Source organism: Arthrobacter sp. P1_H7 (assembly GCF_056405215.1).
The window spans coordinates 56,670-113,160 of the sequence record NZ_JBFUCO010000009.1; the positions used below are offsets into that span (position 1 = coordinate 56,670).

Consider the following 56,491-nt stretch of genomic DNA (forward strand, 5'->3'; position numbering starts at 1 on the left):
GCCAAGCTCCTGCGCGAAGTCTTCGCGACCCTCTAGGTCCGAAGCACCACAGCACCACAGCAACGCGGGGTCACTCACGGCCCATTCCACTCGGTGGGATGGGCGCGGAGTGACCCCGCGTTGCTTGTTTAAGGCTGCTTGTAAAAGTACGACGGCGGCAGGCCACCTTCCCGGCGAGTCCTAGACCTTGGCCCCGCTGATGACTTCCTCGAGCCGCTCGTAGGCTTCGATCATGCCGCCCTCCATTCCGGACTGCGCCATGCCGTCGCGAGCCTCCATGCTGGGGTAGACCGCCCGTGCGCGGAGGCGGCAACGGCCGTCGCCGAGATCTTCGAAGGTCAGGAACTCAATGCTCACCACATCCGGGTAGCCGTCGAATTCGAAGGTTTGGATGGCGAAGTCGTTCTCGCGGACTGTGTGGAAGACGCCGCTGAAGACATACGCGCTGCCGTCCGGTGCGGTGTGGGTGTAACGGTAGCTGCCGCCGGTCCGGAAGTCGTAGTGGTCAATGGTCATGGTCATCCGCCGCGGACCGAGCCACTGGGCGACGAGCTCGGGGTCCTTGTGCGCCCTGAAGACCTCGGACACGGGAAAGTCGAAGTCGCGCTCAAAGTCGATGAAGGGCAGCCCTTCGGGGACTGTCAGTTTCAGTGCGTTGCTCATGATGCATCCTTTGCCTGTGTGCCGCTCTGGGCGGCGCGGATTTCAAGCACGGAGTCAAGGCTGCGGAACTGCCCCTCGCGGACCAGCCGGTACTGGTCGATCCAGGCAGTGAGCGCTTCCAGCCGTGCGGGGTTCAGGTGCACGGGCCGGCGCTGGGCGTCACGGGTGCGCGTGACAAGTTGCGCCTGCTCGAGGACCTGGATGTGTTTCGAGACCGCCTGCTTGGTGATCGCGAAGGGCTCCGCCAGTTCGTTGACGGTGGCCGGGCCCCGGCTGAGCCGGGCAATGATGCGGCGGCGGACCGGATCGGCGAGGGCCAGGAAGGCCGCGTCGAGCTCACCGTCGTCGCTGGAATCCATGGGGTGTGGCCTCCTCGTCGCTCGGCTAATCAACCTAACAATTGATCAACCTTTTGATTGTTTAAGGATAGGACGGGACCCGCGGCAAGGCAAGGACGGTATCGCTCCCGTGCGAAAGGGGGCGCCGCGCCGCGGTGAACTCTAGGCGAACGTCCGGCCAATGGGGCGCAAAAATCGATTTTTGGCCGGCTTGGCGTGGAGATACTGGAACGCATGACTACCTTTTCTCGTCGTCAAGTATTGCGTTCAGCGGGGGTCGCCGCCGTTGCCGGGGCCATGGCCGCCAGCACTTCCGAGAACGCATTTTCAGCCTCCCCAATCGGCCTCTTTGGCCACGGGATCGCCTCAGGAGATCCCATGCCGGGCAGCGTGCTGCTGTGGACCCGCGTCACGCCCACCCCGGAATCGCTCCCCGGCAGCGGTGCCGGCCCGGACGTTTCCGTCCGCTGGGAAATATCCGCCGATCAAGCGTTTACGAAAGTAGCTGCCAGCGGTACTGCCTTCACCGGCCCGGCCCGCGACCATACCGTCAAGGTCGTTGCAGGCCGGCTGTTGCCCGCCACGAGCTACTGGTATCGGTTCACCCTGGGGCAGGAGACCTCACCCGTGGGCCGCACGCGAACCGCGCCGGCCGCGGGGGCGGCGGTGAACCGGCTGACATTCGGGGTGGTTTCCTGCGCGAACTGGCAGGCTGGATACTTCTCCTCCTACCGCCATCTGGCCGCGCGCGGCGACCTCGACGCCGTCCTCCACCTGGGTGACTACCTCTACGAATACGCGCCCGGCGACTACCAGGCCCGCGACGTCGTGGTCCGGCCGCACGAGCCGGCCGTCGAGATGACCCGCCTGGAGCACTACCGCCGCCGCCACGCGCAGTATAAGACCGACCCGGACCTCCAGGCCCTGCACGCAGTGGCCCCGTTTATCGTTACCTGGGACGACCACGAATCGGCCAACGACGCCTGGCAGGGCGGCGCCGAAAACCACACTCCGGGCGCCGAAGGCGCCTGGAGCGAGCGCTTCGCGGCCGCGCACCAGGCCTACGCCGAGTGGATGCCCGTCCGCTACGAGCCCGGTGGCCAAATCTACCGCCGCCTGGAGTTCGGCTCCCTGGCTAGCCTGGCCATGCTCGACCTGCGCTCCTACCGTGACCAGCAGGCGGCCAGCGGCGCGGACTCCTCGATCAGCAGCCCCGCCCGCACCATCACCGGCACCGCCCAGATGGACTGGCTGCTGGGCAACCTTAAGTCCGATGGTCCGCAATGGAAGCTCGTCGGCAACCCCGTCATGATTGCCCCGGTCCGGGTTCCCTCGACCCTGAGCACCGCTGAATTGGCTGGTGTGCAGAAGCTGATGGGCGGGACAACCATCAATGGCGTGCCCTACAACGTGGACCAGTGGGACGGTTACGAGGCCGACCGCAACCGCGTGGTCCGCCACCTGCGCGACAACGCCGTCAAGGACACGGTGTTCCTCACCGGCGACATCCATTCCGGCTGGGCCTGCGACATCCCCGCGGATCCGGCCAGTTACCCGGCCACCGGCGACTCCGTGGCCGCGGAACTGGTCTGCACCTCCGTCACGAGCGACAACCTCGATGACATCCTCAGCGTTCCGCCGCGGACCGGATCCGTCGGCGTTGAAAACGCCATCAAGGCAGCCAACCCGCACGTGAAGTATCTGGACTTCGACTCGCACGGCTTCTCAGTCCTCGAGGTGACGCCCGCCGGCGTCCGGATGGACTGGTACGTCCTCGCGGAGCGAACGGACCCGGGGTCCCAAGCCACGCGATCCACGTCATTCCAAGTGCAGTCCACCTCCGGCAAAGTCACCCGGATGCAAGGAGGCCTTCAGTGAGTCGTTCAGCCACTAACCGCCTGACACCGGGCCGCCGGCAGTTCCTGCAACTCGCCGCCGCCGGCGGTGCCGCCGTCGTCCTTTCCGCAGCGCCGGGCACCACCTGGGCCGCCCCTGCCGCCGTCCGGACCAGGAGCTACGTACTCGTCGTGGACGGCTGCCGCCCGGACGAGATCACACCCGCCCTGACGCCGAGGCTCGCCGCTCTGCGGGCCGCCGGCTGCAATTTCCCGGCGGCACGCTCCCTGCCTGTCATGGAGACCATACCCAACCACGTCATGATGATGACCGGGGTCCGCCCGGACCGCTCGGGAGTTCCGGCCAACGCCATCTTCGACCGCGCCGAAGGCGTGGTCCGAGACCTCGACCGCTCAACCGACCTGCACTTCCCGACTCTCTTGGAGCGGCTGCAGGAACGCGGGCTTACCACCGGGTCGGTGCTCAGCAAGAAGTACCTGTACGGCGTCTTCGGTGCCCGGGCCAGCTACCGGTGGGAGCCCCAGCCAGTGCTTCCGGTAACCGGACACGCGCCGGACGCCGCCACAATGGACGCCCTTCTGGCGATGGTGAGCGGGCCCGACCCCGACTTCGTTTTCACTAATTTGGGTGACATTGACCGCGTCGGCCACTCCGACCTTTCGGGAACAACGCTGCGGGCAGCACGTGAAACTGCCCTCGCGGACACGGACGTGCAGGTGGGGCGCTTTATCGACCACCTCAAGAGCGCCGGCAAATGGGACTCCAGCGTAGTGATGGTGCTGGCCGACCACTCGATGGACTGGTCGGTCCCGAGCAATGTCATTTCCATCGACCTGATCCTCCAGTCCCGTCCGGAACTGCAGCCCAACGTCAAAATCGCCCAGAACGGCGGGGCGGACCTGCTCTACTGGACCGGCGCCGACGCCGACCGCGCGGCCGGACTGGCCGCCGTCGAACAGTTGGTCGGTGCCCATGAGGGGGTGTTCTCGGTGAACAGGCCGGGGGAGCTGCGCCTGGGGGCCGAAGCCGGCGACCTGGTGGCCTACTGCCGCGCGGGCTGGCGTTTCTCCGACCCCTACGTTGCCTCTAACCCCATCCCGGGCAACCACGGACACCCGGCCACGGAGCCGATTCCGTTCTTCGTCTCCGGAGGCAGCCCGCTGGTGGCAAAGAGTGTTGTGTCCTCCGAGGCCGCCAGGACAGCGGACGTCGCGCCGACCATCGGCGGAATTTACGGGCTGAAACCGCCCGCCGGCGGCTACGACGGCACGGCCCGGAGTTCTGCCTTTACCGGCTAGTCCGGCCTGCCGCTCCGGCAAGCGCAATACCCCAGCGCGGGGTCACCTGGCGCCGTCCCGAACCTCGGGATGGGCGCCAGGTGACCCCGCGCTGCTGTGTCCATGCGGAAAATCCTTGCATCGCTTCAATTTAGTTTGTTAGTATGTCAGGACAAACTACTGAAGGAGATGCGAGTGCCTCTCGTGCGAATCGACGTCAACCAGGGCCGCACCCCGGAGCAGCTCCGCGGGCTCAGCCAGGGCATCCATGCCGCCATCGTGGCCGAATACGGCATCCCGGAGCGGGACTACTTCCACGTGCTGACCGAGCATCCCGCGGGACAGATTGTCGCCCAGGATGCCGGGCTCGGCTTCGAGCGGACGCCGGACGTTGTGATGATCCAGATCTTCACCCAGGCCGGGCGCAGCCAGCCTGCCAAGCAGTCCCTGTTTGCCGCCATTGCGGACAAGCTGGCCGCCGCGGGGGTGGCGGGCGAGGACGTCTTTATCGGATATGTCGAGAACGCGGCGGGGGACTGGTCCTTCGGTTTTGGCCTGGCCCAGTACGTAACGGGTGAGCTCGGCATTCCCGCCAAGTAACTACCGGGGCGGTTCCGGCGCTTGCGCCGCAGCGACACCCGTGCGGGGCGGTATTTGGGGCTCCCGTGTCATGTTGTAAATATGTCAGTACAAACCTTTGACAGTACATGGATTCTGAGGCAAAGTAGTGCTTGTGGCCCGGCTCACGCCGGCCCCCTAAGCACCGAAGCTCAGGCTGCGCAAAGGTACCGAGTTCACACCAGAAAGGTCCGCGATCACCGTGACCCACGAACTGCTCACGATCGGGCGCATCAGCGTTGATATCTACCCGAATGACATCGGGGTGGATCTGGAGGATGTCACGTCCTTCGGAAAGTACCTTGGCGGATCACCGTCCAACGTGGCGGTCGCCGCCGCCCGCCACGGCCGCCGCGCCGCCGTCATCACCCGGACCGGCGACGACGCTTTTGGCAAATACCTGCACCGCGAACTGCACAAGTTCAACGTGGACGACTCCTTCGTCACCCCGGTCAAGGAATGGCCCACCGCGGTCACGTTCTGCGCGATCAAGCCGCCGGAAGACTTTCCGCTCTACTTCTACGGCCGCTTCCCCACGGCCCCGGATCTGCAGATCAAGGCGGAGGAGTTGGATCTGGATGCCATCAGGGACGCGGGCATCTTCTGGTCCACCGTCACCGGTCTCTGCCAGGAGCCGAGCCGCACCGCGCACCTCAAAGCCCACGAGGCGCGGCCCCGCACCGGGCTGAAGCCCGGCCAGTTCACCATCCTGGACCTCGACTACCGGCCGATGTTCTGGGCTTCCGAGGAGGAAGCCCGGGAGCAGGTCGCCAAGATCCTGCCGCACGTCACCGTCGCGATCGGCAATGACAAGGAATGCGCCGTCGCCGTCGGGGAGGGCACCCCGGACGAACAGGCGGACCGGCTGCTTGCCGCCGGCGTCGAAATCGCCGTCGTGAAGCTGGGCCCGGAAGGGGTCATGGCCAAGACCCGCACCGAGCGTGTGGTCTCCGCCCCGGTGCCTGTGGAAACCGTCAACGGCCTCGGTGCCGGCGACTCGTTCGGCGGGGCCTTCTGCCACGGCCTGCTCTCCGGCTGGCCGCTCGCCCAGGTCCTCGACTTCGCCAACGCCGCCGGCGCCCTCGTCGCGTCCCGCCTGTCCTGCGCGGACGCGATGCCGACGCCGGACGAAGTTACGGGCCTGCTCGCCGAGCGCGGCCGCCTGCTGCCGGGTACCTACGCCACCGAAGGAGCAGCACTGTGAGTGCAAACCCAGCCGTCGCCGCCCGTGCGGTGAACGATGATCCCCGCCGCTACGAGCACCTGAGCATTATCCGGCTCGAAGACCCGGAAGCGATCGCCCGCGCCGCCAAGGCACGGCGCCGCCACCCCGGTGTCAGGGCCCACCGGCAAAACTTCATTGTGGCCGCCGACCACCCGGCCCGCGGTGCGCTCGCCGTCGGGAATGATCCCGTGGCCATGGCCGACCGCCGCCAGCTCCTGGACCGGCTGCAGATCGCCCTGGCCAACCCGGACGTCGACGGCGTCCTCGCCTCGCCGGACATCATGGACGATCTGCTCCTGCTCGGCGCGCTCGAGGGCAAGCTGCTCTTCGGCTCCATGAACCGCGGCGGCCTCTCCGGCCTGGTGAACGAATTCGATGACCGGTTCACCGGACACACTGCGGCCGCGCTGGAGGCCCTGGGCGCCGACGGCGGAAAGATGCTCACCCGCATCTGCCTCGGCGACCCGGACACGGTGGTGACCCTCGAAGCAACCGCGCGGGCGATCGATTCCCTTGCCGAGCGCAGGCTGATCGCCATGGTGGAACCGTTCCTCTCCGTCCGCGAGAACGGCAAGGTCCGCAACGACCTCTCCACCAACGCCGTCATCAAGTCAGTCGCCATCGCCGAAGGCCTCGGCGCGAGCAGCGCCTACACCTGGATGAAGCTCCCCGTCGTGGCCGAGATGGAACGCGTCATGGCGTCCACCACCATGCCCACCGTGCTCCTCGGCGGAGACCCGGACGCCGGCCAGGACGAGGTGTTCGCCAGCTGGCAGGCCGCCCTCGCCCTGCCCGGCGTCCAGGGCCTGACCGTCGGCCGGACCCTGCTCTACCCGCAGGACGGCGACGTCGCCGGCGCCGTGGCGACCGCCGCGTCGCTGTTGCACCACACCGCCTCAGAATCCACCCGCACCACAGAAGTATCGGAGTAGCTTCCCATGGGAATGAGCACTGCATCAGGAACACGCAGAATGACCGTCGCCCAGGCCGTCGTCGAATACCTGTCCAAGCAGTACACCGTCGATTCGATCGGCGGCCAGGACTTCCGGGAGCGCCTGATTCCGGGCACATTCGGCATCTTTGGCCACGGCAACGTTGCCGGCGTCGGCCAGGCCCTGAAGCAGTACCAGCAGCTCGATCCGACGATCATGCCGTACTACCAGGGCCGCAACGAACAGGCCCAGGCGCACCAGGCCGTCGGATACGCCCGGCACACCCGGCGCCGCCAGACCTTCGCGATCAGCACTTCGATCGGCCCGGGTTCCTCGAACCTGCTCACCGGCGCGGCGCTCGCGACCACCAACCGGCTGCCGGTCCTGCTGCTGCCCAGTGACACGTTCGCCACCCGGGCCGCTGACCCGGTGCTGCAGCAGCTCGAACGCCCGGAAGCCTACGACATCACCGTCAACGACGCCTTCCGGCCGCTATCGAAGTTCTTCGACCGAGTCTCCCGGCCCGAGCAGCTGTTTTCCGCATTCCACCACGGCCTGCGGGTCCTGACGGACCCGGCCGAGACCGGCGCGGTCACGATCTCGCTGCCCCAGGACGTCCAGGCCGAGGCGTTCGACGTGCCCGAGGAGTTCCTCGCCGAGCGCGAGTGGCGGATCCGCCGCCCCGACGCCGACGACGAGGACATCCGCCGCGCCGCCGACGCCATCCGCGCCGCCAAGCGCCCGCTGATCATCGCCGGCGGCGGCGTGCTCTACGCCTACGCCAACGAGGAACTCGCGAAGTTCGTCGAGCTCACCGGGATCCCGGTCGGCAACACCCAGGCCGGCGTCGGCGTCCTGCCGTGGGACCACAAGTTCTCCCTCGGCGCGATCGGCTCCACCGGCACGACGGCGGCCAACGCCATCGCCGCCGAGGCGGACCTCATCATCGGCATCGGCACCCGCTACGAGGACTTCACCACCGCGTCCCGGACCGCGTTCCAGAACCCGAGCGTGTTGTTCATCAACATCAACGTCGCCGCAATCGACGCCTACAAGCACGGCACTTCACTGCCGATCGTGGCGGACGCCCGCAAGGCCCTGGTCAAGCTGAACCAGGCCCTCGGCGGCTACCGGATCGGCGCGGACCTCGAACAGCAGATCGCGAATGAGAAGACCCGCTGGAACGCCACGGTGGACGCGGCCTTCGACACGCGCTTCACCCCGCTGCCGGCGCAGAACGAAATCATCGGCGCCACCAGCCGCGCCATGGACGCCCAGGACGTCGTCATCTGCGCCGCCGGGTCCCTGCCCGGTGACCTGCACAAGATGTGGCGCGTCCGGGACCCGTTCGGCTACCACGTCGAATACGCCTACTCCTGCATGGGCTACGAAATCCCCGGCGGCCTCGGCGTCAAGCGGGCCGCCCTCGCCGAAGCCGCGAAGGGCGGGGCGCAGCGCGACGTCGTCGTGATGGTGGGGGACGGCTCCTACCTGATGATGCACACCGAACTCGTCACCGCCGTCGCCGAGCGGATCAAGCTGATCGTGGTCCTGATCCAGAACCACGGCTACGCCTCGATCGGCTCGCTCTCCGAGTCCCTCGGCTCGCAGCGCTTCGGCACCCAGTACCGGGCCCTGGACGAGGAGCACCACAGCTTCGACGACGGCGACCGGCTCCCGGTCGACCTGGCCCTGAACGCCGAAAGCCTCGGCGTGAAGGTGATCCGCATCGAACCGGGGGAGAAGGTCATCGCCGAGCTCGAGCAGGCCATCCGCGACGCCAAGGCTGCCCCCGAACGCGGCGGCCCGATCGTCATCCACGTCGAATCCGACCCGCTGCTGGATGCCCCCAGTTCCGAGTCGTGGTGGGACGTTCCGGTCTCCCAGGTCTCCGAGCTCGACTCCACGAAGCAGGCCTTCCAGACCTACGTCGACCACAAGAGCCGCCAGCGCAAGCTGCTCGGCTGACCCCCTTCATCACCAGCTCACGAACAAGCCACAGACCAAGGAAGTCCATCACCATGTCAACGACGACCGTCTCGACCATCAGCCACTTCATCAACGGTGCCGAAACCGCAGGCGTCGGCACCCGCACCCAGCCCGTCTACAACCCCGCCACCGGCGCCGTCTCCGCAGAGCTGCGGCTGGCCAACCGGGAAGACCTGGACGCCACGGTCGCCGCCGCCCGCGCCGCCGCCGACACCTGGGGCGACATCTCCCTGGCCAAGCGCACCGCCGTGCTGTTCAAGTTCCGCGAACTCGTCGCCTCCCACATCGACGAGCTCGCCGAGCTGATCACCGCCGAACACGGCAAGGTCCTCTCCGACGCGAAGGGCGAGATCGGCCGGGGCCTTGAAGTCATCGAATTCGCCTGCGGCATCCCGCAGCTGCTCAAGGGCGACTACTCCGACCAGGTCTCCACCGGCATCGACGTGTTCTCCTTCCGCGAGCCGCTCGGCGTCGTCGCCGGCATCACCCCGTTCAACTTCCCGGTCATGGTGCCGCTGTGGATGGCGCCGATGGCGATCGCCACCGGCAACGCCTTCATCCTCAAGCCCTCCGAACGAGACCCCTCCGCCTCCATGCTGCTCGCCAAGCTGTGGAAGCAGGCAGGGCTGCCCGACGGCGTCTTCCAGGTCCTGCACGGCGACAAGGAAACGGTCGACGGACTCCTGACCCACCCGGACGTGGATGGCATCTCGTTCGTCGGTTCCACCCCGATCGCCCGGTACGTCCACGAGACCGCCACCGCGCACGGCAAGCGCGTCCAGGCCCTGGGCGGGGCGAAGAACCACGCGATCATCCTGCCCGACGCCGACCTCGACAACGCCGCCGACCACCTCGCCGCCGCCGCCTTCGGCTCCGCCGGGGAACGCTGCATGGCCATCTCCGTCGCCGTCGCCGTCGGCGAAGCCGCCGACCTGCTGGTCAAAAAGGTCGAGGAGCGTGCCCTGGCCGTCAAGGTCAACAACGGCACCGTGCCCGACGCCGAAATGGGCCCGGTCATCACGCCGGCGTCGAAGGAACGCATCGTGAAGATCGTCACCGAGGCCGAAACCGCCGGCGCCGCCATGGTGGTGGACGGCCGCGACCTCGTGGTCCCCGGCCACGAGGACGGGTTCTGGGTCGGCCCCACCGTCCTGGACCACGTCAAGACCGAAATGACCGCCTACACCGAGGAAATCTTCGGCCCCGTCCTGGTTGTGGTCCGGGTGGAGGACCTCGACGCCGGCATCGCCCTGATCAACTCCAACCCCTACGGCAACGGCACCGCCATCTTCACCTCCTCCGGCGCCGCAGCCCGGAAGTTCCAGCGCAGCGTCACGGTGGGCATGATCGGCATCAACGTGCCGCTCCCCGTCCCGGTGGCGTACCACTCCTTCGGCGGCTGGAAGGCCTCGCTGTTCGGCGACAAGCACATCTACGGCCCCGAAGGCGTCTCCTTCTACACCCGCGGCAAGGTCATCACCTCGCGCTGGCCCGAACCCACGCACGCTTCCGGAGCCTCCTACAACTTCCCGTCCAACTAGTCCCCACCGCCCCCCTCGCCTCGCAAGTCCCCACCGGCTCCCAGCCTTCGCAAGCTCAGGCAGGGGCCCTCGCCGGTGGGGCCCCACGGCCAGGGAACCCTGGCGGCGTGGGCCCACCCACCGCCCCCCTCGCCTCGCAAGTCCCCACCGGCTCCCAGCCTTCGCAAGCTCAGGCAGGGGCCCTCGCCGGTGGGGCCCCACGGACAGGGAACCCTGGCGGCGTGGGCCCACCCACCGCCCCCCCAACAACCACGATCGACTGCTCCGCAACCGCCGTTTTGAGCGTCCAAAACGGCACCTGCGGAGCAATCGATGAGAAGGAATGGAAATGACAGAGAACAAGCTGATCATCGGCACCGCGCCGGACTCGTGGGGCGTCTGGTTCCCGGATGACCCGCAGCAGACCCCGTGGGAACGCTTCCTGGATGAGGTGGCCGAATCCGGCTACAAGTGGATCGAACTGGGCCCCTACGGCTACCTCCCCACCGACCCMTCCCGGCTGGCCGAGGAACTCAAGGCCCGTGACTTGAAGGTCACCGCAGGAACCGTGTTCACCGCCTTTCACCGCGGCCTGGACCAGTGGGAAACCGCGTGGGAACCGGCCCGCAAGGTCGCCGAACTCACCGCCGCGATGGGCGGGGAACACATCGTGGTCATCCCGGCCATGTGGCGCGACGACGTCACCGGCGAGGCCGTGGAAAGCGGCACGCTCACCGAAAAGGCCTGGAGCGACCTCTTCACGGGCCACAACCGCCTGGGCAAGACCCTGCTGGAGGACTTCGGCCTGAAGCAGCAGTTCCACTCGCATGCCGACTCCCATGTCGGCGCGCAGGAGGACATCGAGACCCTCCTCGCCGCCACGGACGCCAAGTACCTCAACCTCTGCCTGGACACCGGCCACGCCGAATACTGCGGTGCCTCCAGCCTCGATCTGATCAAGAACTACCCGGACCGGATCGGCTACCTGCACCTCAAGCAGATCAACCCGGAAATCCTCAGACAAGTCAACGAGGAAAACATGACCTGGGCGGCCGCCAACCTGGCCGGCGTCATGACCGAACCGCCGAACGGCCTGCCGGACCTGCGCGCCGTCATCGAAGCCGTCGAGGCGCTCAACCGGCCGATCTTTGGCATTGTGGAACAGGACATGTACCCGGTGGCCTTCGACGTCCCGATGCCGATCGCCAAGCGCACCCGGAACTACCTGCTCTCCTGCGGCTCCCGCACCGCCGTCAACTAGAACTGAGGACAAGATCATGACTAAGACCCTCCGCGTAGCTGTCATCGGCGCCGGCCGTATGGGCGCAGACCACATCCAGCGGCTCAACACCCGCATCCACGGCGCCGAAGTGGCCGCCGTCGTCGACGTCGACCTCGCCCGCGCCCAGGCCGCCATCGAGGGCATCCCCGGCGCCGTCGCCCTGGCCGACGCCGAGGAAGCCCTCAACAACGGCGACGTGAACGCCGTGCTGATCGCCACCCCCGGCTTCCTGCACGAAGACATCCTGCTCAAGGCGATCGCCAAGGACATCCCGATCCTCTGCGAGAAGCCGCTCACCCCGGATGCCGAATCCGCCTGGAAGATCGTCGAAGCCGAAGAAAAGCTCGGCCACAAGCGCATCCAGGTCGGCTTCATGCGCCGCTTCGACGCCGAATACGCCGCCCTGGGCAAGATCATCCGCGACTCCGAACTCGGCGAGCTGCTTATGCTGCACCACCAGCACCGGAACCCCACCACCCCGGCGGGCTTCACCAACGAGATGCTGATCAACGACTCCGTGGTCCACGAGTTCGACGCCATCCGGTACTTCACCGGCGAGGAAATCACCTCGGTCCAGGTCCGCCTCGGTAAAGCCACGCGGAACGCGCCGGCCGGGCAGCACGACCCGCAGCACGTCCTGATCGAGACCGAGTCCGGCGTCCTGGCCGACGTCGAGATCTACGTCAACGCCAAGTTCGGCTACGAAGTGGCCACCCAGGCCTCCTTCGAGGACGGCATCGTCAGCATCGGCGGGGACAAGGGCCCCTACACCCGCAGCAATGGCCACTGGGGCGGCAACGTCACCCCCGGCTTCGAGGAACGTTTCGGGGCAGCGTACGACGTCGAAATCCAGTCCTGGGTTGACGCGGCCCTGCGCGGTGAGATCGGCGGCCCCACCGCCTGGGACGGCTACGCCACGGCCGCCTGCTGCGAGGCCGGCGTCGAGGCGCAGAAGAACGGCGAAAAGGTCGCCGTGAAGCTCAACGCCAAGCCCGCCCTCTACCGCTAGGAACCCTGCCGGSCGGCGCCCCCTCCTGACAAGTTCGGGGCGCGACCCCGCACGCCGATTTCATCCCCTTCTACAACCACCCGAAGGCCGACGACGCACTGGTGGGCCAGCTGAAGGCGGCCTGCAAGGACGCGGGAATCGAAATCGCCTCGGTGCTGCCCGTGCTGCGCTGGTCCGGGCCGGACGAGGACGCCCGCGAGGCCGCCGTCCGCTACTGGAAGCGGGCCATCCAGATCACCGTGGACCTGGGCGTGGGCACCATGAACACCGAGTTCAGCGGCCGGCCGGAGAAGGCCGAGGAATCCGAGCGGGCCTTCTACCGCTCCATGGAGGAGCTGCTCCCCATCATCGAGCGGGAGGGGATCGACCTGCTGATCGATCCGCACCCGGACGATTTCGTGGAGGAGGGCCTGGCCGCGATCCGGGTGATCCGCGGGCTGAACTCGAAGAACGTGGGCCTGGTCTATGTGGCCTCGCACAGCTTCCACATGAAGAACGCCCCGCTGGAGATCATGCGGGCCGCGGGGGACAAGCTGCGCCTGGTCCACGTCGCCGACACCATGGACCACCACGCCTCACACGGCCTGCGCTACATCACCAACCCGCCCGGCAACCCCGTCCGCGTGCACCAGCACCTGAAGATCGGCGACGGCGACGTCAACTGGGACGAGTTCTTCGGCGGCCTGAAGGAAATCGGTTTCCTGGACCGCGACGACACGGTGATGGTCTCGAGCGTCTTCGCCGAGGACGACAACGCCGCGGAGGTCTCCCGCTACCAGCTGGAGACCATGACGCAGCGCATCGAGAAGGCGAGCCTATGACGAAGCCTGACGGCACACTGACCAGCTCAGCGCCGGCCTCGGCCGACGCCTCAGCCGACTCCACGGCCCGGGAAGCCGCGGGCGGGGAAGCCGCGGCCCGAACCGCCTGCGCCTCGAATTCCAAGGGTTTCATGCGGCGCGTGGCGCTGTTCTCCACGTTTGGCGGCCTCCTCTTCGGCTATGACACCGGCGTCATCAACGGCGCGCTGCCGTTCATGCAGCGGGATCTCGGCCTCACCCCGCTGACCGAGGGGCTCGTGACCTCCACCTTGCTCTTCGGCGCGGCGTTCGGCGCCATCTCGGCGGGCCGGCTCTCGGACCGTTTCGGCCGGCGCAAGACCATCATGGGGCTCGCGCTGATCTTTGCGGTGGCCACCATCGCCTGCTCCGTCTCGCCGAGCACCGAGATGCTCATAGCCTCCCGCACCCTGCTGGGCCTCGCCGTCGGCGGGGCATCGGTGATCGTTCCGGTCTACCTCGCGGAGATGTCCCCGGCAGCCCAGCGCGGACGAATCGTGACGCAGAACGAGCTCATGATCGTCACGGGACAGTTCCTGGCCTTCACGTTTAACGCCGTGCTGGGCAACGCCTTCCCGGAGGCCTCCCACGTCTGGCGGTGGATGCTCGTCATTGCCACGCTGCCGGCCGTCGTCCTGTGGTTCGGCATGCTGCTCCTGCCTGAAAGCCCACGCTGGCTGGCGTCGGCCGGCCGCTTCGGTGAAGTCCTTGAGGTGCTGCGCCGGACACGCGCCACGGAGGACATATCCACCGAGTTCGACGAAGTCCGGCAGGCCGCGCGGGAAGACTACCAATCCAAGCTCGGCACCTTCCGCGACCTCACGGTTCCGTGGATCCGTCGCATCTTCGTCGTCGGACTCGGCATGGCCGTGATCAACCAGATCAGCGGCGTCAACGCCATCATGTACTACGGCACGTCCATCCTCTCCAGCTCGGGCTTTGGCGACCAGGGCGCCCTCATTGCCAACGTCGTCAACGGTGTCACCTCGGTGGTCGCCGTCGTCGTCGGGATGTCCCTCATGTCGCGGCTGCCGCGCAAGTCCATGCTGATCGCCGGCCTGACCGGCACTGCAGCGTCCCTGCTGGCCATCGGCGTCATCTCCATGCTCATCCCGGAGGGCACCCTCCGCGGCTATCTCGTACTGCTGTTCATGGTGACGTTCCTGGCCTCGATGCAGTCCTGCATTGGCACGGTGACGTGGCTGACGATGGCCGAAATTTTCCCGCTGCACGTCCGCGGCATCGGCATGGGCATCTGTGTCTTCGTGCTCTGGATGATCAACTTCCTGATCGGGTTCTTCTTCCCGCAGATGGTGTCCTGGATTGGCGTCTCGGTGACGTTCTTCATCTTCGTTGCGATCCAGCTGGCAGCCATCGTCTGGGTGAAGCGCGTGGTTCCGGAGACCCAGGGAAAGAGCCTGGAAGACCTGGAACACTTCTTCAAACAGGCGGCCGTCAAGCAGCCTGTCAACGCTTAGTCTTTCCATCACAAAGCCCCGCCCGCGACGTCATCGGGCGGGGCTTTCGTGCGTTAGCGCTTGACCGTTGTGGCCTCAGACTCCGGCGTGCAGCCGGGGGAGGGCGTCAACCAGCGGTGCCAGTTCGGGGACTTCCTGGGCCTCGGCCAGCGCCCGCTCCAGTGTGGCGTCGTGAACCGGCCGGCTCTGCTCGAGCAGCGCGATGCCGCTGGGCGTGAGCTCGGTGTAGATCCCGCGGCGGTCATCCGCGCAGAGGATCCGGGTCAGCAGCCCGCGGTCCTCGAGCCGGTTGACCAGGCGCGTGGTGGCGCTGGCGCTCAACGCCGTGGCGCGGGCCAGCTGCTGCATCCGCATGTGCCAGCCGTCCTGCCGGCTCAGCGCATCCAGCACGGTGTACTCCACGACGGAGAGCTGGGCCTCGGCCTGCAGGGAACGCTCCAGCTCGGCTTCGATCAGCCCGTGCAGGGCCGCCAGGGTCCGCCAGCCTTGTGCCCGGACCTCGACGGCGTCGTCCTTGATGCCCATCAGGTTTTTCCCTTCAACTCGTGAGCCCGGCAGGGTGGTGACGGGCACATCAAATAATAGTTGCTTGCGCGCTGTATCTGCTTGTGCAAGAATAAATAACGCGTCTGCAACTACTAGCTTACGCGCCATACCCCCATCCCGTACAGCTTTGTAAGGAGCACCTCCATGCCTGTTGGCCTGATAGCCCTCGCCCTCGGCGGGTTCGGCATCGGACTCACCGAGTTCGTCATCATGGGTCTGCTGCCGCAAGTGGCCGCAGACTTCCACGTCACCGAGGCCACCGCGGGCTGGCTCATCTCCGGCTACGCGCTCGCCGTCGTGGTCGGGGCGCTGGGCCTCACCGCGGCCGTGACGCGCTTTGAACGCAAGCCCGTGCTGGCCGTGCTGATGGTGCTCTTCATCGCCGGCAACCTCGTCTCGGCGCTCGCGCCGGACTACTCGGTCATGATGATCGGCCGCATCATTGCCGCGTTGTCGCATGGCGCGTTCTTCGGCATCGGCGCCGTGGTGGCCGCCAGCATGGTGGCGCCCAACAAGAAGGCCGGCGCGATCGCGATCATGTTCACCGGCCTGACGGCAGCAAATGTGTTGGGCGTCCCGTTCGGCACCATGCTGGGCCAGGCTGCGGGCTGGCGCTCCACGTTCTGGGCCATCACGGTCATCGGCGTCCTCGCCCTGGCCGGCATTCTTGCCCTTGTGCCGAAGACGGGGTCCGGCGAATCTGCCGCTGGCGGGCTCCGCGGCGAGCTCCGTGCCTTCCGGTCCGGGCAGGTCTGGCTCTCCATCCTCGTGACCATCCTCGGCTACGGCGGCATGTTCGGCGCCTTCACCTACATCGCCTTCACCCTCACCGAGGTCACCGGTTTCTCCGCCACCACGGTCCCTTGGCTCCTGATCCTCTTCGGCGTCGGGCTCTTCATCGGCAATACCCTCGGCGGCAAGGCTGCGGACAAGAATGTGGACCGCACCCTGGTCGTAGTCCTCGCCATCCTGGTGCCGGTGCTCGTGCTCTTCGCCCTGACCGCGGGCAACCAGCCGGTGACCATCGCCTCCATGGTGCTGCTGGGCGGCTTCGGCTTCGCCACCGTTCCGGGGCTGCAGATGCGCGTCATGAAGTACGCCAGCAGCGCTCCCACCCTGGCCTCTGGCGCCAACATCGGCGCCTTCAACGTCGGCAACGCCCTGGGGGCGTGGATGGGCGGCGTCACGATCACCGCAGGCCTCGGCTACACCTCGCCGATCTGGGCCGGTGCCGGGATCACCCTGCTGGGCCTGGCGGTCATGGCGTTCGCGGCAACTGCTGCGAAGAAGCACGACGCCGGCCGGCCGGCCGACGTCGACAGCTCCGAGAAGGACAACGAGACTGAGCTGCAGCCGGCCTAGCGGCCCGGCGACAGCCGGCTTACCGGCCTAGCGGCCGAACGGCAGCCGCGGGTCCAGGTCCTGGCCCTCCCAGGTCTGGCGGATCCAGCCGTGGTGCGGGTCGTCGCTAATGAGCCACTCGCGGACCGGGCCCGGGCCGGCCATGACGTTGAGGTAGTACAAGTCGTAACCGGGGGCGGCCATGGCGGGCCCGTGCCAGCCGTACGGCACCAGGACGACGTCGCCGGTCCGGACCTCGGCCGCAACATCGATGGGCCGCTCGTCGGAGGCATAGACGCGCTGGTAGCCGATGGCGTCGTCGGCGCCCGTGCGTTGCGGGGCCCCGGGCGTCACGCGGGTTTCGAAGTAGTAGATCTCCTCGAGGTTGGTCTCGCCGTCTTTTTCTTCATCGTGCTTGTGCGGGGGATAGGAGGACCAGTTGCCGGCCGGGGTGAGCACCTCGCAGACGATGAATCGGTCCGCTTCCAGCGCGGCGGGGGTGCCGAAGTTGTGGACCTGGCGGGAGCAGTTGCCCGCCCCGCGCAGTTCCACCGGCGTTTCGGCGGCCGTGATGAGGAGGGTCGGGTAGGCGGCCTTGGCCGGGGCGGTGGCGACTGCCACGCGTCCGCCGGCGGCCGAGGTGATGGCCGCCGCCTTGCCGGCTCCCGTGTAGAGCACGTCGCTGGGACCGCTGAAGACGCTGTCCCGGCCGGCGAGGGGATAGTCCTGCCCGTCCACGGTCGCCACGAAGGAACCGTTGAGCGGGATTACGATGCGTTCCTCCGCCGCAGCGTCCAGTACGACGCCGCCGCCGGCCGCCAGCGTGGCAACCTTCAGCCCGGTATGTGCCCACCCGTCCACCTTCAGTCCGGAATCGGACGTCCCAATGGAAATGTCCCACTTGCCTTCGGCGGCGGTGCCGAGCGGATAGACCCAGTTGGCCATGGAAGCTGCCCTTTCGTTATCGCGCCGAAGAGACGCGCGTGTGTGCGTTGTTGGAGCCGGTGGCGCTCGTTGGTGAGCGCTTGTGGGTGGACGCCTTGCGCGAGGCGCCTAGTTCTGGACGCCCGCTTATGCCGTGGTTTGAGCGCCTATCTTTGAACCAGCGTCATCTCAAAGCTGTAAGAATCTGCCCGGTAGACGTGGTGGCCGGTTTCCACCATGCGCCCGGTGTCGTCCACGGCTGTGCGCTCCATGGTGACGAGCGCGGAGCCCGGGGTGGTTTCGAGCAGCGGTGCCTGGTAGTCGTTGGCGATTATGGCGCCGATCCGCTGGGAGGCGAGGCGGAAGTTCACGCCGCCGTTGCGGAGGATGCCGTAGAGGCCCTGCGACGCAAGGCTTGCCTCGTCAAGGGCGGTGATGTCGTCGCGCACCCAGTTCTCCATCAGGGCCAGGGGTTTGCCGCCCACTTTCCGGAGCCGGGTGAAGTGGTAGACCTTGGCGCCGGCGGGAAGCTGGAGCGCCTTCCGGATCGAGGCGTCCGCCTCCTCATGCGAGAAGCTCAGCACATCGGTGGTGGGCTTGCTGCCGTTGTTGCTCAGGTCGTCATAGAGGCTGGAGAGTTCCAGCGGGCGGCGGACCTGGCTGGACACCACCTGGGTGCCCACCCCGCGCTTGCGGACCAGGAGGCCGGAGCGGACCAGCTCATCCATGGCCTTGCGCATCGTGGGGCGGGACAGGTTGAGCTGGGCGGCCAGGTCGATCTCATTTTCCAGTCGGCTGCCAGGTTCCAGCAGCCCGGTGTGGATGGCGGCCTCGATGCCCTGCACCACTTGGTGGTACAGGGGTATCGGTGACGAGCGGTCGATCTGCAGATTCAGTTGATTCGCCACTGGGCGTGCTCCCTTGTGCTCCGCGGTGGCCGAGGTGCCGGTCTTTCCGCGTATGACAGGCGCATGTTCGCTTGATAGGACATACTGCCTTTTTCTGATGGTAGCAGGGCTCCCGAAGGGAGCCAAGGGGTGCCGCCGGGCGCCTCGGGAGTAGTAGTCGGGCTGACCGCTTTGCGCAGGTGAAGCCCGCGAATTCGGTCATTTCATCGCGTAGCGTTACGTCAAAACATCCTAATGTCAGGACAAACTATTGACAACTGTGATTGGAGTCACCATGATCGGTTGTAGATGGCTCATGGACCGACGCGATGAAGCGGCCGGCGTGGCCCGGAATCAAAGGAGATTGATCGTGACCAAGTTCTCGTGGCGGAAGGCGACCCTCGTGGCTGCCGTTGTACCCATGCTGGCCCTGAGCGCGTGTTCCAGCACCGGTGGGAAGCCCGCAGACTCAGGCAATGCGGCTGGCGGAGGCCAAGTTGCCACCACAGACCGAATCAAGATCGCCCTGATCACCCATGCCGCAGCAGGTGACACCTTCTGGGACATCGTTCGCAAGGGTGCCGAGGAGGCATCGGCGAAGGACAACGTTGAGCTCCTCTACACGTCCGATCCCGAAGCCGGGCGCCAGGCCCAGCTCATTCAGCAGGCCATTGACCAGAAGGTCGACGGCATCGCTGTCACGCTCGCCAAGCCCGAAGCCCTCAAAGACGTCCTGAAGAAGGCCTCTGACGCCGGCATCCCGATTGTGAGCCTCAACGCCGGCGAATCGGTCTCCTCCCAGCTGGGAGCATTCACCCACTTCGGTTCCAACGAGCAGCTCGCCGGGCAAGCCGTGGGCACCAAGCTGGCCGCGGACGGTTACAAGCACCCGGTCTGCGTGATTCAGGAACAGGGCCACGTTGGACTTGAAGCACGGTGTGCCGGTGTGAAGGCCAAGGTGCCCGGAACTGAGATCCTTTACGTCGACGGCAAGGATATGACCTCCGTTCAGTCCACCGCGACTGCCAAGCTCCAGGCTTCCAAGGACGCCGACGTCATCATCGGCCTCGGCGCCCCCATCACCCTGACTCTCCTCAAGTCGGTCGCTGACGCCGGCAGCTCTGCCAAGGTTGCCAGTTTCGACCTCAACGCGGAGCTCGCCCAGAAGATCGTGGATGGTGCAGTTCTGTTCACCGTGGACCAGCAGCCGTGGCTGCAGGGCTACGGCGCCGTTGACGCCATCTGGCAGAACAAGCGCGGCGGCTTCAACATCGGCGGCGGCCAGCCTGTGCTGACCGGCCCGGCGGTCATCGACAAGTCCAATGCGGCCGATGTCCTGACCTTCGCCCAGCAGGGTATCCGCTAACAGTCCGCTGGCCGGGCCGGTTCACGCCGGCCCGGCAGCTAGGAGAATTATCATGACCGTCACCCAGACCAAGACAGAGTCAGCGGCGCCCGATGAGCGCGTCGCCAAGCGCAGTCCGTTCCAGAAGTTGCTCGGACGTCCCGAGGTCGGTGCCCTGGTGGGCGCGATCGTCCTCTTCATCTTCTTCGCGTTGGTGTCCCCGACCTTTACCCAGCCCGGTGCCCTGGCGACCATCCTGTACGGCTCCTCCACGATCGGGATCATGGCGGTGGGGGTGTCCTTGCTGATGATCGGCGGGGAGTTCGACCTCTCCACCGGCGTCGCCGTGATCACCTCGGCGCTGACCGCGTCGCTGTTCAGCTGGTACTTCACCACGAACGTCTGGGTCGGCGTCGGCCTGGCCCTGGTGGTCTCCTTGTCCGTCGGGTTCATCAACGGCTGGATCCTGATCAAGACCAAGCTCCCGTCCTTCATCGTCACCCTCGCCACGTTCCTGATGCTGACCGGCCTGAACCTGGGCCTGACCCGGCTGATCGGCGGCTCGGTGTCCTCGCCCTCGATCTCGACCATGGACGGCTTCGCCTCGGCCCGGGCGGTCTTCGCCTCCTCGGTGAGCATCGGCAACGTCGACATCAAGATCACCGTGTTCTACTGGTTCGCACTCGTCGCGGTCGCGACCTGGGTGCTGATGCGGACCCGGGTGGGGAACTGGATCTTCGCCGTCGGCGGGGACGCGAACGCGGCCCGCGCCGTGGGCGTGCCAGTCAAGGCCACCAAGATCGGCCTGTTCATGGCCGTGGGGTTCTGCGCCTGGATCCTGGGCATGCACAACCTCTTCGCCTTCGACACCGTGCAGTCCGGTGAGGGCGTGGGCAACGAGTTCCTCTACATCATCGCCGCGGTGATCGGCGGCTGCCTCCTCACCGGCGGCTACGGCTCGGCGATCGGCGGCGCGATCGGCGCGTTCATCTTCGGCATGGCCAACAAGGGCATCGTCTACGCGCAGTGGAACCCGGACTGGTTCAAGTTCTTCCTGGGCCTGATGCTGCTGCTGGCCACCATCGTCAACCTCATCGTCAAGCGCCGCGCGGAACTGAAGTAAAAGGGGCCCGGAACCATGAATGCCAAAGAGATCGACCAGCAGACCCTGCTGCAGAACGAAAAAGACCCGCTCACCCACACCCCGGTGCACCTGCTCTCCCTCGACGGGGTCGGGAAGCACTACGGGAACATCATCGCCCTCTCCGAGGTCACCATGGCCGTGGACAACGGCCGCGTCACCTGCGTCCTGGGCGATAACGGCGCGGGCAAGTCCACCCTGATCAAGATCATCGCCGGCCTGCACCAGCACGACGCCGGGGTCCTGAACGTCATGGGCGAGGAACGGAAGTTCAGCTCCCCCCGGGACGCCCTGGACGTCGGCATCGCCACCGTCTACCAGGACCTCGCGGTGGTGCCTTTGATGCCGATCTGGCGGAACTTCTTCCTCGGCTCGGAACTCACGTCCGGGTTCGGCCCGTTCAAGAGCATGGACGTCGAGAAGATGAAGGACATCACGCTCAAGGAACTCGCCGCGATGGGCATCGACCTGCGCGACGTCGAACAGCCCATCGGCCAGCTCTCCGGCGGTGAACGCCAGTGCGTCGCGATCGCCCGGGCCGTCTACTTCGGCGCGAAGGTCCTGATCCTGGACGAGCCCACCGCGGCCCTGGGCGTGAAGCAGTCCGGCGTGGTGCTCCGCTACATCCTGCAGGCCCGCGACCGCGGCCTCGGGGTCATCTTCATCACCCACAACCCGCACCACGCCTTCCCCGTCGGGGACCGGTTCCTGCTGCTCAAACGCGGCAAATCAATCGGCTACTACGACAAAAAAGACATCACCCTCGACGAACTCACCGCCCAAATGGCCGGCGGCGCCGAACTCGCCGAACTCGCCCACGAACTCGAACAACTCGGCGGCCACGGCGACATCGTCAAGGAAGTCCAGGGCGAAGTCGCCGACGTCGCCCAAACCACCGGCACGACCTACCAGTAGCGGCCGCCCCAACTCCTGAAAGGACAAGCCTTTGGCTTACCTCAACCGCACCCCGTCCGACGCCACCCTGCCGGTGCGGATCGGACTTATCGGCTCGGGCTGGATGGGCGCCTTCCACGCCGAGAGCATTGCCCGCCGGGTCCCCGGCGCCGTCCTTGCCGCCATCGCGGATCCGAACCTGGAATCCGCCGGGGCGCTGGCCGGCGCCCTGGGCACCACGAAGGTGACCGCCGACGCCGCCGACCTCCTGGCCGACCCGGCGATTGACGCCGTCGTCATCGCCAGCCCCGCGCGTTTCCATTCCTCCCTGATCGGCCAGGCCGCAGCGGCCGGAAAGCACGTCTTCTGCGAGAAGCCCGCCGGTCAGGGGCTCGAGGAGCTAGGCGCCGCCCTTGACGCCGTCACCGCCGCCGGGGTGCACTTCCAGATCGGCTTCAACCGCCGGTACGCCGCAGACTTCCAGGCGGCCAAGAAGGACCTCGCCGCCGGAATCGTGGGGCAGCCGCAACTGCTGCGTTCGCTGACCCGGGACCCGGGCACCGGAAGCATCGGCCACGCCGCAAGGATCCCTGCGTGGACCATCTTCCTCGAAACCCTGATCCACGACTTCGACACCCTGAACTGGTTCAACGAAGGCGCCGAACCCGTGGAGGTCTACGCCGTCGCGGACGCGCTCGTGGAACCGGGACTGCGGGACCAAGGCTTCCTGGACACCGCCGTCGTGACCATCCGCTACAGCAACGGCGCGATCGCCGTCGCCGAGGCAAACTTCAGCGCACTGTACGGTTACGACATCCGCGGCGAGGTCTTCGGCTCCAAGGGCATGGTCCAGGCCGGCCGCGCCACCGAAACCGCCGCCCGCCGGTTCACCGCCGAGGGGACGTCCGCCGACACCCCACGGCTGAACGTCGAGCTCTTCCGGCAGGCCTACACGGACGAGCTGGTGGACTTCGCCGACGCCGTGCGCGCCCGGCGTGACGGTACCGCGCCGGAGCCGAAGCCCTTCACTCTCACTCCGGGAGCCAGTGACGCCCGGCGCGCACTGGCCATGGCGCTGGCCTGCATCGAGTCAGTGAAGCGGGGGACCCCGGCAACGGTCAACACAGTGGCCGTCAACGAGAGCGTGGTCCTCTGATGCGGCTCGCCGTGTGCGCTGAGATGGTCTTTACGGACCTGCCGTTCACGGAGCGGGTGCGGCGGCTCCACGAGGCCGGCTTCGACGTCGAACTCTGGGACTCGCGGCCCAAGGACATCGGCGCGCTCAAGGCCACCGGGGCGGTGTTCTCCTCCATGACCGGATACGGCTCCGGCAGCCTCGTGGATCCGGACACGGCGGACGAGGTAGTGCGGACCGCCGAGTCCCTGATCCCCACCGCCCTGGAACTTGGCGTCAGCCGGCTGGTAGTGCACCCGGCGGAACTCATCGACGGCCAGGCGGCCCGCCCGGTCTACCGGGCCACCGGCCAGATGTGGGCCACCGGCGCCAGGACCCTGGAACGGCTCGGGAAGCTCGGTGAGAAGTACGGGGTGACGTTCTGCCTCGAGAACCTCAACACCATCCTGGACCACCCCGGCATCCCGCTGGCACGGGCCAAGGACACCCTGGCGCTCGTGCAGGCCGCCGGGCACCCGAACGTCAGGCTCATGCTGGACCTTTACCACGCCCAAATGGGGGAGGGGAACCTGGTCGAGCTCGTTCGGACCGCCCTGCCATACATCGGCGAGATCCAGGTGGCGGACGTTCCGGGCCGCTGCGAACCCGGAACCGGGGAAATCAACTACGGGGCCGTCGCCAGGGCGCTCGCGGACGTAGGCTACGAAGGGACCGTGGGCATGGAAGCGTGGGCCAGTGGCGACAGTTATGCGGCCCTGGAGGCCTTCCGTGCGGCGTTCACCGTGCCCGTACTAAAAACGAGAGTAGAAGTATGAAAGACGTAATCCTTGGACTCGTCGGCGTTGGGCGGATCGGGGTCATGCACGCCAACAACATCGCCGCCCTCAACGAGCTCCTGAATCCGCAGGGGATCCGTGTCCGGCTCCGCCTCACCGACGTCGCCGAAGAGCATGCCCGGACGGTGGCAAGCGGTCTCGGTGCCGAATTCCTGCCCACGGTCGAGGCGCTGCTGGCCGCGGGGCTGGACGGCCTGGTCATCGCCACCGGAACCGGGACCCACCCTGAGCTCATCAAGGCGGGCGTGGACGCCGGGATCCCGGTTTTCTGCGAAAAGCCCGTGGCACTGAACGTGGCCGACGCCCTGCCGGTGCTCGACTACATCCGGGACCGGAACGGCGTGGTGCAGATCGGGCATCAGCGCCGGTTCGACGCCGGGTATCTGGAAGCCCGCCGCGCCTACCAGGCCGGCGAGCTGGGCTGGATCCATTCCCTCCGTGCCGTCACGTGCGACATGACGCCGCCCCCGGTCGAGTTCCTGGCCAGCTCCGGCGGGCTCTTCCGGGACTGCTCGGTCCACGATTTCGACATCCTGCGCTGGCTCACAGGCCGCGAAATCGTCGAGGTCTACGCCAAGGGCTCCAACAACGGGGATCCGGCCATCGGTGAAGCCGGCGATGTGGACACGGCCCTAGCGCTGGTGACGTTCGACGACGGCACCGTGGGAACGGTTTCGGCCACCCGCTACAACGGGGCGGGCCATGATGTCCGGCTGGAAATCCAGGGCTCCCGCGGCTCCCTGATGGTGGGCCTCGACGACAAGACGGCGGTGGCCTCCGCCGAGGCCGGGATCACGTTCCCCGCGGGGAAGCCGCATCTGACGTTTGCCGAGCGGTTCGAGACGGCGTACCGCTCCGAGATGGAGGCGTTCGTCGAACTGATCCTTGGCCGCCGGGAGAATCCCTGCACTCCGGAAGACGCCGTCGCGGCCTCCCGGGTTGCCGATGCCGCCCAGGAATCGCTGGCCACCGGTGCCCCGGTCAAGGTGACGGTGAGCGTCGCCAGCTGACCACGGCCCGGGGGTTGCCGGTCCTGAGCGGTCAGGGCCGGGTGCGGCACACCTCGACGAAGGCCCGGAACGGCGCGAGCCGCTCCCCGGCCGGGAGTTCCAGGGCCTCGGGGTGCCACTGGACCGAGGCCACCCAGCGCTCCGGATCCTCGAGCGCCTCGACAGTCCCGTCCTCGGCCACGGCCGTCACCCGCAATCCCCCGGCCACCCGGGCCACGGCCTGATGGTGGCCGGAGGCGATCTTCACGTTCACGGCACTCGAACCGCCGCCGTAGAGGGCGGCCACCCTGGAGCGGGCCCGCACCCCCACCTCGTGCCAGGCCCACGGGCCTGCCCCGTGCACCGGCGCGGGCTCGCGGTGCGCCACCGTTCCCGGTGCCATGTCCTGAATGAGCGTCCCGCCGTAGAGCACATTGAGCAGCTGATGCCCGCGGCAGATGCCGAACACAGGCAGCCCGGCGTCGATCGCAAGACGCGCCACGGCGAGATCCAGCGCGTCCTGGGCAGGGCTGACGTCGTAGCAGACGTCGCCGCGCAGCTCGCCGTAGAGGGCGGGGTCGAGGTCGCCGCCGCCGGGAAGAACGACGCCGTCAAGGGAGGCCAGCGCCGCGGCGAGGCCGCCGTCGTCGGGCCCCAAAGCGTCGAGCAGCACCGGTTCGCCGCCGCCCTCACGCAGCAGCTCCACGATGTACTCGAACAATGCGTTGGCTTCCGCCACGCGCGGGTCGGGATCGGCGGAACTGCTGAGGCGGACGGGAACGCCGATGCGCGGCCGGCCGCGGAGGGGGATGCGGGAAGTCTGCATGCCTCATTCTGCAACACGATCGCGGACTAGGATTACTAGATGAATCCCCGCTATCTCGTTTCCCGCAGCCGGTACATTGCCGCCGCCCCCGAGGCCATCTTCGAGGTGCTCGCCACGCCTGCCCTGCACAGCGTGATCGACGGCTCGGACACGGTGAAGGGCGCCCAGCCGCGCGGGCCACGGCGGCTGTACCTCCGCGCCAGGTTCGGCATGCAAATGAACATGCGGGTGAACTACAAGATCCTCAATACGGTCTGCGAATTCGAGGAAGGCCACCGGATCGCGTGGCGGCACTTCTACGGCCATGTGTGGCGCTACCTGCTCGAACCGTCCACGGGCAAGGACGGTACCGCGGGCACGCTGGTCACCGAGCACTGGGACGCGCGCCGGGTCCGCGGCAAGAGCTTCCTCCGGCTGGCCGGCTACCTGCGCCGCCATCCGGCCAACCTGGAACAGACGCTGGCCAAGCTCGACGCCTACATGGCTGCGCACCCGGACATGGGTAATGTGGATGGCAGCACGAAACGAGACTGAAGGTGGGAACTGGGATGGGCCGCAGGACACTGGTCGACGATCTCGTCGACGGCCTGCTGACCGAAATCCTTGACGGAAAGCTCCAGCCCCACAACCCGATTCCGCCCGAAGCCGACATCGCCAAGGCCTACGGCGTCAGCCGGCTCACCGTGCGTGAGGCCCTCAAAGCGCTCCGCGCGCAAAACATCCTCTATGTGAAGGCCGGCCGGGGAACCTTCGTCAATCCCACGGACAACTGGACCGGCCTGGACGCGATTTTCAAGGCGGCCTCGCATGGCAATGCGGCCGACCAGGTCTCGGTGGGACTGATTGAGATGCGCCGGATGGTGGAGACCGGGGCGGCCGCGCTCGCCGCCAAACGCTATACCCCGGAGCAGGCCGAGCGCATGCGCGAGTGCATCGCGGACATGAAGCGTTTCCACGACTCCGGCGACCTGGACCGCTTCGTGGAGGCGGATATTGGCTTCCACGACGCCGTCCTTAAGGCGTCCGGCAACCCCTTTGTGCGGGCCCTGTTCGCCCAGTTGGGCCAGCTGCTGTACGTGACCCGACGCGAAACATCGGCCGTCGAGGTGATCCAGCAGCATGCCATCGATTACCACCAGCGGGTCCTGGACAGCATCCTGAGCGGCGACGCCGAGCGCTCGCGGCAGGCGATGGATGAGCACATGGACCAGACCAATGCGGACTACGAACGCTACGTCCGGGGCGCAAAGTCCTGACGTCCACCTCCGGACTCTTGACGTAATCCGAATCACATCCTAAGATTTTGCCTAGTTCCTGAATCAGATGTCTGACATCTGACTCAACAAATATCCTGCAGCACGCGCTTCCAAGCGGGCAGGATGACCACCCCAATCCACCGATTTCCTCACCCGGCACAGATGCAGGGCAGGAAAACACGTAAGAAGGTCGATGATGACTTCATTAGCCCCCAAGTCTTTCGGACTCGGCGAACTGGGCGACCGCACGCTCCGCAAGGTGCGCCGCCGCGTCATGCCCCTGATTGTCCTGCTCTACTTCGTTGCCTACCTGGACCGCAACAACGTCGGATTCGCCAAACTCACCATGAGCGAGGACATCGGCCTGAACTCCGCTGCCTACGGACTGGGCGCCGGCATCTTCTTCCTTGGCTACGCCCTCTTGGAGGTTCCCAGCAACGCGGGCATGTACCGGTTCGGAGCCCGGAAATGGCTGGCCCGCATCCTGATCACGTGGGGCATCTTCGCCACCGCCATGTGCCTGGTGAATGGTGAAACCACCTACTACGTCATCCGGTTCCTGCTCGGTGCCGCCGAAGCCGGATTCTTCCCGGCGATCCTGTTCTACCTGACGCTGTGGTTCCCTGCCGCGCAGCGCGTCACCGTGCTGGGCATCTTCATCCTTGCCCAGCCTGTATCCAACGCGCTCGGCGCCCCGGTATCCGGGCTCCTGCTGCAGATGGACGGCGTCATGGGCCTCCAGGGCTGGCAGTGGCTCTACATCATCGAAGGCATCCCGGCGATCGCCCTCGGCCTGCTGACGCCCATCCTCATGACGGACCGTCCGCGGGACGCCAAATGGCTCGAGGCCGACGAGCGCAACTGGCTCACGGCCACCATGGACGCCGAACTGGCGGCCAAGTCCCAGTCGGGCAAGCACAACTTCCTGGCCGGGCTCAAGGACAAGCGCACCCTGGTCTACTCCGCCCTCTACTTCGGCCTGGTGTGCGGAATCTACGGCCTGGGCCTGTGGATGCCCACCATCGTCGCGGCCCTCGGCAAGTTCTCCACGGCCGAGATCGGCTTCATCGTCTTCATCCCCTATGCCGTGGCCGCAGTATTCGTCTATTTCTGGAGCAAGCGCGCGGACCGGACCGGCAAGCGTGCCTGGCACGCCTCGGTCAGCATGGTGCTCGCGGGCGTCGGACTCCTGGCCGCCGGCTACCTGCTGCCGGTCAACCCCTTCCTCGCGATGATCGGCCTGACGGTCTCGGCCATGGGGATCTACGGGGCCATCGCCCCGTTCCTCTCGATGCCCTCCGCGGCACTGACCGGTGCGGCTGCCGCTTCCGGACTGGCCCTGGTGAACTCCCTCGGAAACCTCGGCGGCTTCATCTCCCCGTACGCCGTCGGCCTCCTCAAGGACGCCACCGGAAGCAACCAGAGCGGGCTGCTGTTCCTGTCCCTCTGCCTGTGCCTCACCGCCGTGGCCACCTACCTCTACGCCCGCCGGCGCCCCGAAGGCGACGCCGGCCTTGACCCCGCGGTCGCAGCGGCTGCCGCCGTCGACCCGGCCAAAGTATCCTGATCCGAACCCCTGAAGGAATCGTCGTCATGACATCAATTACCCCGTTCCCCACTGAACGCACTGTGGTCCTGACCGGAGCCGCGTCAGCCCGCGGCATCGGCCGTGCCGCCGCCGACCGCCTGGCCAGCGAGGGCTGGTCCATCGCAATCCTGGACATCAATGCCGAGGACGCCAGCGCCGCTGCTGCCGAGATCGGTTCCAACCGTGCGGTCAAGGCCATCGGCGTCGGCGCGGACGTCTCCGACGCCGCGTCGGTTGACCGGGCCATCACCGAGATCGAGGGCTCGCTGCCCCCGATCGTCGCGCTGGCCAACCTGGCCGGCATCAGTTCCCCGACGCCGTTCATGGACACCACGGTCGAGGAATGGGACAAGGTCTTCGCCATCAACATGCGCGGATCCTTCATCGTCTCCCAGCGCGTGCTCAAGGGCATGATCGAGCGCAAGCTCGGCCGGATCGTGAGCATCTCCTCGATTTCGGCACAGCGGGGCGGCGGCACCTACTCCAAGGTCGCCTACAGCGCCTCCAAGGCCGGGATCATCGGATTCACCCGCGCCCTTGCCCGCGAGGTGGGCGAGTTCGGGGTCACGGTCAATGCGATCGCCCCCGGCCCCATCGACACCGACATCATGGGCGGCACCCTGAGCGAGGAACGCAAGGCGCAGATGTCGGAGGGCATCATGATGGGGCGGGTCGGCAGCCGCGAGGAAGTGGCGGCCCTGATCGCCTTCCTGCTCGGCCCGGACGCCGGTTACATCACCGCGGCCACCTACGACATCAACGGCGGCCTCCAGGTCTCCTAAGCTGCACGCACCCCCGTTGCGCTATCACTTTGGGGCCTCAAGATCCCGGAATGGCCACCAAAAGTGATAGCGCAACGGGGGATTGGCGACGGTCTAGGCTGGCTCCATGAGCGCCGCCCGCAGCCTTCACCCCAGCCCCCGCACGTTGGAGGTCGAGAGCGTTGCCGGTTTCGACCGGCTGGTCGCGGCGGGGGCGCGCAGCATGCACGGCTGGCATGTCCAGTCCCTGGATCTGCGGGGCCGCCGGACACAGTTGGAGGCGCTGGAGGCCCAGGGCGCGGTCTTCCTGGGCTGCAGGTTCGATCAGGGTGTGGAGGATTTGCTGCGCGGCCGGGGCGCCCTCATCTTTCCCCGGCTCACGGCGGTGCCGTTCAACCCCTACCGCGGGCAGCTGTATACGCCGCAGGAACTTTATGCCGGGATCGCCGCGTCGCCCTATGAGGACACGCTCGACGCGCGGGTGTACCAGTGGAGCATCCGGCCGGGCCAGCGCCGCCGGCTCGATGCGACACTGGCCGCCGCCCTGCATGACCATTCGATCGGCGTGGCCCTCGACGAGCTGGCCGGCACCTATCTCCGCGCCGGCCGCACGATGGTGGGGGTCATGGGCGGGCATATTGCCCGCCGCGGCACCGCCGTCTTTGAGGAAGCCGCACTGCTGGGCCGGATGCTGGCCCGGAGCGGACGGGTGGTAGCCACGGGCGGCGGCCCCGGGGCCATGGAGGCCGCGAACCTCGGCGCCTTCCTCAGCGAGGCCCCCGAACCGGACTTCCAGCGGGCCCTGGCAGACCTCGCGGCGGTGCCGTCCTTCCGCCCCTCGGTGTCCGCCTGGGCACGGGCGGCTGCGGCAGTCGCCCAACGCCACCCGGAGGGTAAGCCGTCGCTGGGGATTCCCACCTGGTTCTACGGTCATGAACCACCGAACTTCTTCGCCACCCACGTGGCCAAATACTTCGCGAACGCCATCCGGGAAGCCATCCTGCTTGAACTGTGCAACGGCGGCATCGTCTTCTTGCCGGGTTCCGGCGGCACCGTCCAGGAGATCTTCCAGGACGCCTGCGAGAACTACTACGCCGCTCCGGAAACCGTCACCCCCATGGTCCTGGTGGGGCACGAGCACTGGCTGCGGCGGTTCCCGGCGTGGCCCCTCTTACAGAGCCTGGCGTCAGGGCGCCGGATGGAGGGACGGATCTTCCTGGTCGATACGGTCGCAGAAGCCCTTGAGGCGCTGGAGCGCTAGCGGGTCAGAGATCCTTGCGGCACTGGGCGTGGCCGAGCTCGTAGAGTCCGTTCAGGTCCCCGTCGGCAAGCCCGTCCGGGGCTCCGATCTCGGGGTACATCAGCTGGGCCGGGTCAGCGACATGTTCCAGGCCCATCACATGGCCGAGCTCGTGCAGGATCACGGCCGTGGCATAGGCCGCGCCTTCGGCGCGGTCCAGGTCTTCCGCGATTTGCGGCGCATCCAGTTCCAGGCTGCCCGTGACGAAGCTCTTGGGACCGTCGCCGAAACTGAAGTGTGTGCTCCCGCCCGTGCCGATCACCGGGCCTTTGAGCTGCGGTGCCTGCTCCGGTGTGGTCCAGGCGATTAGCAGCGGCGCCCACCGGTCCCCATAGCGGTCCCTCTGGTAGGGCGCCCGGGTGGGCGAGGGGGCCTCGGACGTGGGGCCGTCATTGATGAACGTGATTCCGGTGGCCTCCGAGATCGTCCGGATCGAGTCCTCCACAAGCCGCTCGGCACCCTGCGGGACCAGGGCGGCATTGATGACGTAGTGCAGCGGACGGCACGGCGAGTAACCCACCGGAGTGCCGTCGTCGTTCGTGGCAAGGAACTTGTACGAAGTGCTGGCGGCCTCCGGTTTCCGGGGCACACCGAGGGGCTGGTCCTGCTCCTCGAGCCCGGGCGGGGGAGTGTCCGTCCGGTCTCCTCCGGCCGGCACGGCAGGCTGGCCGGATTCCTGGCCAACCTGCGGCTGTGCGTGCACGTCACTGCCTGAATTGTGCCCTGCGTTGTTTTCTGCGTTGTGCCCTGTTCCGCGGGAGACCTCGAAGAGGCCCGTGAACCGGGGATCGCCGTAAACGAGTCCGGCGGTGAGGAAGGCTCCGCCGGCGATCACCGCAGCGGCGGCCAGGTTCCTGACAATCCGCAGCGCGGTGGCTGGCCGGCTGTGCCGTGATCCGCGGTCCCGAAACTCAGGACCGTCCACTAGCCAACCACGGCGCCAAAGGCCATGCCCAGCAGGTACGTCACGCCGGCGGCACCCATGCCGATGGCCAGCTGGCGCAGGCCACGGGTGGCGGGCGAGGTGCCCGAGAGCAGGCCCACGACGCCGCCGGTGAGCAGCAGCGCCACGCCGACGAGGGCCGCGGAAACCACCAGTGCGGCGAGCCCGGTCATGCCCAGCAGGAAGGGAATGATGGGCACGATCGCGCCGGAGGCGAAGAAGCAGAAGCTCGACGCCGCCGCGCCCCAGGCGGTGCCGACCGCCTCGTGCTGGTCCTCGCTTTCGGGCAGTTCCGGCCGCAGGGACAGGCTGGGATCGCAGTCGCAGTCCAGCAGGCCCATCCGCTCCGCGACGCGGTGCTCGGCGGCCTCCCGGGACATGCCGCGGGCCAGATAGACGAGCAGGAGTTCGTTGTGCTCGATATCGAGCAGCGGCGCCGCCGCCAACGTGATCTGGGTGGGACGGGTCGCGGCGAGGAGCTCCCGCTGCGACCGGACGGAAATAAACTCGCCGGCCCCCATGGACAATGCGCCGGCCAGCAGCCCGGCGACGCCGCTGAGGAGCACCACCTGGCTTCCCACGCCCGAGGCCGCCATGCCCATGACGAGGGACAGGTTGCTGACTAGCCCGTCGTTGGCGCCGAAGACGGCGGCGCGGAACGTTCCGGCCAGCCGGTTGCGGCCCCGGGTGGCCAGCCCGCGGACCACTTCCTCATGGATCTGCTCGTCGGCGACCATGGCCGGGGTGGCGAACGATTCGGTGGCGTACGGGGAGCGGCTCTCCGCCCGCTGGGCCAGGGCCAGGACGAAGACCGAGCCGAAATGCCGGGCCAGGAAGCCCAACAACCGGCTCCGGAGTGAGGCATGCCGGTCCTTGCCGGCGTGATCGCCCAGCAACTGGAGCCAGTGCGCCTCATGGCGTCCCTCGGCCTCGGCCAGCGCCAGCAGGATGGCGCGTTCCTCGCCGGCGCGGTTCTGCGCCAGGTCCCGGTAGACGGCCGCCTCGGCACGTTCATCGGCGAGATACTGGCGCCAGCGCTTGATGTCCGCTGCGCTGGGTGCTGCGCCCGGATCTGAACCGGCGACCGGGCTGGGTGCTGCGCTCGGATCTGAACCGGCGGCCGGGCTGGGTGCGCTGACGGGAGGTGCGGTACGGGGAGCCTCGCCGGGGGCAGGGGAGGCGTGCGGCGGGGCGGGGCGCGGGTCCGTCTCGCGGTCCGGGGAGGGCTGTGTCGGGTGGTGCTGCGAAGAATCGTTGCGGTCCGATTCGGTGTGCTGAGACACGAAAAACTCCTGGGTTTGGTCGGGCATGGTCCGGCCCCATTGCGACTCCAGAGTACTCGGTATTTCCGCGCTTTTCCGGCTGGCCATCCTCAGCAGAAAGTTTAGGGAGGCCGTAACTGCCCTGCCGTGGCGGGGCCGCCCACAGCCGCTTTCCGGCCGCAATTGTGAGCCCTTGACCGCCCGGGTCCGCGGTGTTCGAATGAAACCCAGGGCGGGCTCCCCGGGGCCTTGCCGCCACCGAAGCCGCATGGAGGTTGCACCATGGATAGCACCGCATCACATCCCATCCAGCCGGCCCGGGACTCACTCGAGTCCGATCCCGCCTACGACTACGCCGAGGACGCGCCCGTCAGTGATGCCGCGGAGACCGAGGAGGAGGAGCTTCTCGAAGAGGCCGATCGGCTCGTTCCCCTGGACGCGGACGACTTCCTGGGCGACGAGAAGCCGGTGGTGCCCCTGGAGGGGGAAGAATTCCTTGCCACTGAGGAAGACGAGTGATTCTCCCGCGGCCCGTTAAGTAGCCCAAAGGCCGAATAAATAGCCCAAAGGCCGACGGCGGCGCCCCCCGCGKGGGGAGCGCCGCCGTCGACCTGCAACTCGCGGTCAGGACCCTGACGGGTCAAGGCCCTAGTGCGTGAGGGCCGGGGCCTTTTCTTCCTCGGCCGCGCCGCCGGCGACACGCCGGCGCCAGTTCTGCATGACCGCGGGATCCGTCGGCTTGGTCAGCAGCGACACAGCGATGTAGACGGCCGCGGAAGCCGCCAAGCCGTAGTAGATCGGCTCGTTGGCGTAGATGCCGTCCAGCGGAACCTCGGCGTTGATTTCCAGGATGATCATGGTGCCGAGCGTGATGACCGAGCCGACCGCCATGGACGCCGCGGCGGCGACGCCGGTGCCGCGCTTCCAGACCAGGCCGCCGAGGATGGCCACCAGCAGGCCGCCGACAAGGATGTCGTAGGCAATGGTCAGGGCCGCGACAACGTCCTTGGTGACGATGGCGATCACGATTGCCACGATGCCCAGGCCCAGGACCCACATGCGGTTGGCCTTGACGTCGTGTTCCGGGTTGTCGGTGTCATCGGTGTTGACGGTCTTGCCGAACCAGCCGGCAACGAACGGCAGCACATCGGCGCGGGCCACGGTGGCGGCTGCGATCAGGGCACCGGAGGCGGTGGACATCATGGCGGCGACGGCGGCGGCCAGCACGAGGCCGCCGATGCCGATGGGCAACAGGTGGGTGGCGACCTCGGCGTAGACAACGTCCTTGCCCAGGGCCTTGACGTCGATCTGCGGCAGGGCCACCCGGGCGCCGAGGCCGATCAGGGCGCCGGCTGCGCCGTAGAGGATGCAGTAGATGCCGGCCGTCGCGCCGCCCCAGCGCGCAACTTCGGGCGTCTTGGCGGTGAACACACGCTGCCAGATGTCCTGGCCGATCAGCAGGCCGAGGGTGTAGACCACAAAGTACGTGATGATCGTCTGGGCGCCGATGCCGTCGATCTGGAAGAACGTGGCGTCCACCCGGCTGCGGATCCCGTCGAGGCCGCCGGCGGCGTTGAGCGTGAACGGCAGCATCAGGAAGAAGATGCCGACCGTCTTGATGACGAACTGGACCTGGTCGGCCAGCGTGATGGACCACATGCCGCCGATGGTCGAGTACACCAGGACAATTGCCCCGCCGACGGCGATCGCGACGGCGCGGTCCCAGCCGAAGAGCACCACGAAAATGGTGGCGTAGGCGCCTGTGGAGGTGGCGCAGAGCATCAGTGTGTAGGCGAGCATGACGATGCCCGAGGTCTGCGTGGCGTTGCTGCCGTAGCGCAGAGTCAGCATCTGGGAGACGGTGTAGATTTTCAGCTTCTGGATGGTGCTCGCGAAGAGCAGGCTCAGCAGCAGGACGCCGGCGCCGATTGCGACCACGAGCCACATGCCGGAGATGCCGAACTTGTAGCCCAGGCCCACACCGCCGACGGTCGAGGCGCCGCCCAGGACGACGGCGGCCATGGTGCCGGTGTAGAGGAACGGGCCGAGGCGGCGGCCGGCGACGAGGAAGTCGCTATTGTTCTTGGTGCGGGACTTGCCCCACCACCCGAACGCCAGCATGGCGGCCAGGTACACCACCACGATTGCGATGTTGACGAAAGTTGCGTCCATTAAAGGCTCCTTGGAGCGGGTTGGCAGCGGATGCGGGCTTGCCGGGCCTCAACAGGGTGTTCGGCAAGGCTGCTGCTGCGTGACGTGGGTAGAGGAGAAATTCCGTCGGAACCTCCGGTTTTGCCCTATAGGCAACACATGTTGCCCAGAAGAGTATGCTGTGACTCCGGTAACAGTCAAGGCGCCGGGCGTGGTGCCGCCGCCTCCGCGTCACGAAGGCCCGCTCCCGCTAGGATTGCTCCAATGATGGGGCCAAGCGGCCGGCCGTGAAAGGTTCCTAAATGAAGGCACTACCAGTTGAACCGAGCAATGTTCCCGTTGCCATCGGTTCGCGGATCCGCGCCGCCCGGCAGTCCCAGCGGCTCACCATTGAACAGGTCGCAGACGCCACCGGGCTCACCAAGGGATTCCTGAGCCGGGTCGAGCGGGACCTGACCTCGCCCTCGGTTGCCTCCCTAGTAACGCTGTGCCAGGTTCTGTCTATCTCCATTGGCGACCTCTTTGCCGCCCCCGAAACGCACCTCACGAAGCAGAATGAGGGTCCTCGAATCTCCCTTGGCGGCGAGGGGATCGTCGAGCGGCTCCTGACCGCACGCTCCGAGCGCCGCGTCCAGATCATCCAGGCCGTGATCGAGCCGCGCGGGCGCGGCGAGTCCGAACTCTATGCCGTGGACTGCGATGTCGACGTCCTGCATGTGGTCAAGGGAAGCATCCGCCTGATCCTCACGAATGAGGAATTCGAGCTCAGCACCGGAGACACTGTAACGTTCCCCGGCCGGGAACCCCACACCTGGGTCAATCCCACCGACGACGCCGTCGAGGTGCTGTGGGTGCTGGTACCCGCCGCCAGCCGCTGAGGGCAGGACCGCAACAATAACCACCATGAAGGTATCCACACGGCGCAATCCGGCGATACACAGGACGAGCGCAAGCCGCTCGCGTCATCAACTGGGGGATCCATGAACCGCAACAACGTCTTTCTGTCCCTGGCCGCCGCGCTCGCGGTTGCCCTTGGCCTTAGCTCCTGCGCCGCAGCGGGCCAGCGTGCCGGCGAAACGGCAAGCGGCCCCGCCAGCGAAACTGCGGCCCCGGCGCAGCAGGAATCCGGCCCGGCCGCCACAACCGCGTCCACCGCCGCTTCGGCCACGCCCGCGCCGACCTCCAGCGCCTCCGGTACCCCCGCCCCGGCCACGCCGACGGCCAGTGCCGTGGCCGGCGTGAAAACCTTCACTTTCCCGGACGGGCACCTTTCCTTCTCCTACCCGAGCGGCTGGTCCATCCGGTTGGTGGGCTCACCCGAGGACGCCGCCAAGCTGCGGGGCGTGCAGGCGGTCATCGCCGACGCCACCGGCAATGAACTGGCTTCCATCATCAGCAGCACCAGCGCCAGCAACGCCTCCGGCCCGGTGGCTCGTACCGTGCTGGACACCGCTCCGGTGCCGGGGCTAAAGGATGTGGACGGTGAACAGCTGGCCTTCGGCTTCGCATTCGATTCCCTCGCTGACCAGTCTGATTTCCACATGAGCGTCCGCAAGGAACGTGACTTCGCGCCCGGGGTCGCTGACTCCGGCTCCGCCTATGTCAGCTTCGCCAACGGCGGGGCGGAAGCCAAGGTGCTCTTCGGCAACCCGGCGTTTGCCTCCGTCGACGCCGCCAAAGCCTGGATGACCACGGAGCAGTACAGCCAGCTCAAGCGCCTGCTGCTCACTCTCAAGTACAACTGACCTCCCCGGGCGCTGGTGAGATGTACGTCACATTCCGGCAATCTGCCGGAAACGGCAAATTGATGCCCAGAGCCGCCGCGTAACGTGCCGGCAAGAATCGGAAAGCCTTCCCGAAACACGCCGTGGGTAGCGTCATCCGCGGGGGGACGTACAGCAGTCCCAATGTGACATGGTCTCGCCGAATCGGCGCCCTCGGAGCGCCGGCACTCGAGGAAGGCTCCCGCTATGAAGTTCTCTGTGCTTGCAGTAGGAATGGCAGTAGATCCGCAGGTCCTTGACCCCGGATCGACCGCGTGGATGCTCACGGCGTCCGCCCTGGTCCTCCTGATGACCCCCGGACTTGCGTTCTTCTACGGCGGGCTGGTCAGGATGAAGTCCGTCCTCAACATCATGATGATGAGCTTCGGCGCCATGGGCGTGGTGGGCGTCGTCTGGGCCCTGTGGGGCTACGGACTGGCCTTCGGCCCCGATGCGTTGGGCGGATTCGTTGGGGATCCCTTCACGAATTTCGGCCTGAGCGGGCTGACCACCAGCATCGGCACCAAAGCGCCGGGACTGCCGGACATGATATTCGTCGGCTTCCAGGCCACGTTCGCCATCATCACTGTCGCGCTGATCAGTGGGGCGGTGGCCGAGCGCGTCAGGTTTGGACCCTGGCTGCTCTTTGCCGCCCTTTGGGTCACGCTCGTCTACGCGCCGATCGCGCACTGGGTCTGGGGCGGCGGCCTGTTCGGGCCTACCGGCATCATTGGCAGCAAGATCTCCGCCCTCGACTTCGCCGGCGGCACGGTGGTCCACATGAACGCCGGCATAGCCGGGCTCATGCTGGCGGTGGTTCTGGGCAAGCGGCTCGGCTTCATGAAAGACCCCAACATCCGCCCGCACAACCTGCCTTTCGTCATGCTCGGCGCAGGGCTGCTCTGGTTCGGCTGGTTCGGGTTCAATGCGGGCTCGGAACTCGCCGCCGACGCCACGGCCGCCTTGGCCTGGATGAACACGCTGCTTGCCACCAGCGCCGCCCTGCTGGGCTGGTTGCTCGTGGAGCGGTTGCGCGACGGGCATGCCACCTCGCTCGGAGCCGCCTCGGGTGCCGTCGCGGGACTCGTGGCAGTCACCCCGGCCTGTGGGTTCGTCGACCCTGTCGGGGCAATCCTGATCGGCACAATCGCCGGAGCCGTCTGCGCGCTCGCCGTCGGGCTGAAGTTCAAGATCGGACTCGACGACTCACTGGACGTCGTGGCTGTGCACTTCGTTGGCGGCCTGTGGGGGACCCTGGCCCTCGGATTCTTCGCACTGCCGTCCGCCAAGACGGCCGGCGGCCTCTTCTACGGCGGTGGCCTGGCGCAGTTCTGGCCACAGATTCTCACCGCCCTGATTGTCACGGCATGGAGCGCCGCCATGACCACGCTGATTGGTTTCGCGATCCACAAGAGCATCGGCATGCGCGTTTCCGAGGCCGACGAGCTCTCCGGCATTGACGTGACGGAGCACGCCGAAACAGCGTACGAACTCCTCATGGTCGGCGGCAGCTTCCACCCCGGTGACCCGCATGCCCGGACTGATGCGGCCGCGGCCCACGCCCACACCGGGACCCAGGCCGAAGCCCATGCCGAGACCCAGGCCGGGGCCGAAGGTGAGGCCGTCCGCGGCAGGGTGTCGTCATGAAGCTCGTCACGGCCATTGTTCGGCCGGAGCGGGTCGCCGCCGTCAGCGCGGCCCTGGAACGGGCCGGAGTCAACGGCCTGACCGTGAGCCAGGCCAGCGGCTACGGCCGGCAGCGGGGCCACACCGAGGTGTACCGGGGCGCCGAATACAGCTCGGACCTGCTGCCCAAAGTGCGGCTGGAAGTCCTGGTCGAAGAGGACGCCCTTGGCGCCGTCATGGCGGCCGTTGAAGAGGGCGGGCGCACGGGCCGCTTCGGCGACGGCAAGATCTGGATTATCGAGGTGCGCGACGCCGTCCGCGTCCGGACGGGGGAGCGGGGCGCCTCGGCCATCGCGTGAAGTGTTTGGTAAACAAATGATGCGCAATACGAAACTTCGAGTGTATGATGGGTGTCACAACCGTCGGTCAATCCTCGAAGGAGAGGCTTCTTTTGGAAGAGCTGCGCATCGAGGCCAATGGCAACCTTGGCCCCATCGATTCATCCCGCGTCCCACGCTACGCCGGGGCTGCCACCTATGCCCGCCTGCCGCGCCTGGACCAGGTGGCCAAGGCAGACGTCACGGTGGTCGGCGTGCCGTTCGACACCGGCGTCTCCTACCGCCCCGGCGCCCGCTTCGGGGCCAACCACATCCGCGAGGCCAGCCGCCTGCTGCGGCCGTACAACCCGGCGTGGGACGTCAGCCCCTTCGAGAACATCCAGGTTGCCGACGCCGGCGACATGGCGGTCAACCCCTTCAACATCAACGACGCCATCGAAACCATCCAGCAGAACGCCCTGGACCTGACGGCGACCGGCAGCAAGCTGGTGACCCTCGGCGGCGACCACACCATCGCCCTGCCGCTGCTGCGCGCCGCCGCAGAGCGCGCCGGCGGGCCCATTGCCATGCTGCACTTCGACGCGCACCTGGATACCTGGGACACCTACTTCGGCGCCGAGTACACCCACGGCACACCCTTCCGCCGCGCCGTCGAGGAAGGCATCCTGGACACCGAGGCCATCAGCCACATTGGCACCCGCGGCCCGCTCTACGGCAAGAAGGACCTCGACGACGACCACCGCTTCGGCTTCGGCATCGTCACCTCCGCCGACGTCTACTACCAGGGCGTCCTGGAGACGGTCGCCAAGGTCCGGGACCGGATCGGCAACCGCCCGCTCTATATTTCGGTGGACATCGACGTCCTTGACCCCGCGCACGCCCCCGGCACCGGCACGCCGGAAGCCGGTGGCATCACGAGCCGCGAACTGCTGGAAATCATCCGCGGGTTCCGCGGCATGAACCTCGTCGGAGCCGACGTCGTCGAGGTTGCCCCGGCGTACGACCACGCCGAGATCACCGGCGTGGCGGCAAGCCACGTCGCTTACGAACTTGTGACGCTGATGGCGGACCGCGCCGTCGAAGGAGACCGCTTCGGCGCCCCGAACGGCTACGCGGCCCAGGCCCTCGGCCAGGAATCCCGCCGCACCGCCGGCTTCGGCTCCCCCGTGGCTTCGCCGGTGGCATCACGATGACCGGCGTACGCAACGGCGGGGACCTCGTCGTCGAGACCCTTGAGGCGCTCGGCGCCAAGACGGTCTTCGGCATCCCGGGCCAGCACGCCCTGGGCCTGTTCGATGCGATGGGCCGCGGGAACCTGCACTTCGTCTCCTCCCGGGTCGAGAACAACTCGGCGTTCGCCGCGGACGGCTACTCCCGCGCCACCGGCGAGGTCGGCGTGCTGTTCCTGTCCACCGGTCCGGGCGCACTGACGTCCCTGGCCGGGCTGCAGGAGGCCTACGCGACCGGCGTTCCCATGGTGGTCGTGGCCAGCCAGATCCCGCTTGAGGGCCTCGGCGCCCGGCGCAAGGGCATGCTGCACCAGCTCGATGACCAGAAGGCCTCGGCCGCGAACGTCACCAAATCCCAGCGGCTGATCCAGCACGCCTCCGGCATCCCCTCGGCCATCCAGGATGCCTGGACCGAGGCTATCTCCTCGCCGCAGGGCCCCGTGTGGCTCGAAATCCCGCAGAACGTCCTGCTGGACCCCATCATGGTGCCTCCCGTGGAGGACGCCCTCGCCGAAGCGGCCGACAACCCGCCCCGCGTGGAACTGGTCCGCGAAGCCGTGAAATGGCTCTCGACGGCGGAACGTCCCGCCATCATCGCCGGCGGCGGCACCCGCCGCGGCCGGGCCGAAAAGTCGCTGCTCTCGATTGCGGAGAAGCTGCGGGCGCCGGTAATCTGCACCCCGGGCGGCAACGGCGCGTTCCCCTGGAACCATGAGCTCTCGCTGCAGTCCTGGATCGAGGACCAGTACATGACGGAGGTGCTCGAGGACGCAGACGTGCTGATCGTCATCGGCTCCTCCCTGGGCGAGGTCACCTCCAACTACTTCACCTTTGAACCGCGCGGCCGGATCATCCAGATTGACGCCGAACCCCGCGTCCTGGAGTCCAACCGTCCGGGCCTGGGCATCCGGGCGGACGCCGGCCAGGCCCTGGCCGCCCTCGACGCCGCCCTGACCGAACCGCACGGCGAACGCGCCGACTGGCACGGCACGGCTCCCGAGGTGCTCGTCAAGGACACCCTGGCCAAGGTCAAGGCCCGTCTCGAGTCCCAGGACCTCGGCAAGGAACTGAAGTTCATGGCCGACATCCGTGAGGCCGTTCCCGCGGCCATGCAGACGTTCTGGGACATGACCATCTCGGCCTACTGGGGCTGGAGCTGCTGGGATGCGCGCGAGGGCCAGTTCCACTCCGCGCAGGGCGCCGGCGGGCTGGGCTTCGGCTTCCCCGCGGCGATCGGCGGCGCCGTCGGGCTCGAAACCACCGGCACTTCCGCCGGCGCAGCTGCCGGACACGCCAGAGTGCTGGCCGTCTCCGGCGACGGCTCGGCGATGTACTCCATCTCCGAGCTCGCCACCGCCAAGCAGCACAACGTCCCGGTCACCTGGCTCATTGTGGACGACGGCGGCTACGGCATCCTGCGCGAATACATGGTGGGCGCCTTCGGCAAGGCCACGGCCACCGAGCTCGCCCGGCCCGACTTCGTCAAACTGGCAGAGTCCTTCGGCGTCCCGGCCGTCCGGGTGGCCCCGGAAGGCGTCGGGGACGCCCTGAGGGCTGGCTTCGCCGCGGACGGCCCCAACGTCGTCGTCGTCGAAACCCTGCTCCAGATGTTCGGCCCCACCCACCTGGCCACGTAGCCGGGACCTCAACAACACGGCAGCACTGCGGCAGCAGCACTGCTGTAACAGCACTGCAGCAGCACTGCACAGCGCGGACCCGGCCGGGTCTGCCCCTCACGGCGAGGGGCAGGCCCGGCCGGTCCGCGTTCGGCATTTAAGTGCCCTTTCGGAGCCGCGCGGCACCTCCCACGAGAGAGTTAGTTTCCCGAAGTAACCAATTTCGTATATAGTTGCCTGGGGCAAACAAAAGAGGGGTGTCCACCATGTCAGTTGAATCCAACGCTGCAGCCAAACTCGTCTACCAGATCTTCGACCTCCAGCGCGCGGTCCGCTGCGTTGCCGCCGCCAGCCTGCGCGGGCAGGACACCGGAGTGGCGCTGCAGGGCGTTCTGCGCTTTGTGGGGGAGGGCGAATCCCGGGCCACGCATCTTGCCGAGCGGCTCGGCGTCAGCGCCCCGGTCCTCAGCCGGCACATCGCCGACCTCGAAGAGCACGGCTATGTGGTCCGCCGGCCGGACCCGGAAGACGGCCGCGCGCAGCTGATCGCCCTGTCCGCCGCCGGCACGGAGAAGCTGCGTGTCATCGAGGACCAGCGGACGGCCACCATCCAGGACCTGCTGCGGGACTGGAGCCAGGACGACGTCGAACTGACGGCGCGCACCCTCGAAAAACTTGCTGAGTCCCTCAGGACCTCAGCCCGGGCAACGACGGCCGGACCCACGAATACGACCGAAATTGTTGAGGAGTAGATATATGGCTAGCCACGCCGCCGCCACAGGGCCGTCCCCGGCCCCGTCCGACCTTGCGCAGGGGGCATCCCGCGCATCCCAGACCGCCGCAGAACCTGTGGCGATGACCCACCGCCAGATCATGGAGGCGCTCACCGGGCTGCTGGCGGCGTTCTTCACCGCCATCCTGAGCAGCACGATCGTCGCCAACGCGCTGCCCACCATCATGTCCGAGCTCAAGGGCACCCAGACGGACTTCGCCTGGGTGATCACCGCCGCGCTCCTGGCCAACGCGGCAACCACCCCGATCTGGGGCAAGCTCGCGGACCTCTTCAACAAGAAGGTCCTCGTCCAGCTGAGCATCGTGATCTTCGTGGCCGGCTCCGTCATGGCCGGCCTGTCCGAGACCATCCCGCTGCTGCTGACCGCCCGTGTCATCCAGGGCATCGCCATGGGCGGGCTCACCGCCCTTGCCCAGGCCATCATCGGCTCCATGATCCCGCCGCGTGACCGTGGAAAGTACTCCGGCTACATGGGCGGCGTCATGGCCGTGGGCACGGCAGGCGGCCCGCTGCTTGGCGGCTTCATTGTCGACAGCCCGCTGGGGTGGCGCTGGACCTTCTTCGTCTGCGTCCCGCTCGCGGTGGTCGCGCTCATCCTGCTGCAGGTCACCCTTAAGATCCAGCACGTCAAGCGCCCCGCCAAGATTGACTGGCTCGGCTCCATCCTGTTGACCTCCGGCGTCAGCCTGCTGCTCATCTGGGTCTCCTTCGCCGGCAACCCCGACTACTACGACTGGTGGTCGTGGCAGACGGTGGCCATGGTGGGCGGCGGCGTCCTGCTCCTGGGCCTGCTGGTGCTGGTGGAATCCCGCGTAGCCCAGCCGATCATCCCGCTCAAGATCATCTCGGAGCGGACCACCGCCCTCGCGATCCTCGCCTCGGTGGCCGTCGGCGTGGGCATGTTCGGCTCCTCGACCTTCCTTGGCCAGTACTTCCAGGTGGCACGCGGCGCCACCCCCACCGAGGCCGGGCTGCTCACGCTGCCCATGATCGCCGGCAACCTGATCGGGTCGGTTGCCTCCGGCATGCTGATCAGCCGCACCGGTAAGTGGAAGCGGTACCTCGTGGCCGGCGCCATCTTGCTGATCGGCGGCCTGGGCCTGGCCGGCAGCATGGACCACACCACTGACCTGTGGCTGACCGGCATCTACACCGCCATCCTCGGCGTCGGCCTGGGCCTGCTGATGCAGAACCTCGTCCTCGCCGTCCAGAACACCGTCCAGGCCAAGGACATCGGCACGGCCAGTGCCTCTGTTGCCTTCTTCCGGTCCGTCGGCGGGGCGATCGGCGTCTCGGTCCTCGGCGCCGTGCTGGGCAATCGGGTCAAGGAGCTCGTCGTGGAGGGGCTCGCGTCCGGCGGGATCCAGGTTCCCGCCGGGTCCGCGGGGGCCAGCATGGACCTCAAGGACATGCCGGCACCGATCCGCGACATCATGCGCGCCGCCTACGGTGACGCGATCGCCGAGGTCTTCCTGATCTCTGCAGTTGTCGGCCTCGTGGCGCTGGTGGCCATCCTGTTCATCAAGGAACGCCCGCTGCGCCGCACCGTCGACGTCCGGCCGGAACCCGCCGAACTCGCAGCGGACGCCCCGGATCTCGCTATGGCCGGTGCCGCGGCGACAACGCCGGGCAACACACGTAACACCGGGAACGCCAGGACCGACGCCGCCGTGGCAGCTCCGTCCGCCGGCGGAACCGGCATCGTGGACCTGGACCGGGAATTCATCGAGGTGCTCAGCCGGGAGCGCGCCGAATCCCGCTTCCCCGACGCCGCCCGCCAGCGGACCCGGACCTTGGTGGCCGAGAACCGGCCCGAGGCCGCCGACGTCGTACCTGTGATGCTCCAGACCCAGCAGCTGCTTGCGGAGCAGCAGCTGCTGCTGGCGGACGCGCTGCGCGCCGTGCACGAGCAGGCCGCCGAGCAGCGTGCCACCGCCGCCGAACAGGCCCGGGTTGCCGAGGAACTCACGGCACTGCGCCGGCAGCTCGCCAAACAGCGCAAGATGCAGCGCGCGGCTGCCGACTACATCGCCACCCACGGCCGGCACCGCACCGAGTAGCGCCGGCTCGCAGCACCGGACCGCAGAGGCCCCGCGGCCGCCCCCAGGGGCGGCAGCGGGGCCCTTCGCGCGGCAAGACGGTTGCGTGCGAGGCCGCGGCAGCCGCTAAACCACACCGTTTGGATGATCTTCAGTGTCCCGTGTTCCGCCCGGGCAGGGGATTTCGTAGAGTCGGGTGGCTAAGGCTGTCGGCCCCAACGGATAGTCTTCAATCAGCTTTTCAACTCACTTCATTTCCGGTCTTCGTATCGTCCGGCCTTCCCAAAGGACTCGTGGGCATGCTCGTTACCCTCATGCGGCGCTATTCCAAGCCGTATCTGCCATACGTCGCGGCTGTGGTCATCTTCCAGCTGGCCTCGACCATCGCGGCTCTGTACCTGCCCAGCCTCAATGCCCAGATCATCGACGAGGGCGTCTCCCGCGGCGACACGGACTACATTTGGCGGACCGGCGGCGTCATGCTCGGCGTCGCCCTGATCCAGGTGGCCACCGCGATCGCCGGCGTCTACTTCGGCTCGAAGGCGGCGATGGCGTTCGGCCGGGACCTGCGCCGCGGCGTGTTCCGCAAGGTGAGCAGCTTCTCGGCGCGCGACGTCAACGTCTTCGGCGCCCCCACCCTGATCACCCGGGGCACCAACGATGTGCAGCAGGTCCAGATGCTCATGCTCATGGCGCTGAACTTCATGGTGGCCACGCCCATCATGTGCATCGGCGGGATCTTCATGGCCCTGCGCGAGGACCTCAACCTGTCCTGGCTCGTCTGGGTGTCCGTGCCCCTGCTCGTGGTCGTGGTGGGCTACCTTGTGGTCCGCCTGATGCCACTCTTCCGTTCCATGCAGGAGAAGATCGACCGGCTCAACGGTGTCCTCCGCGAGCAGATCATCGGCATCCGGGTGGTCCGGGCGTTCGTGCGCGAACCCCACGAGGCCGAGCGCTTCGGGGCGGCCAACAAGGACCTCACCGACGTCTCGCTGAAAATCGGTTCCCTGTTTGTGCTGATGTTCCCCGCCATCGGCATGATCCTGCACATCTCCACGGCCGCCGTGCTCTGGTTCGGTGGCCAGCGCGTCGACGCCGGCGAGATGCAGGTCGGTTCGCTGACGGCCTTCCTCCAGTACCTCCTGCAGATCCTCATGGCCGTCATGATGGGCACCTTCATGGCCATGATGATTCCCCGCGCCTCGGTCTGCGCCGACCGGATCGGTGAAGTGCTCGACGTCGAACCCTCCATCCATGAGGCGCTCACCCCGGTGACGCCGGCGGCCAAGGCCGGTCGAGTTGAATTCCGCAACGTGACCTTCGCTTACCCCGGTGCCGAGGCGCCCGTGCTCAGTAACATCAGCTTTACGGCCGAGCCCGGACAGACGGTGGCGATCATCGGCTCCACGGGAGCCGGCAAATCCAGCCTGCTGGCCCTGCTCCCGCGGCTCTACGACGCCGAGTCGGGCGAGGTCCTGCTCGACGGCGTCCCCGTCACCCAGCTGGACCGGGCCGAGATCACGCAGCGCGTGGCCATGGTGCCGCAACGGCCCTACCTGTTCTCCGGAACCATTGAGCACAACCTGCGCTTTGGCAAGCCCGAGGCCACGGACTCGGACCTGTGGGAGGCGCTGACGGTCGCCCAGGCCGCGGACTTCGTGCGCGAAAAGAAGGGCGGCCTCGCAGCGCGGATCGCCCAGGGCGGCACCAACGTCTCCGGCGGCCAGCGGCAGCGGCTGTGCATCGCCCGCGCCCTCGTCACCGAACCCAAGGTCTTCTTGTTCGACGACTCGTTCTCGGCCCTCGACGTCGCCACCGATGCCAGGCTCCGCCGGGCGCTCAAGGCCAAGACGGCCGATGCCACGGTGATCATTGTCGGCCAGCGCGTCTCCACCATCGCCGATGCGGACCAGATCCTCGTGCTCGACAACGGCAGGATCGTGGACCGCGGAACACATGAGGAACTGTTGGAAAGCTCCAGCACCTACCAGGAAATCGTCGAATCCCAGCTGAGCGCGGAGGCAGTGGCATGAGCACCAACGAGAAAGTCTCCACCACTTCGGCCACCGCAGCCGACCAGGCCGCAGCCGGGACGGACGCAACCGACCTGATCGAGGATGACTTCCTCGAGGAGGAGTACACGCCCGGCGAGGCCGACGGCGGCATGTTCGGCGCCGTGCCGGCCAAGAAGGCCCAGCACTTCTGGCCTTCGGCCAATCGGCTCATGGGGCTGCTGAAACCCGAGCGCGCCGGCATCATCGCCGTGCTCGCCATGGTGACGGTCGCCGTCGTCCTCAACGTCATTGCCCCGAGGATCCTGGGCCAGGCGATGGACGTGATCTTCGCCGGAGTGGTCGGCAAGCAGCTCCCGGCCGGGGCCACCAAGGAGCAGTTCATCGAGGGACTGCGCTCCCAGGGCCAGGACAACTTCGCCGACATGCTCTCGAAGATGGACGTCGTGCCGGGCGCGGGCATCGATTTCCAGGAGCTCGCGTTCCTCATCAGCGTGGTGCTGGTGATGTACTTCGTCGCCAACATCTTCCTGTGGCTCCAGGGCTATGTCCTCAACGTGCTGGTCATGCGCGTGGTCCGCACGCTGCGCGATGACACCGAGAAGAAACTCAACAAGTTGCCGCTGAACTACTTCGATACCCGCCAGCGCGGCGACATCCTCTCCCGCGTCACGAACGACGTCGACAACATCCAGCAGGCGCTCCAGCAGGCCTTCGCCCAGCTCGTGAACTCGGCCCTGACGGTCATCGGGATCGTGATCATGATGTTCATCGTGTCCTGGCAGCTGGCCCTGATCGCGCTCGTCGCCCTGCCGCTCTCCGGGGTGGCCGCCGGCATCATTGGCGCCCGCAGCCAGAAGCTCTTCGCCGCCCAGTGGAAGAACACCGGGGAGCTCAACGGCCAGATCGAGGAATCGTTCTCCGGCCACGACCTCGTCCGCGTGTTCGGCCGCGACGCCGACATGCTGGCCCGCTTCGACGAGCGCAACGAGGAACTCTACAAGGCCAGCTTCGGGGCCCAGTTCGTTTCCGGCATGATCATGCCGGTCATGCAGTTTGTCTCCTACCTCAGCTATGTGGGGATCGCCGTCGTCGGTGGGCTGCGGGTGGCCTCGGGCAGCATGAGCCTGGGCGACGCCACGGCGTTCATCCAGTACTCGCGCGAATTCACCCAGCCGCTGGGCCAGATGGCCGGCATGGCCAACATGCTGCAGTCCGGTGTCGCCTCCGCCGAGCGCGTCTTTGAATTCCTCGACGCCGACGAACAGGACGCCGAGACCGTCACCGAGCACCTCCCGGCCAAGACCGACGGACATGTCGAGTTCAAGCACGTCACCTTCAGCTACACGCCGGACAAGCCGCTGATCGAGGACCTGTCCTTCACGGCCGAGCCCGGTCACACGGTCGCGATCGTGGGACCGACCGGGGCGGGCAAGACCACCCTCGTTAACCTCGTGATGCGCTTCTACGAACTCAACGCCGGCAGCATCACCTTGGACGGCGTGGACATCACCCGGCTGAGCCATTCGGAGCTGCGTGCCAAGGTCGGCATGGTGCTGCAGGACGCCTGGCTGTTCGGCGGAACCATCTACGAGAACATCCGCTACGGCAAGCTGGACGCCACCGAAGAGCAGATCATGGCGGCGGCCAAGGCCACGTTCGTGGACCGCTTCGTCCGGGCGCTGCCAGACGGCTACAACACGGTGATCGACGAAGAGGGCAACAACGTCAGTGCCGGCGAAAAGCAGCTGATCACCATCGCCCGGGCCTTTGTGGCGAACCCGTCGCTGCTGATCCTGGACGAGGCCACGAGTTCCGTGGATACCCGCACCGAAGCCCTGGTCCAGAAGGCCATGGCGGCGCTGCGGACGGAACGCACCAGCTTCGTCATCGCCCACCGCCTCTCCACCATCCGGGACGCGGACACCATCCTTGTCATGGAGGACGGGCAGATCGTCGAGCAGGGTCGGCACGCCCAACTGCTGGCCCTGCAGGGCGCGTACTACCGGCTGTACATGTCCCAGTTCGCCGGCGAGGACGCGGACGCCGCCTTGGCGGATTCCGCGGAGAACGCGACGGCGGTGCACAGCTGAGCGCCGCGGACCCCGCCGGGCAGGGCACAGCCGCCGGGAACGGCCCCGCGGGGGACGGCCCCGCTAGGGAGAACACAGCCACGGAGCCGCGGCGCCTCGAGGTGCAGGTGCCGATGCGCTGGAGCGACATGGATGCCTACGGGCATATCAACAACGTGCAGATTGTCCGGATCCTCGAAGAAGCACGGATCGCGGCGTTCGGCCCGCCCCGGGGTCCCGGGCTGCCGGGAACCGAACCCCTGGTACCGCTCTTCAATGAAATTCCGGAAGGGACGCTGGCACTCGTGGTCGAGCACAAGATCAGGTACGTCAAGACCCTTGAATACCGGAACGTGCCCGCCGTGGTCCAGCTGTGGATCGGGGCGGTTAAGGGCGCCAGCTTCGACATCCACTACCTGGTGCAGGATCCCGTCACGCGGGAGGACTGCGTCCGGGCCACAAGCCATCTTGCCTTCTTGGACGAGGCAACCGGCCGGGTGCTGCGGCTGACGCCGGAGCAGAAGGACCGGATGGCCCCCTACACCCGCGCCCACCCGGTCCAATAGCCTCTACCACGGTGCCGGTGGGGCTCCTAGAATGAACAACTCCGACGCTTAAAGGAGGCGTGGTCGTTGTGAACATGCACCAGAACATCCACAAGCAGCATTCCCGCAAGAAGAAGTGGAACGAACTCTCGCCGATGGCACGGTTCGGAACCATCTCCGCTGGCATCGTCCAACTCTCGCTGCTGGTCGCGGCCCAGACGGACATCAGCCGACGCCCGGCTGCGCAGATCCGCGGCAGCAAGGCCATGTGGCGGCTTGCCACCCTGGTGAATTTCATCGGTCCGGCCACGTATTTCACCTTCGGCGTGAAGCGCCGGCCCGGCGCGAATTCGGGTCTGCTGCCCGCCCGACCATAATCTACTGGCCGGTAGTTTAGGGGCCGGCGTTAAATGGGCGCGTTCAGTTTAAGCCTGTAAATTGAACGTATGACCCCAACCAAGAAGCCTGCCCTGCACCGCGCCCTCGGTATCTCCAAGGAGATTGAAGACGCGGCGTGGTTTGTGCTGGGCCCGGGGTTGCTCGGCAAGGCGTCCCCCCTGGACGGCCGAACCAAAACTTGGTCCGTCCAGGCTGCCGCAGAGTTGCTGGAACGCCTCGAACGGGGCGTTCCAGATCCCAAGGCGCCGATGATGACCAACCTGCGCCAGAACCTGGAAGACGCCACCCGCGGGGCGAAGCAACTGGCCGTGGAGCTGCTCTTCCTCCAGTCCTTGCCGCTGGCCCACGAGGTCAAGTCGCTGAAGGTCAAGCGGGCGCGCGTCGCCGAGGCGGCGTCGTGGCTGGAGCCTGCGCTGGAGCTCCCCGACGAGCTTTACGCGGGCATGACGGACCACGGCGTGATCCGGGACCGCACCGCGGAATTCAACTGGACCATCTGGGACCACCTGAAATGGCTTTGCCGCTTCGTGCAGCACGTCGCACAGCGGCCGGCCCACGTCGTCCAGGCCGCGGTCAAGGATCCGCTGGCCTTCCACCGGCTGGTCGCCGGGACCCCGGATGACCAGCCGGCCATCCGCCGCAGCATTGAGTTCCTGGTCTGGCCCAGCTACTTCGAACCCGTGGTGGCCGATGTCGAGCGGCAGGAGATCCGCGACGCTTTCGCTTCCCTGGTGGGCGGGGCCAAGGGGGACAGCGACGAGGACATTTCGGCGGACATCCACCGGATCCGCCTGCACCTGGACCAGCAGGCCGGGCAGCGGATCGACTGGTATTCACGCCAGCTGGTGAGCCAGTGGCGGAAGGTCGGCGACCCCGGCCGCCGCGCCTGGCTCTTGCGCACCCACCACGACAACGCTGAGCTGCTGGGGGAGTGGCGGGACGAGGAAGCGGTGACGCTCGACGTCGAGCACCTCCGCCTGCTGGACCCCGGCGTTACCGCGGGGCTGGTCCAGAACGCGGTTGACGAAGACTACAAGCACCTCGGCTATGTGGAGCGTGAGGACACCAAGACTGCAGTCTTCGCCTTCCTGACCGTCATGAAGCCGGGCGACCTTGCGCTCTACCAGAGCTCGGGCAAGGTCCGGATCGGCGTGGTCCTCGGCGAACCTGAGCATGCCAAAGACAACCGCCAGCTCCGCCGCAAGGTCCGCTGGTTCGATGAGGAACATGACGCCACGGGGCTGCCCCGCCATGTGCAGCGCCAGCTGACCACTTCCGGCAACATCGTGGACATCACCCGCGTGATCCAGGCGCTTGAGGCGCTGCTGCCGGCTGAAGCGGAAGCCGAGGACGGCGACGGCGACGCGCCGGATGCCGCCGTTGAACCGGTCTGTGACGGGTTCCGGCCGCTGACTCAGGAGTTCGCCGCGTCCCTGCACATGGACCTGGAGCCGCTGCAGGAAATCGCCGAACTCCTCGAGGAGAACCGGCAGCTGGTGCTCTACGGTCCGCCGGGCACGGGCAAGACGTACCTCGCCAAACACCTCGCCGCCGAGCTCGCCGGCGACACCACGGACGAGCGGGTCAAGCTGGTCCAATTCCATCCGTCGTACGCCTATGAAGATTTCTTCGAGGGCTTCCGCCCGGACAAGACGGACGAGGGCCAGGTGTCCTTCAAGCTCGTGGCGGGCCCGCTGCGCCGGCTCGCCGAGGAAGCAGCCAAGCCCGGCAACGAGAGCAAACCGTACTTCCTGATCATCGACGAGATGAACCGGGCCAACCTCGCCAAGGTGTTCGGCGAGCTGTACTTCCTGCTCGAATACCGCGACGACCGCATCTACCTGCAATACAGCCCCAACGAGCCCTTCACCCTGCCGGACAACCTGTACATCATCGGCACCATGAACACCGCGGACCGTTCCATCGCGATGATGGACGCGGCCATCCGGCGGCGCTTCTCCTTCATCGAGCTGCACCCGAAGACGGAACCCGTGAAGGGCTCGCTGCTGCGATTCCTCGAGGCCCGCGACCTGGACACGACGCCCGCCCTGCTGCTTGACGCTTTGAACGACGCGATTGATGAATGGGACCGCGACCTCATGATCGGGCCCTCCTACTTCATGAAGAAGTCCGCGCAGACGCCCAAGGGCCTGCGCAGAATCTGGAAGTACGAGCTCATGCCGCTGCTGGAGGAGCACTACCACGGCCAGCTCAACCGCGCCCAGCTCGAGGAACGGTTCGGACTGGAACAACTCCTGGGCCGCCTGGCGCATGCCTAGGCTGGCCGGGGACGCCGTAGCGCTGGACCGCAATGCCTCGGACCGCGGTGTTGACCGCGATGCGCAGGACCGCAAGGCCTCGGACCGCGGGACGGCCGGCCGCGGTTCATCCGGACCCGGTTCATCCGGACGCGGCGGCGCCGCGGAGACCTGCCGGCACATTGTCCTCGACGAACTCTCCGTCGGCGTCGTGGAGCGGCTTGATCCGGACACTGCCGCCTACGTCAACGCCAGTGGCCTGGCGAAGGCCTCGCCGATGGGCATGGGACTGTACCGGATCGAACCGGTGGGGACCGTCGGGTCGGTGCGCACCCCCGCCGTGCAGCTGGAGGTGCGGCCGAAGGGTCGGCTCGGGCTGAGCCGTTTGCTGTTCCTGCTCGGCTACGCGGGGGATCAAGGGTTCCGGGACGATTCTGTCGCCGCGGTGGAGCACGCGGACCTTTGGAGCGCCCTGGCCGAATCCCTGGCGCAGCTCGCGGACCGGGCGCTGAGTCGCGGCGTGCTGCAGGGGTATCTCATAGTGGAAGAATCCCTCCGGACCGTCAAGGGCCGGATCCGGATGTCGGACCAGATTTCCCGCCGTCCGGGCATGCTGGTCCCGCTGGAAGTCTCCTATGACGAGTTCACCGAGGACATCGCGGAGAACCGGATTCTGCGCGCCGCGCTGGAACGGATGTCCCAGGTGCCGCGGGTGCGGCCGGAGGTCCTGAGCCGCCTGCGCCAGCTCAAGGGAAAGCTCGACGCCGTGACGCGCCTTCAGTCCGGCGCGCCGCTGCCGCAGTGGCGGCCCAGCCGGATGAACACCCGCTACCACGCCGCTCTCCGGCTCGCCGAACTGATCCTGCGGAACGCCTCGGCGGAGGCCGGCGACGGCAAGCAGCAGTCGGCGTCGTTCGTGGTGGACATGGCCAAGGTGTTCGAGGACTTCGTGGGAACGGCCCTGCGCGAAGCCATGGCCGCCTACCCCGGAGAAATGCGGTTGCGTTACAACGCACTGCTGAACGAGGCCGTCCGCGACTCGGACCGCATTGTGGTGCAGCCCGGTGCCGTCCACTTCCTCGGCGGCCGGCCCGTGATGGTTTACGACGCCAAGTACAAGGCCGCGGCCGACGTCGGCGCGTCCCTCTCCGGCGACCACTACCGGATGCTGGCCTACTGCACATCCTTGCGGGTGCCGACGGCGTGGATCGTTTACCCGGGAGCCGGGGAAATCAAGCTGCGCCGAATTCTCAATACCGACATCGACATTGTCGAGTTCCCGCTCGATCTGTCGCTGCCGCCGTCGGAAATCCTGGCCGCCGTGGCGGATCTTGCCCAGCAGTCCTGGGGCGAAGTGCTCCGGCAGGCCAGTATCGACAGGTCCGCCGGCTAGGCGGATTCCTCCTGGTCGGCCACTGTCCGCAAATGTTCCAGGAGCGCCTTTTCCGGCTGGCCCGGGTTGTTGGCGACGTGCCACTGGAGTTTCTCCCGCACGTCGGCTTCTTCCGGGTTGGTGCCAGCCAGAACCTCATCAATGATCGAGGCCGCCTGCCGGCGCAGCGGCTCCAGATCCGGGTTCGCTCCGCGGAACTGGCGGGGCCTGAGGCCGCGGAGTCTCGGGTGGCCGACGCGACGGAACGGCAGAACTGTGGGATCTGAAACTGCGGGGCTGGAATCTGTGGGATTGGAATCTGTTGGCGCAACAGCCGTTTCGGGCTGGTCGTTGGACATCAGCAAGTGCGGCATCGTGCGCTCTCCCGTGTTTGCAGTACGCGTTGGTACTGACCGAATAATGCCTATCGCCCCCGGAGTCGAATATTAGCGGAGGCCGTTCAGCTTGCACCGGAGGTGGGCCGCGCGACACGCGGGACGTTGCTGCTCGGCAAAGGTCCTCAGGAGGGCTCGTCCCGGGCCGGGCCTTGGCGGAAGGGGCCCTGCAGGAGACGGCCTTGAAGGAAAGCATCGAGGCGGACCTCCAACGCCGATCGATCCTTCAGCTCGCACTCCCACACGGTGAGGACTTCCCAGCCATCGCGTTCGAGCTGAAGCCGCTGGGCGGCGTCGCGGTTCCGGGTGCGCGTGCGCTTGGTTTCCCAGAACTCGGCGTTTGCCTGGGGTGCGTGCTGGCCCACCCGGCAGTCGTGGAAATGCCAGAAGCAGCCGTTGACGAAGATGACCTTGTGCCGGCCGGCGAAGACGAGATCAGGGTTGCCCGGAAGTTTGCCGCCGGCCGCGGTGCCGTGCAGGCGGTAGCGGTACCCCTTCGCGTGCAGCAGCCTGCGGACCAGCATTTCCGGCTTGGTGTTCTTGCCCCGGATCCGGGACATGTTCCAGCTGCGCCGCTCCGGAGTCAGCTTGTCCGCCATCATTTAAGTCTAGGCGGGTGCAAGGTCTAGGCGCCGGCCGGCACGTAGCCGGACCGGCGGGGCCGGGCCGGCGGGGTCTGGGGTCTGGGGCGGGGGCGGCGGGCCGGGCCTCGCCGTCGGGCGCTAGATTTCCCTCTCCGGGTGTTCGCCGAATTGGAAGTGGCGGCCGCTGAGCGACGTCGGCGTAATTTCCACGTAGAAGTCCTTCAACGTTGGAACCCACGGTTTCAGCCCGAGGGCCTCGGCCTCGGCGACATCGGCTGATTGGTCGAGGACGCGCGCAGTGCCGCGCAGGACTACTGACCATGCTTCCTCGGACAGGATGCCGTCCGTTTCGAAGAGCACCTTCGAATTGATGGTGAGCTCGGCCAGCTTGTTTCCCGGTGCGGTGCGAAGAAACAACTTCCGGCCGCCGACCGCGTAGTTCACCGGGAAGATGTCGGGTTCGCCGGCCACCGTGACCACGAGCCTGCCGTGTTTGGTGCCCTCAATCAATGCCCAGGCTTGATCGTCGTCCAGTTTGAGAATCGGATTGCCGTCTTCGTGTTCGAACATCATGGGTTCATTGTTCTGTCCTCCCGAGTGAAATGGCTAGGGGCTAAAGGACTGGCAAGGGACTGCCGGGGTGGTCTGCCGGGGGGTCTGCCGGTATGCGGGGCGGGCACATGATGCCTGTGGATAATTTTGACCGGCAAAATGTGATCTCGGTTACCCTTAAGCCACAAATTGGCTTCAATCGTCTTGATTTTCTATCGGGGGAGTAGCTGACCATGACAACGCGCACTTCGCTTTCCGGTCCCTGTCGAGCCTGTGCGGTCGCCTTGCTGTCGATCTCCCTGATGTCGGTCACAGCGTGCAGCGGGGGTTCAACCCCGCCTCCCGGATCCCCACCTGCTGCTTCGCAAAACCCCGCCGGGTCGCCCACCCCGAGCGTAACTCCCACACCTACCGCCAGCTACAAGCCCGCCGACGCGACCGGCAAAGCGCAGAACGTGCCAGTGCCGGAGTTGCCGGAAGCTGCGAAGGCGGAGACGAAGGAAGGTGCTGTTGCCTTTGCGAAACATTGGTACACCCTGCTGAATTACGCGTATCAGACGGGGGAATTCCGGCTGATGGATGAGGTGACAGATTCATCCTGCAGGTTATGCGCGAAGGTGCGCTCGGGAATTGTGGAGTGGAACTCGGAAGGACGATGGATCGCGGGAGGGCTAATCCAAGCGAAGGGGGCCTATACCAACTTCGTCAAGACATCCCAGGGTACATACCAAGTGACCACACAGCTGGAGCAATCGGCAGGAGCCCTCTATCGAGCTGACTCAAGGGTCGAGAAGTCCGTGCCTGCCTCCCAAGTGCTCGCAGATATCATGATTCTCCGCTTCTCTGACGGTCGTTGGATGGCGATGGATGTTGACCGGATCGGTCCATGAATCGCCTCGCGCGTTCAGGACGACGACGGTGGGGTTTCGGGATTATGTTCGCCGCTGTCATGTCTTTTTCGCTAGCCGTTAGCCCTTCGGCCAATGCCGGGGCATCCGACGTTTTCTGGAACGAGACGGGCGTGGGTGTGTGGAGGTATGATGCGACGTTCGGGGTTTGGGTGGACGCACCCGGGACTGTTCCGGAGAGCCCATTCCAATACAGGTTCGACTATCTGTGCCTGATAGATAACAACAACAACTTCGATCTTCCGTGTCTATCGGCGACGGCAGAGTGTAACGCTGGCGAAAACGGCCGCCCCGTTAGATGGTGGTGGAAGTTGGTTGTTGCGGGACCCAATGATTGGAGCCGCATCTCGCCTGACCGGTGTGTCTATCTCGAGAAACCCGTAGACGTGCTGGGCCAGATTGCCGCCCAGATTCAGACCAAATTTCGGCAACTACCAATCAATGCCGGCCGCAACGTCATACAGCCGAGCCCACACACTCTCAGGGGTGCCGAGACAAATTTCTACGCGGAAGCCGTCGAGCAAACTTTTGCCGTCAACATGCTGGGGCAAGACGTCTCCATCACCGCCAAGCCCGTACAGTACGCCTGGAGCTATGGCGACGGCACCTCGCTCGGCCCGCAAACGGTGGCCGGCGGACCGCTTCCGCAGGACCGCTGGGGCGAGAAGACCCTGACGAGTCACGTGTACACCCAGACCGGCGACTTCCCGGTGGTTCTGACCACCCACTTCCAGGGAACCTACTCCGTGAATGGCGGCCCGCCGCTGCCCATCCCCGGCCAAGGACAATTCAGCTCGCCGCCGCAGACGGTCAGTGTCTGGCGGACGATCACAAGGAA

Annotated in this window: 52 protein-coding genes and 1 pseudogene (2 of these 53 only partly in view); 41 read left to right on the plus strand and 12 right to left on the minus strand. The window is 66.9% G+C overall.

The features are described 5' to 3' along the window. Positions 1 to 36, plus strand: the 3' end of a protein-coding gene (sucD, locus tag AC1DXI_RS10510; RefSeq protein ID WP_018776033.1) for a succinate--CoA ligase subunit alpha. 867 nt of this gene lie to the left of the window's left edge; only the last 36 of its 903 coding nucleotides appear in the window; its start codon lies beyond the left edge, outside the window; the stop codon is at positions 34 to 36. Between the two features lie 144 nt (positions 37 to 180). On the opposite strand, the gene AC1DXI_RS10515 is transcribed toward sucD, so the two are convergent. Together AC1DXI_RS10515 and AC1DXI_RS10520 are read right to left on the minus strand one after the other, a co-directional pair. Then, a complete protein-coding gene (locus AC1DXI_RS10515) occupies positions 181 to 663 on the minus strand; it encodes an SRPBCC family protein (protein WP_476938548.1) in 483 nt (160 codons plus the stop codon). Next, a complete protein-coding gene (locus AC1DXI_RS10520; protein ID WP_476938549.1) occupies positions 660 to 1,022 on the minus strand; it encodes an ArsR/SmtB family transcription factor in 363 nt (120 codons plus the stop codon). The genes AC1DXI_RS10515 and AC1DXI_RS10520 overlap by 4 nt, the downstream gene beginning before the upstream one ends. Positions 1,023 to 1,235: 213 nt before the next feature. Between AC1DXI_RS10520 and AC1DXI_RS10525 the strand changes: the two genes are divergently transcribed. The 11 genes and pseudogenes from AC1DXI_RS10525 to AC1DXI_RS10575 all read left to right on the plus strand — a co-directional run bounded on the left by AC1DXI_RS10525 (position 1,236) and on the right by AC1DXI_RS10575 (position 15,027). Then, positions 1,236 to 2,879 carry an alkaline phosphatase D family protein gene (locus AC1DXI_RS10525; protein ID WP_476938550.1) on the plus strand — a complete coding sequence of 548 codons (1,644 nt, stop codon included), beginning with the start codon at positions 1,236 to 1,238 and terminating at the stop codon, positions 2,877 to 2,879. Further along, on the plus strand, positions 2,876 to 4,156 hold the full coding sequence (locus AC1DXI_RS10530; RefSeq protein WP_476938551.1) for an alkaline phosphatase family protein: 1,281 nt from the start codon (positions 2,876 to 2,878) through the stop codon (positions 4,154 to 4,156). Before AC1DXI_RS10525 ends, AC1DXI_RS10530 begins: the two co-directional genes overlap by 4 nt. Positions 4,157 to 4,330: 174 nt before the next feature. After that, a complete protein-coding gene (locus AC1DXI_RS10535) occupies positions 4,331 to 4,735 on the plus strand; it encodes a tautomerase family protein (RefSeq protein WP_476938552.1) in 405 nt (134 codons plus the stop codon). Between the two features lie 220 nt (positions 4,736 to 4,955). Continuing rightward, positions 4,956 to 5,957: a 5-dehydro-2-deoxygluconokinase gene (gene iolC, locus AC1DXI_RS10540; RefSeq protein ID WP_476938553.1), complete on the plus strand. Its 1,002-nt coding sequence runs from the start codon at positions 4,956 to 4,958 to the stop codon at positions 5,955 to 5,957. Beyond that, entirely contained in the window at positions 5,954 to 6,910 is a 957-nt protein-coding gene (locus AC1DXI_RS10545; protein ID WP_476938554.1) for a Cgl0159 family (beta/alpha)8-fold protein, read from the plus strand. Before iolC ends, AC1DXI_RS10545 begins: the two co-directional genes overlap by 4 nt. Before the next feature lie 39 nt (positions 6,911 to 6,949). Next, positions 6,950 to 8,878: a 3D-(3,5/4)-trihydroxycyclohexane-1,2-dione acylhydrolase (decyclizing) gene (iolD, locus tag AC1DXI_RS10550; protein ID WP_476938555.1), complete on the plus strand. Its 1,929-nt coding sequence runs from the start codon at positions 6,950 to 6,952 to the stop codon at positions 8,876 to 8,878. 53 nt (positions 8,879 to 8,931) lie between these two features. Then, complete coding sequence (locus AC1DXI_RS10555) at positions 8,932 to 10,440, plus strand: CoA-acylating methylmalonate-semialdehyde dehydrogenase (RefSeq protein WP_476938556.1); 1,509 nt, start codon at positions 8,932 to 8,934, stop codon at positions 10,438 to 10,440. Between the two features lie 328 nt (positions 10,441 to 10,768). Further along, positions 10,769 to 11,680 carry a sugar phosphate isomerase/epimerase family protein gene (locus tag AC1DXI_RS10560; protein WP_476938557.1) on the plus strand — a complete coding sequence of 304 codons (912 nt, stop codon included), beginning with the start codon at positions 10,769 to 10,771 and terminating at the stop codon, positions 11,678 to 11,680. Between the two features lie 16 nt (positions 11,681 to 11,696). Next, a complete protein-coding gene (locus AC1DXI_RS10565; protein ID WP_476938558.1) occupies positions 11,697 to 12,710 on the plus strand; it encodes a Gfo/Idh/MocA family protein in 1,014 nt (337 codons plus the stop codon). Positions 12,711 to 12,754: 44 nt separating this feature from the next. Beyond that, a pseudogene (locus AC1DXI_RS10570) lies at positions 12,755 to 13,531 on the plus strand (sugar phosphate isomerase/epimerase family protein); the annotation flags it as partial. Beyond that, a complete protein-coding gene (locus tag AC1DXI_RS10575) occupies positions 13,528 to 15,027 on the plus strand; it encodes a sugar porter family MFS transporter (protein ID WP_476938559.1) in 1,500 nt (499 codons plus the stop codon). The pseudogene AC1DXI_RS10570 and the gene AC1DXI_RS10575, both read left to right, overlap by 4 nt. Positions 15,028 to 15,102: 75 nt before the next feature. Here AC1DXI_RS10575 and AC1DXI_RS10580 read toward each other — a convergent pair whose 3' ends face one another. Further along, positions 15,103 to 15,552, minus strand: coding sequence for a MarR family winged helix-turn-helix transcriptional regulator (locus AC1DXI_RS10580; protein ID WP_028275607.1), 450 nt, complete (start codon positions 15,550 to 15,552; stop codon positions 15,103 to 15,105). Positions 15,553 to 15,717: 165 nt separating this feature from the next. On the opposite strand from AC1DXI_RS10580, the gene AC1DXI_RS10585 reads away from it, so the two are divergent. Further along, a complete protein-coding gene (locus AC1DXI_RS10585) occupies positions 15,718 to 16,935 on the plus strand; it encodes an MFS transporter (protein ID WP_476938560.1) in 1,218 nt (405 codons plus the stop codon). A gap of 27 nt (positions 16,936 to 16,962) precedes the next feature. Here the strand turns inward: AC1DXI_RS10585 and iolB are convergent, their stop codons facing one another. Both iolB and AC1DXI_RS10595 read right to left on the minus strand, forming a co-directional pair. Further along, positions 16,963 to 17,859 (minus strand): 5-deoxy-glucuronate isomerase, encoded by an 897-nt coding sequence (gene iolB, locus AC1DXI_RS10590; RefSeq protein ID WP_476938561.1) that lies wholly within the window; start codon positions 17,857 to 17,859, stop codon positions 16,963 to 16,965. A gap of 146 nt (positions 17,860 to 18,005) precedes the next feature. Then, the gene (locus AC1DXI_RS10595) at positions 18,006 to 18,746 is read right to left on the minus strand and encodes a GntR family transcriptional regulator (protein ID WP_476938562.1); all 741 of its coding nucleotides are present in this window, start codon (positions 18,744 to 18,746) and stop codon (positions 18,006 to 18,008) included. A gap of 349 nt (positions 18,747 to 19,095) precedes the next feature. Here AC1DXI_RS10595 and AC1DXI_RS10600 point away from each other — a divergent pair, with 349 nt between their 5' ends. The 6 genes from AC1DXI_RS10600 to AC1DXI_RS10625 are packed head-to-tail and all read left to right on the plus strand — an operon-like array spanning position 19,096 to position 25,086. Further along, on the plus strand, positions 19,096 to 20,091 hold the full coding sequence (locus AC1DXI_RS10600) for a substrate-binding domain-containing protein (RefSeq protein WP_476938563.1): 996 nt from the start codon (positions 19,096 to 19,098) through the stop codon (positions 20,089 to 20,091). 52 nt (positions 20,092 to 20,143) lie between these two features. After that, positions 20,144 to 21,193, plus strand: a complete 1,050-nt coding sequence (locus AC1DXI_RS10605; protein WP_476938564.1) for an ABC transporter permease — start codon at positions 20,144 to 20,146, stop codon at positions 21,191 to 21,193. Positions 21,194 to 21,208: 15 nt separating this feature from the next. Continuing rightward, positions 21,209 to 22,126: an ATP-binding cassette domain-containing protein gene (locus tag AC1DXI_RS10610; protein ID WP_476938565.1), complete on the plus strand. Its 918-nt coding sequence runs from the start codon at positions 21,209 to 21,211 to the stop codon at positions 22,124 to 22,126. 31 nt (positions 22,127 to 22,157) lie between these two features. Beyond that, the gene (locus tag AC1DXI_RS10615) at positions 22,158 to 23,261 is read left to right on the plus strand and encodes a Gfo/Idh/MocA family oxidoreductase (RefSeq protein ID WP_476938566.1); all 1,104 of its coding nucleotides are present in this window, start codon (positions 22,158 to 22,160) and stop codon (positions 23,259 to 23,261) included. Beyond that, the gene (locus AC1DXI_RS10620) at positions 23,261 to 24,055 is read left to right on the plus strand and encodes a TIM barrel protein (RefSeq protein ID WP_476938567.1); all 795 of its coding nucleotides are present in this window, start codon (positions 23,261 to 23,263) and stop codon (positions 24,053 to 24,055) included. The genes AC1DXI_RS10615 and AC1DXI_RS10620 overlap by 1 nt, the downstream gene beginning before the upstream one ends. Beyond that, positions 24,052 to 25,086, plus strand: coding sequence for a Gfo/Idh/MocA family oxidoreductase (locus AC1DXI_RS10625; protein ID WP_476938568.1), 1,035 nt, complete (start codon positions 24,052 to 24,054; stop codon positions 25,084 to 25,086). Before AC1DXI_RS10620 ends, AC1DXI_RS10625 begins: the two co-directional genes overlap by 4 nt. A gap of 31 nt (positions 25,087 to 25,117) precedes the next feature. Here AC1DXI_RS10625 and AC1DXI_RS10630 read toward each other — a convergent pair whose 3' ends face one another. Further along, the gene (locus tag AC1DXI_RS10630) at positions 25,118 to 25,891 is read right to left on the minus strand and encodes a gamma-glutamyl-gamma-aminobutyrate hydrolase family protein (protein ID WP_476938569.1); all 774 of its coding nucleotides are present in this window, start codon (positions 25,889 to 25,891) and stop codon (positions 25,118 to 25,120) included. Between the two features lie 39 nt (positions 25,892 to 25,930). Between AC1DXI_RS10630 and AC1DXI_RS10635 the strand changes: the two genes are divergently transcribed. The 5 genes from AC1DXI_RS10635 to AC1DXI_RS10655 all read left to right on the plus strand — a co-directional run bounded on the left by AC1DXI_RS10635 (position 25,931) and on the right by AC1DXI_RS10655 (position 30,757). Then, positions 25,931 to 26,425, plus strand: coding sequence for an SRPBCC family protein (locus AC1DXI_RS10635; RefSeq protein WP_476938570.1), 495 nt, complete (start codon positions 25,931 to 25,933; stop codon positions 26,423 to 26,425). Between the two features lie 14 nt (positions 26,426 to 26,439). Continuing rightward, entirely contained in the window at positions 26,440 to 27,147 is a 708-nt protein-coding gene (locus AC1DXI_RS10640; RefSeq protein ID WP_018775920.1) for a FadR/GntR family transcriptional regulator, read from the plus strand. A gap of 193 nt (positions 27,148 to 27,340) precedes the next feature. Continuing rightward, on the plus strand, positions 27,341 to 28,714 hold the full coding sequence (locus AC1DXI_RS10645; protein ID WP_476938571.1) for an MFS transporter: 1,374 nt from the start codon (positions 27,341 to 27,343) through the stop codon (positions 28,712 to 28,714). A 26-nt stretch (positions 28,715 to 28,740) separates the two neighbouring features. After that, complete coding sequence (locus AC1DXI_RS10650; protein ID WP_018775918.1) at positions 28,741 to 29,517, plus strand: SDR family NAD(P)-dependent oxidoreductase; 777 nt, start codon at positions 28,741 to 28,743, stop codon at positions 29,515 to 29,517. 106 nt (positions 29,518 to 29,623) lie between these two features. After that, complete coding sequence (locus AC1DXI_RS10655; RefSeq protein ID WP_476938572.1) at positions 29,624 to 30,757, plus strand: LOG family protein; 1,134 nt, start codon at positions 29,624 to 29,626, stop codon at positions 30,755 to 30,757. Between the two features lie 4 nt (positions 30,758 to 30,761). Here the strand turns inward: AC1DXI_RS10655 and AC1DXI_RS10660 are convergent, their stop codons facing one another. Next, complete coding sequence (locus AC1DXI_RS10660) at positions 30,762 to 31,721, minus strand: matrixin family metalloprotease (protein WP_476938573.1); 960 nt, start codon at positions 31,719 to 31,721, stop codon at positions 30,762 to 30,764. Continuing rightward, positions 31,721 to 33,022 carry a VIT1/CCC1 transporter family protein gene (locus AC1DXI_RS10665; RefSeq protein ID WP_476938574.1) on the minus strand — a complete coding sequence of 434 codons (1,302 nt, stop codon included), beginning with the start codon at positions 33,020 to 33,022 and terminating at the stop codon, positions 31,721 to 31,723. Before AC1DXI_RS10665 ends, AC1DXI_RS10660 begins: the two co-directional genes overlap by 1 nt. A gap of 261 nt (positions 33,023 to 33,283) precedes the next feature. Between AC1DXI_RS10665 and AC1DXI_RS10670 the strand changes: the two genes are divergently transcribed. Then, positions 33,284 to 33,520, plus strand: coding sequence for a hypothetical protein (locus tag AC1DXI_RS10670; protein WP_476938575.1), 237 nt, complete (start codon positions 33,284 to 33,286; stop codon positions 33,518 to 33,520). Between the two features lie 129 nt (positions 33,521 to 33,649). Here AC1DXI_RS10670 and AC1DXI_RS10675 read toward each other — a convergent pair whose 3' ends face one another. Continuing rightward, on the minus strand, positions 33,650 to 35,173 hold the full coding sequence (locus AC1DXI_RS10675) for a sodium:solute symporter family protein (RefSeq protein ID WP_476938576.1): 1,524 nt from the start codon (positions 35,171 to 35,173) through the stop codon (positions 33,650 to 33,652). 281 nt (positions 35,174 to 35,454) lie between these two features. Here AC1DXI_RS10675 and AC1DXI_RS10680 point away from each other — a divergent pair, with 281 nt between their 5' ends. From AC1DXI_RS10680 to AC1DXI_RS10745, 14 genes are all read left to right on the plus strand, one after another. Further along, positions 35,455 to 36,030, plus strand: coding sequence for a helix-turn-helix domain-containing protein (locus AC1DXI_RS10680; RefSeq protein WP_018775913.1), 576 nt, complete (start codon positions 35,455 to 35,457; stop codon positions 36,028 to 36,030). A 102-nt stretch (positions 36,031 to 36,132) separates the two neighbouring features. Beyond that, entirely contained in the window at positions 36,133 to 36,897 is a 765-nt protein-coding gene (locus AC1DXI_RS10685) for a hypothetical protein (protein WP_476938577.1), read from the plus strand. 225 nt (positions 36,898 to 37,122) lie between these two features. Continuing rightward, positions 37,123 to 38,562, plus strand: a complete 1,440-nt coding sequence (locus tag AC1DXI_RS10690) for an ammonium transporter (protein WP_476938578.1) — start codon at positions 37,123 to 37,125, stop codon at positions 38,560 to 38,562. Continuing rightward, on the plus strand, positions 38,559 to 38,900 hold the full coding sequence (locus tag AC1DXI_RS10695; protein ID WP_018775910.1) for a P-II family nitrogen regulator: 342 nt from the start codon (positions 38,559 to 38,561) through the stop codon (positions 38,898 to 38,900). The genes AC1DXI_RS10690 and AC1DXI_RS10695 overlap by 4 nt, the downstream gene beginning before the upstream one ends. Positions 38,901 to 38,992: 92 nt before the next feature. Further along, complete coding sequence (gene speB / locus AC1DXI_RS10700) at positions 38,993 to 40,072, plus strand: agmatinase (protein WP_018775909.1); 1,080 nt, start codon at positions 38,993 to 38,995, stop codon at positions 40,070 to 40,072. Then, positions 40,069 to 41,745: a thiamine pyrophosphate-binding protein gene (locus AC1DXI_RS10705; protein ID WP_476938579.1), complete on the plus strand. Its 1,677-nt coding sequence runs from the start codon at positions 40,069 to 40,071 to the stop codon at positions 41,743 to 41,745. Before speB ends, AC1DXI_RS10705 begins: the two co-directional genes overlap by 4 nt. 245 nt (positions 41,746 to 41,990) lie before the next feature. After that, positions 41,991 to 42,476, plus strand: coding sequence for a MarR family winged helix-turn-helix transcriptional regulator (locus AC1DXI_RS10710; protein WP_476938580.1), 486 nt, complete (start codon positions 41,991 to 41,993; stop codon positions 42,474 to 42,476). A 103-nt stretch (positions 42,477 to 42,579) separates the two neighbouring features. Beyond that, a complete protein-coding gene (locus AC1DXI_RS10715; protein WP_476938619.1) occupies positions 42,580 to 44,577 on the plus strand; it encodes an MDR family MFS transporter in 1,998 nt (665 codons plus the stop codon). 278 nt (positions 44,578 to 44,855) lie between these two features. Next, complete coding sequence (locus AC1DXI_RS10720) at positions 44,856 to 46,589, plus strand: ABC transporter ATP-binding protein (protein ID WP_476938581.1); 1,734 nt, start codon at positions 44,856 to 44,858, stop codon at positions 46,587 to 46,589. Continuing rightward, complete coding sequence (locus AC1DXI_RS10725; RefSeq protein ID WP_476938582.1) at positions 46,586 to 48,661, plus strand: ABC transporter ATP-binding protein; 2,076 nt, start codon at positions 46,586 to 46,588, stop codon at positions 48,659 to 48,661. The genes AC1DXI_RS10720 and AC1DXI_RS10725 overlap by 4 nt, the downstream gene beginning before the upstream one ends. 113 nt (positions 48,662 to 48,774) lie before the next feature. Beyond that, on the plus strand, positions 48,775 to 49,206 hold the full coding sequence (locus AC1DXI_RS10730; protein WP_476938583.1) for an acyl-CoA thioesterase: 432 nt from the start codon (positions 48,775 to 48,777) through the stop codon (positions 49,204 to 49,206). A 59-nt stretch (positions 49,207 to 49,265) separates the two neighbouring features. Further along, positions 49,266 to 49,562, plus strand: a complete 297-nt coding sequence (locus AC1DXI_RS10735; RefSeq protein ID WP_476938584.1) for a hypothetical protein — start codon at positions 49,266 to 49,268, stop codon at positions 49,560 to 49,562. 69 nt (positions 49,563 to 49,631) lie between these two features. Further along, complete coding sequence (locus AC1DXI_RS10740; protein ID WP_476938585.1) at positions 49,632 to 51,863, plus strand: McrB family protein; 2,232 nt, start codon at positions 49,632 to 49,634, stop codon at positions 51,861 to 51,863. After that, positions 51,856 to 53,235: a 5-methylcytosine restriction system specificity protein McrC gene (locus AC1DXI_RS10745; protein ID WP_476938586.1), complete on the plus strand. Its 1,380-nt coding sequence runs from the start codon at positions 51,856 to 51,858 to the stop codon at positions 53,233 to 53,235. Before AC1DXI_RS10740 ends, AC1DXI_RS10745 begins: the two co-directional genes overlap by 8 nt. Here the strand turns inward: AC1DXI_RS10745 and AC1DXI_RS10750 are convergent. The 3 genes from AC1DXI_RS10750 to AC1DXI_RS10760 all read right to left on the minus strand — a co-directional run bounded on the left by AC1DXI_RS10750 (position 53,232) and on the right by AC1DXI_RS10760 (position 54,766). After that, positions 53,232 to 53,573 (minus strand): hypothetical protein, encoded by a 342-nt coding sequence (locus tag AC1DXI_RS10750; protein ID WP_476938587.1) that lies wholly within the window; start codon positions 53,571 to 53,573, stop codon positions 53,232 to 53,234. The two genes, AC1DXI_RS10745 and AC1DXI_RS10750, sit on opposite strands and share 4 nt — an antisense overlap. A gap of 161 nt (positions 53,574 to 53,734) precedes the next feature. Continuing rightward, positions 53,735 to 54,208: a very short patch repair endonuclease gene (locus AC1DXI_RS10755; protein ID WP_476938620.1), complete on the minus strand. Its 474-nt coding sequence runs from the start codon at positions 54,206 to 54,208 to the stop codon at positions 53,735 to 53,737. A gap of 123 nt (positions 54,209 to 54,331) precedes the next feature. Further along, entirely contained in the window at positions 54,332 to 54,766 is a 435-nt protein-coding gene (locus AC1DXI_RS10760) for a pyridoxamine 5'-phosphate oxidase family protein (protein ID WP_476938588.1), read from the minus strand. Between the two features lie 212 nt (positions 54,767 to 54,978). Here AC1DXI_RS10760 and AC1DXI_RS10765 point away from each other — a divergent pair, with 212 nt between their 5' ends. Together AC1DXI_RS10765 and AC1DXI_RS10770 are read left to right on the plus strand one after the other, a co-directional pair. Beyond that, complete coding sequence (locus tag AC1DXI_RS10765) at positions 54,979 to 55,635, plus strand: DUF6318 family protein (RefSeq protein ID WP_476938589.1); 657 nt, start codon at positions 54,979 to 54,981, stop codon at positions 55,633 to 55,635. A 44-nt stretch (positions 55,636 to 55,679) separates the two neighbouring features. Continuing rightward, on the plus strand, positions 55,680 to 56,491 hold the 5' portion of the coding sequence (locus AC1DXI_RS10770) for a hypothetical protein (protein WP_476938590.1). Its footprint extends 73 nt past the window's final position; only the first 812 of its 885 coding nucleotides appear in the window; it begins with the start codon at positions 55,680 to 55,682; the stop codon falls past the right edge of the window.

Excerpts from the sequence above, each read along its gene's own strand:
- AC1DXI_RS10515 (WP_476938548.1), bottom strand. The coding sequence starts at position 663 with ATGAGCAACGCACTGAAACTGACAGTCCCCGAAGGGCTGCCCTTCATC.
- AC1DXI_RS10520 (WP_476938549.1), bottom strand. The coding sequence starts at position 1,022 with ATGGATTCCAGCGACGACGGTGAGCTCGACGCGGCCTTCCTGGCCCTC.
- AC1DXI_RS10525 (WP_476938550.1), top strand. The coding sequence starts at position 1,236 with ATGACTACCTTTTCTCGTCGTCAAGTATTGCGTTCAGCGGGGGTCGCC.
- iolD (WP_476938555.1), top strand. The coding sequence starts at position 6,950 with ATGACCGTCGCCCAGGCCGTCGTCGAATACCTGTCCAAGCAGTACACC.
- AC1DXI_RS10555 (WP_476938556.1), top strand. The coding sequence starts at position 8,932 with ATGTCAACGACGACCGTCTCGACCATCAGCCACTTCATCAACGGTGCC.
- AC1DXI_RS10565 (WP_476938558.1), top strand. The coding sequence starts at position 11,697 with ATGACTAAGACCCTCCGCGTAGCTGTCATCGGCGCCGGCCGTATGGGC.
- AC1DXI_RS10575 (WP_476938559.1), top strand. The coding sequence starts at position 13,528 with ATGACGAAGCCTGACGGCACACTGACCAGCTCAGCGCCGGCCTCGGCC.
- AC1DXI_RS10580 (WP_028275607.1), bottom strand. The coding sequence starts at position 15,552 with ATGGGCATCAAGGACGACGCCGTCGAGGTCCGGGCACAAGGCTGGCGG.
- AC1DXI_RS10585 (WP_476938560.1), top strand. The coding sequence starts at position 15,718 with ATGCCTGTTGGCCTGATAGCCCTCGCCCTCGGCGGGTTCGGCATCGGA.
- iolB (WP_476938561.1), bottom strand. The coding sequence starts at position 17,859 with ATGGCCAACTGGGTCTATCCGCTCGGCACCGCCGCCGAAGGCAAGTGG.
- AC1DXI_RS10605 (WP_476938564.1), top strand. The coding sequence starts at position 20,144 with ATGACCGTCACCCAGACCAAGACAGAGTCAGCGGCGCCCGATGAGCGC.
- AC1DXI_RS10610 (WP_476938565.1), top strand. The coding sequence starts at position 21,209 with ATGAATGCCAAAGAGATCGACCAGCAGACCCTGCTGCAGAACGAAAAA.
- AC1DXI_RS10620 (WP_476938567.1), top strand. The coding sequence starts at position 23,261 with ATGCGGCTCGCCGTGTGCGCTGAGATGGTCTTTACGGACCTGCCGTTC.
- AC1DXI_RS10625 (WP_476938568.1), top strand. The coding sequence starts at position 24,052 with ATGAAAGACGTAATCCTTGGACTCGTCGGCGTTGGGCGGATCGGGGTC.
- AC1DXI_RS10630 (WP_476938569.1), bottom strand. The coding sequence starts at position 25,891 with ATGCAGACTTCCCGCATCCCCCTCCGCGGCCGGCCGCGCATCGGCGTT.
- AC1DXI_RS10635 (WP_476938570.1), top strand. The coding sequence starts at position 25,931 with ATGAATCCCCGCTATCTCGTTTCCCGCAGCCGGTACATTGCCGCCGCC.
- AC1DXI_RS10640 (WP_018775920.1), top strand. The coding sequence starts at position 26,440 with ATGGGCCGCAGGACACTGGTCGACGATCTCGTCGACGGCCTGCTGACC.
- AC1DXI_RS10645 (WP_476938571.1), top strand. The coding sequence starts at position 27,341 with ATGATGACTTCATTAGCCCCCAAGTCTTTCGGACTCGGCGAACTGGGC.
- AC1DXI_RS10650 (WP_018775918.1), top strand. The coding sequence starts at position 28,741 with ATGACATCAATTACCCCGTTCCCCACTGAACGCACTGTGGTCCTGACC.
- AC1DXI_RS10655 (WP_476938572.1), top strand. The coding sequence starts at position 29,624 with ATGAGCGCCGCCCGCAGCCTTCACCCCAGCCCCCGCACGTTGGAGGTC.
- AC1DXI_RS10670 (WP_476938575.1), top strand. The coding sequence starts at position 33,284 with ATGGATAGCACCGCATCACATCCCATCCAGCCGGCCCGGGACTCACTC.
- AC1DXI_RS10675 (WP_476938576.1), bottom strand. The coding sequence starts at position 35,173 with ATGGACGCAACTTTCGTCAACATCGCAATCGTGGTGGTGTACCTGGCC.
- AC1DXI_RS10680 (WP_018775913.1), top strand. The coding sequence starts at position 35,455 with ATGAAGGCACTACCAGTTGAACCGAGCAATGTTCCCGTTGCCATCGGT.
- AC1DXI_RS10685 (WP_476938577.1), top strand. The coding sequence starts at position 36,133 with ATGAACCGCAACAACGTCTTTCTGTCCCTGGCCGCCGCGCTCGCGGTT.
- AC1DXI_RS10690 (WP_476938578.1), top strand. The coding sequence starts at position 37,123 with ATGAAGTTCTCTGTGCTTGCAGTAGGAATGGCAGTAGATCCGCAGGTC.
- AC1DXI_RS10695 (WP_018775910.1), top strand. The coding sequence starts at position 38,559 with ATGAAGCTCGTCACGGCCATTGTTCGGCCGGAGCGGGTCGCCGCCGTC.
- AC1DXI_RS10705 (WP_476938579.1), top strand. The coding sequence starts at position 40,069 with ATGACCGGCGTACGCAACGGCGGGGACCTCGTCGTCGAGACCCTTGAG.
- AC1DXI_RS10710 (WP_476938580.1), top strand. The coding sequence starts at position 41,991 with ATGTCAGTTGAATCCAACGCTGCAGCCAAACTCGTCTACCAGATCTTC.
- AC1DXI_RS10715 (WP_476938619.1), top strand. The coding sequence starts at position 42,580 with ATGACCCACCGCCAGATCATGGAGGCGCTCACCGGGCTGCTGGCGGCG.
- AC1DXI_RS10720 (WP_476938581.1), top strand. The coding sequence starts at position 44,856 with ATGCTCGTTACCCTCATGCGGCGCTATTCCAAGCCGTATCTGCCATAC.
- AC1DXI_RS10725 (WP_476938582.1), top strand. The coding sequence starts at position 46,586 with ATGAGCACCAACGAGAAAGTCTCCACCACTTCGGCCACCGCAGCCGAC.
- AC1DXI_RS10730 (WP_476938583.1), top strand. The coding sequence starts at position 48,775 with ATGCGCTGGAGCGACATGGATGCCTACGGGCATATCAACAACGTGCAG.
- AC1DXI_RS10740 (WP_476938585.1), top strand. The coding sequence starts at position 49,632 with ATGACCCCAACCAAGAAGCCTGCCCTGCACCGCGCCCTCGGTATCTCC.
- AC1DXI_RS10745 (WP_476938586.1), top strand. The coding sequence starts at position 51,856 with ATGCCTAGGCTGGCCGGGGACGCCGTAGCGCTGGACCGCAATGCCTCG.
- AC1DXI_RS10750 (WP_476938587.1), bottom strand. The coding sequence starts at position 53,573 with ATGTCCAACGACCAGCCCGAAACGGCTGTTGCGCCAACAGATTCCAAT.
- AC1DXI_RS10755 (WP_476938620.1), bottom strand. The coding sequence starts at position 54,208 with ATGGCGGACAAGCTGACTCCGGAGCGGCGCAGCTGGAACATGTCCCGG.
- AC1DXI_RS10760 (WP_476938588.1), bottom strand. The coding sequence starts at position 54,766 with ATGATGTTCGAACACGAAGACGGCAATCCGATTCTCAAACTGGACGAC.
- AC1DXI_RS10765 (WP_476938589.1), top strand. The coding sequence starts at position 54,979 with ATGACAACGCGCACTTCGCTTTCCGGTCCCTGTCGAGCCTGTGCGGTC.